At 46.4% G+C, this 50,654-nt stretch carries 39 protein-coding genes and 2 pseudogenes; 31 read left to right on the forward strand and 10 right to left on the reverse strand.

The window, feature by feature from the left end; translation table 11 throughout:
* The first annotated feature begins 533 nt into the window (after positions 1–533).
* Both leuS and QUB13_RS18775 read left to right on the forward strand, forming a co-directional pair.
* Complete coding sequence (leuS, locus tag QUB13_RS18770; protein ID WP_333383335.1) at positions 534–3,092, forward strand: leucine--tRNA ligase; 2,559 nt, start codon at positions 534–536, stop codon at positions 3,090–3,092.
* Positions 3,093–3,163: 71 nt separating this feature from the next.
* Positions 3,164–4,048 carry an alpha/beta hydrolase gene (locus QUB13_RS18775; protein ID WP_333383338.1) on the forward strand — a complete coding sequence of 295 codons (885 nt, stop codon included), beginning with the start codon at positions 3,164–3,166 and terminating at the stop codon, positions 4,046–4,048.
* 16 nt (positions 4,049–4,064) lie between these two features.
* Here QUB13_RS18775 and QUB13_RS18780 read toward each other — a convergent pair whose 3' ends face one another.
* Entirely contained in the window at positions 4,065–4,886 is an 822-nt protein-coding gene (locus QUB13_RS18780) for an SAM hydrolase/SAM-dependent halogenase family protein (protein ID WP_333383341.1), read from the reverse strand.
* A gap of 18 nt (positions 4,887–4,904) precedes the next feature.
* Here QUB13_RS18780 and QUB13_RS18785 point away from each other — a divergent pair, with 18 nt between their 5' ends.
* Positions 4,905–5,753 (forward strand): DUF3598 family protein, encoded by an 849-nt coding sequence (locus tag QUB13_RS18785; RefSeq protein ID WP_333383344.1) that lies wholly within the window; start codon positions 4,905–4,907, stop codon positions 5,751–5,753.
* A 125-nt stretch (positions 5,754–5,878) separates the two neighbouring features.
* Here QUB13_RS18785 and QUB13_RS18790 read toward each other — a convergent pair whose 3' ends face one another.
* The 3 genes from QUB13_RS18790 to QUB13_RS18800 form a co-directional block, all read right to left on the reverse strand.
* Positions 5,879–6,583 carry a GIY-YIG nuclease family protein gene (locus tag QUB13_RS18790; protein ID WP_333383347.1) on the reverse strand — a complete coding sequence of 235 codons (705 nt, stop codon included), beginning with the start codon at positions 6,581–6,583 and terminating at the stop codon, positions 5,879–5,881.
* Between the two features lie 135 nt (positions 6,584–6,718).
* Positions 6,719–7,582 (reverse strand): aldo/keto reductase, encoded by an 864-nt coding sequence (locus QUB13_RS18795; RefSeq protein WP_333383350.1) that lies wholly within the window; start codon positions 7,580–7,582, stop codon positions 6,719–6,721.
* A 246-nt stretch (positions 7,583–7,828) separates the two neighbouring features.
* A complete protein-coding gene (locus QUB13_RS18800; protein ID WP_442922181.1) occupies positions 7,829–8,623 on the reverse strand; it encodes an ABC transporter permease in 795 nt (264 codons plus the stop codon).
* A gap of 465 nt (positions 8,624–9,088) precedes the next feature.
* On the opposite strand from QUB13_RS18800, the gene QUB13_RS18805 reads away from it, so the two are divergent.
* The 5 genes from QUB13_RS18805 (at position 9,089) to QUB13_RS18825 (ending at position 18,480) form a co-directional block, all read left to right on the forward strand.
* A complete protein-coding gene (locus QUB13_RS18805) occupies positions 9,089–10,162 on the forward strand; it encodes a radical SAM protein (protein WP_333383352.1) in 1,074 nt (357 codons plus the stop codon).
* Between the two features lie 848 nt (positions 10,163–11,010).
* A complete protein-coding gene (locus QUB13_RS18810; RefSeq protein WP_333383355.1) occupies positions 11,011–11,622 on the forward strand; it encodes a PadR family transcriptional regulator in 612 nt (203 codons plus the stop codon).
* Positions 11,623–11,660: 38 nt separating this feature from the next.
* Entirely contained in the window at positions 11,661–13,463 is a 1,803-nt protein-coding gene (locus QUB13_RS18815; RefSeq protein ID WP_333383358.1) for an efflux RND transporter periplasmic adaptor subunit, read from the forward strand.
* A 412-nt stretch (positions 13,464–13,875) separates the two neighbouring features.
* Positions 13,876–17,079: an efflux RND transporter permease subunit gene (locus tag QUB13_RS18820; RefSeq protein ID WP_333383361.1), complete on the forward strand. Its 3,204-nt coding sequence runs from the start codon at positions 13,876–13,878 to the stop codon at positions 17,077–17,079.
* Between the two features lie 372 nt (positions 17,080–17,451).
* Entirely contained in the window at positions 17,452–18,480 is a 1,029-nt protein-coding gene (locus tag QUB13_RS18825; RefSeq protein WP_194008679.1) for a hypothetical protein, read from the forward strand.
* Between the two features lie 201 nt (positions 18,481–18,681).
* Here QUB13_RS18825 and QUB13_RS18830 read toward each other — a convergent pair whose 3' ends face one another.
* The gene (locus tag QUB13_RS18830) at positions 18,682–18,930 is read right to left on the reverse strand and encodes a transporter suffix domain-containing protein (RefSeq protein WP_194067302.1); all 249 of its coding nucleotides are present in this window, start codon (positions 18,928–18,930) and stop codon (positions 18,682–18,684) included.
* A 122-nt stretch (positions 18,931–19,052) separates the two neighbouring features.
* Positions 19,053–19,871 (reverse strand): carbohydrate ABC transporter permease, encoded by an 819-nt coding sequence (locus tag QUB13_RS18835; RefSeq protein ID WP_194008681.1) that lies wholly within the window; start codon positions 19,869–19,871, stop codon positions 19,053–19,055.
* 179 nt (positions 19,872–20,050) lie between these two features.
* Between QUB13_RS18835 and QUB13_RS18840 the strand changes: the two genes are divergently transcribed.
* From QUB13_RS18840 to rdgB, 8 genes are all read left to right on the forward strand, one after another.
* Positions 20,051–20,743, forward strand: coding sequence for an aldehyde oxygenase (deformylating) (locus tag QUB13_RS18840; RefSeq protein ID WP_194008682.1), 693 nt, complete (start codon positions 20,051–20,053; stop codon positions 20,741–20,743).
* A 248-nt stretch (positions 20,744–20,991) separates the two neighbouring features.
* A complete protein-coding gene (locus QUB13_RS18845; protein WP_194008684.1) occupies positions 20,992–22,014 on the forward strand; it encodes a long-chain acyl-[acyl-carrier-protein] reductase in 1,023 nt (340 codons plus the stop codon).
* Positions 22,015–22,423: 409 nt separating this feature from the next.
* Positions 22,424–23,749, forward strand: a complete 1,326-nt coding sequence (locus QUB13_RS18850) for an RNA-guided endonuclease InsQ/TnpB family protein (protein WP_333383365.1) — start codon at positions 22,424–22,426, stop codon at positions 23,747–23,749.
* A 257-nt stretch (positions 23,750–24,006) separates the two neighbouring features.
* Positions 24,007–24,987, forward strand: a complete 981-nt coding sequence (gene accA, locus QUB13_RS18855) for an acetyl-CoA carboxylase carboxyl transferase subunit alpha (RefSeq protein ID WP_333383368.1) — start codon at positions 24,007–24,009, stop codon at positions 24,985–24,987.
* A 395-nt stretch (positions 24,988–25,382) separates the two neighbouring features.
* Entirely contained in the window at positions 25,383–26,108 is a 726-nt protein-coding gene (locus QUB13_RS18860; RefSeq protein ID WP_333383371.1) for an SDR family oxidoreductase, read from the forward strand.
* Positions 26,109–26,314: 206 nt separating this feature from the next.
* Positions 26,315–27,049, forward strand: coding sequence for a GTP cyclohydrolase I FolE (folE, locus tag QUB13_RS18865; protein WP_333383375.1), 735 nt, complete (start codon positions 26,315–26,317; stop codon positions 27,047–27,049).
* Between the two features lie 277 nt (positions 27,050–27,326).
* Positions 27,327–28,751 (forward strand): phosphoglucomutase/phosphomannomutase family protein, encoded by a 1,425-nt coding sequence (locus QUB13_RS18870; protein ID WP_333383378.1) that lies wholly within the window; start codon positions 27,327–27,329, stop codon positions 28,749–28,751.
* Between the two features lie 168 nt (positions 28,752–28,919).
* Positions 28,920–29,510 (forward strand): RdgB/HAM1 family non-canonical purine NTP pyrophosphatase, encoded by a 591-nt coding sequence (gene rdgB, locus QUB13_RS18875; RefSeq protein WP_333383381.1) that lies wholly within the window; start codon positions 28,920–28,922, stop codon positions 29,508–29,510.
* Between the two features lie 104 nt (positions 29,511–29,614).
* On the opposite strand, the gene QUB13_RS18880 is transcribed toward rdgB, so the two are convergent.
* Positions 29,615–29,953 (reverse strand): P-II family nitrogen regulator, encoded by a 339-nt coding sequence (locus QUB13_RS18880; RefSeq protein WP_006633346.1) that lies wholly within the window; start codon positions 29,951–29,953, stop codon positions 29,615–29,617.
* Between the two features lie 348 nt (positions 29,954–30,301).
* On the opposite strand from QUB13_RS18880, the gene QUB13_RS18885 reads away from it, so the two are divergent.
* Positions 30,302–31,600 (forward strand): MFS transporter, encoded by a 1,299-nt coding sequence (locus QUB13_RS18885; protein ID WP_333383384.1) that lies wholly within the window; start codon positions 30,302–30,304, stop codon positions 31,598–31,600.
* Complete coding sequence (locus tag QUB13_RS18890) at positions 31,590–31,793, forward strand: hypothetical protein (RefSeq protein WP_333383387.1); 204 nt, start codon at positions 31,590–31,592, stop codon at positions 31,791–31,793. Before QUB13_RS18885 ends, QUB13_RS18890 begins: the two co-directional genes overlap by 11 nt.
* 13 nt (positions 31,794–31,806) lie before the next feature.
* Here QUB13_RS18890 and QUB13_RS18895 read toward each other — a convergent pair whose 3' ends face one another.
* A complete protein-coding gene (locus tag QUB13_RS18895) occupies positions 31,807–32,007 on the reverse strand; it encodes a hypothetical protein (RefSeq protein ID WP_333383390.1) in 201 nt (66 codons plus the stop codon).
* 122 nt (positions 32,008–32,129) lie between these two features.
* Between QUB13_RS18895 and ilvB the strand changes: the two genes are divergently transcribed.
* The 5 genes from ilvB to QUB13_RS18920 all read left to right on the forward strand — a co-directional run bounded on the left by ilvB (position 32,130) and on the right by QUB13_RS18920 (position 38,020).
* Complete coding sequence (gene ilvB, locus QUB13_RS18900; protein WP_333383393.1) at positions 32,130–33,965, forward strand: biosynthetic-type acetolactate synthase large subunit; 1,836 nt, start codon at positions 32,130–32,132, stop codon at positions 33,963–33,965.
* A gap of 326 nt (positions 33,966–34,291) precedes the next feature.
* Positions 34,292–35,686 (forward strand): serine/threonine-protein kinase, encoded by a 1,395-nt coding sequence (locus tag QUB13_RS18905; protein ID WP_333383395.1) that lies wholly within the window; start codon positions 34,292–34,294, stop codon positions 35,684–35,686.
* Positions 35,687–35,890: 204 nt separating this feature from the next.
* Positions 35,891–37,174 (forward strand): FGGY-family carbohydrate kinase, encoded by a 1,284-nt coding sequence (locus QUB13_RS18910; protein ID WP_333383396.1) that lies wholly within the window; start codon positions 35,891–35,893, stop codon positions 37,172–37,174.
* Between the two features lie 304 nt (positions 37,175–37,478).
* Positions 37,479–37,823: a hypothetical protein gene (locus tag QUB13_RS18915; protein ID WP_194008695.1), complete on the forward strand. Its 345-nt coding sequence runs from the start codon at positions 37,479–37,481 to the stop codon at positions 37,821–37,823.
* A complete protein-coding gene (locus QUB13_RS18920; RefSeq protein ID WP_194008696.1) occupies positions 37,820–38,020 on the forward strand; it encodes a hypothetical protein in 201 nt (66 codons plus the stop codon). Before QUB13_RS18915 ends, QUB13_RS18920 begins: the two co-directional genes overlap by 4 nt.
* A 180-nt stretch (positions 38,021–38,200) precedes the next feature.
* Here the strand turns inward: QUB13_RS18920 and pcrA are convergent, their stop codons facing one another.
* Both pcrA and QUB13_RS18930 read right to left on the reverse strand, forming a co-directional pair.
* Complete coding sequence (gene pcrA, locus QUB13_RS18925; RefSeq protein ID WP_333383401.1) at positions 38,201–40,549, reverse strand: DNA helicase PcrA; 2,349 nt, start codon at positions 40,547–40,549, stop codon at positions 38,201–38,203.
* Positions 40,550–40,848: 299 nt separating this feature from the next.
* Positions 40,849–40,941: pseudogene (locus QUB13_RS18930) on the reverse strand (DUF1232 domain-containing protein); the annotation flags it as partial.
* 261 nt (positions 40,942–41,202) lie between these two features.
* Between QUB13_RS18930 and QUB13_RS18935 the strand changes: the two are divergent.
* The 8 genes and pseudogenes from QUB13_RS18935 (at position 41,203) to QUB13_RS18975 (ending at position 50,134) form a co-directional block, all read left to right on the forward strand.
* Entirely contained in the window at positions 41,203–41,943 is a 741-nt protein-coding gene (locus QUB13_RS18935) for an SIMPL domain-containing protein (RefSeq protein ID WP_333383404.1), read from the forward strand.
* A 183-nt stretch (positions 41,944–42,126) separates the two neighbouring features.
* Positions 42,127–43,330, forward strand: a pseudogene (locus QUB13_RS18940) (flagellar assembly protein H).
* A 215-nt stretch (positions 43,331–43,545) separates the two neighbouring features.
* Complete coding sequence (locus QUB13_RS18950; RefSeq protein WP_333383413.1) at positions 43,546–44,727, forward strand: F420-0:Gamma-glutamyl ligase; 1,182 nt, start codon at positions 43,546–43,548, stop codon at positions 44,725–44,727.
* Between the two features lie 327 nt (positions 44,728–45,054).
* On the forward strand, positions 45,055–46,386 hold the full coding sequence (locus QUB13_RS18955) for a GNAT family N-acetyltransferase (protein ID WP_333087117.1): 1,332 nt from the start codon (positions 45,055–45,057) through the stop codon (positions 46,384–46,386).
* Between the two features lie 245 nt (positions 46,387–46,631).
* Positions 46,632–47,099 carry a Holliday junction resolvase RuvX gene (ruvX, locus tag QUB13_RS18960; RefSeq protein ID WP_333114336.1) on the forward strand — a complete coding sequence of 156 codons (468 nt, stop codon included), beginning with the start codon at positions 46,632–46,634 and terminating at the stop codon, positions 47,097–47,099.
* A gap of 301 nt (positions 47,100–47,400) precedes the next feature.
* On the forward strand, positions 47,401–47,976 hold the full coding sequence (locus QUB13_RS18965) for a DUF3727 domain-containing protein (protein ID WP_194008480.1): 576 nt from the start codon (positions 47,401–47,403) through the stop codon (positions 47,974–47,976).
* A gap of 370 nt (positions 47,977–48,346) precedes the next feature.
* The gene (gene mltG / locus QUB13_RS18970; protein WP_333383419.1) at positions 48,347–49,471 is read left to right on the forward strand and encodes an endolytic transglycosylase MltG; all 1,125 of its coding nucleotides are present in this window, start codon (positions 48,347–48,349) and stop codon (positions 49,469–49,471) included.
* 141 nt (positions 49,472–49,612) lie between these two features.
* Positions 49,613–50,134, forward strand: coding sequence for a YqeG family HAD IIIA-type phosphatase (locus QUB13_RS18975; protein WP_194008478.1), 522 nt, complete (start codon positions 49,613–49,615; stop codon positions 50,132–50,134).
* Positions 50,135–50,654: the final 520 nt, after the last annotated feature.

The following is a 50,654-nucleotide window of genomic DNA, read 5'->3' on the forward strand; positions in this document are numbered from 1 at the left end:
ATCTTTTTATTGTCACAATCAATGATTGCATATAATTATATCATAATAAGTGTAGATAATGATTTAGGATTGCTATACTAGAGCGAGAGCGTGCCGAAGAAGCCTCGCAGCGTGCCGAACGTTTAGCCACCAAACTGCGCGAATTGAACATCGACCCAGATAGCATCTAAGCCCAAACAACGAATAGAAACCCGGTTTTTCCAACAAATCGGGTTTCTGGGAATTGCAGTTATTTATTCTTTTAGGATTTACGCATCAAGACCAAAGAAACCGGGTTTTTTGCGGTTTTGCTGACTGTAACAAAGTATTATCGTAAAAACCCGGTTTCTGACCGCCCGTGCGTAAGTCTTATTCTTTTAACGGCGAATCGGAAATTTGGTCGATCGCCCCCAGCTCAAATTACATATACTACAATATATAATACAGAGATAGGAGCCAAAATGCTTGGAACTCAAAAAAATCCTAATCGCAGCCCCTTGAATGTGCCAAAATATTCAAGCAAACATTACTAAATCCTACAGGGAGAAATTGTTGTGGAGTCCAGATACAACCCCCAATCCATAGAAGAAAAATGGCAGCAGACATGGGCTGAGCAAAACTTAGACCAAATGCCAGAAGATACCGAAAAGCCTAAATTTTATGCCTTATCCATGTTCCCCTACCCGTCGGGAAACCTGCACATGGGCCACGTCCGCAACTACACAATCATCGATGTAATTGCCAGACTCAAGCGAATGCAAGGCTATCGCGTACTCAATCCGATGGGATGGGACGCTTTTGGTTTGCCGGCAGAAAATGCAGCCATTGAACGCGGAATTCCTCCCGCAAAATGGACTTATGAAAATATTGCCCAAATGAAAGGCTTATTTCAGCGGCTGGGCATTTCCTTTGATTGGACAAAAGAAGTTACAACCTGTTCTCCCGATTATTATCGGTGGACTCAGTGGCTGTTCTTACAATTTTTAGAAGCAGGATTAGCTTATCAAAAAGAAGCAGCAGTTAATTGGGATCCCATCGACCAAACAGTATTAGCCAACGAACAAGTAGACAACGAAGGTCGTTCTTGGCGTTCCGGCGCGAAAGTCGAGCGCAAATTATTGCGGCAGTGGTTCCTCAAAATTACCGATTACGCCGAACAGTTATTAAACGACTTAGACAAATTGCCAAATTGGCCCGAAAGAGTCAAATTAATGCAAGCCAATTGGATTGGCAAATCAGTCGGCGCTTACTTGGAATTTCCGATTGTGGGAATGGATGAAAAAATCGCCGTTTTCACCACTCGCCCCGATACAGTTTATGGCGTTAGTTACCTTGTTTTAGCGCCAGAACATCCGTTAACCGCGCGCGTGACCACCGAAGACCAAAAAGCTGCTGCAGACACCTTCATCAAAGAAGTTGCACTGCAAAGCGAGATCGATCGCACCGCCGAAGATAAACCAAAGCGCGGCATCCCCACAGGCGGCAAAGCAATCAACCCTTTCAGCGGCGAAGAAATCCCGATTTGGATTGCCGATTACGTGCTGTACGAATACGGCACCGGCGCAGTGATGGGAGTACCAGCCCACGACACGCGAGATTTCAAATTTGCCACTGAATATCAACTGCCAATTAAAGTAGTAATTGTGGATGATGATGAAACTCCGCTGACCGAAGCTTACACCGAACCAGGAATTATGATTAATTCCGAAAGCTTCAACGGCATGGATTCAATTAAAGGTAAATCCGCAATTATTGAAGCTGCCGAAAGTTCTGGTTGTGGCAAAGCGCGAGTGCAATATCGCTTGAGAGATTGGCTAATTTCTAGACAGCGTTATTGGGGTGCTCCGATTCCAGTAATTCACTGTCCCAACTGCGGAACAGTCCCCGTCCCGCAATCAGATTTACCCGTATTGTTGCCGGAAAATGTAGAATTTACTGGCAAAGGTTCGCCCTTGGCAAAAATGGCAGAATGGGTAAACGTTGCTTGTCCGAGTTGCGGCACTCCAGCGCACCGCGAAACAGATACGATGGATACTTTTATGGATTCATCGTGGTATTTCTTGCGCTATCCCGATGCTCAAAATCAGGAGCAAGTTTTCGATACGGCGAAGACGAATGATTGGATGCCGGTAGACCAATATGTCGGCGGTATCGAACACGCAATCCTGCATTTACTGTATTCGCGGTTCTTTACGAAGGTTTTGCGCGATCGGGGTTTGATCGACTGCGACGAACCATTTAAACGCCTGTTAACTCAAGGCATGGTGCAAGCAATGGCCTACAAAAATCCCGTTACTGGCAAATACGTTCCCCCAGCAGATGTAGACCCAACAAATCCCAAAGATCCGAAAACTGGCGAAGCTTTAGAAGTCTTCTACGAGAAGATGTCAAAATCAAAATACAACGGCGTTGACCCCTTGGAAGTTATGGGGAAATACGGGGTAGATACGGCGCGAATGTTTATTTTATTCAAAGCGCCGCCAGAGAAGGATTTGGAGTGGGACGACGCAGATGTGGAAGGGCAATTCCGCTTTTTAAATCGCGTTTGGCGCTTGGTGACAGAGTTTGCTTCACTGCCCCCAGCCCCCCCTGCTCAAGAGGGAGAAAAAGAGGTGTTGAGCAAAGCTGAGAAGGATTTGCGGCGGGCGATTCACACTGCAATTAAGGAAGTGCGAGAAGATTTGGAGGGCGATTATCAGTTCAATACTGCTGTTTCGGAAATGATGAAATTGAACAATGCGCTGGCTGATTCTAAATGTAAAGATTCGCCTGTTTATGCAGAGGGAATTAACACTTTAATTTTGCTATTAGCGCCTTTTTCACCACATATTGCTGAGGAATTGTGGCATTTAATTGGTAACAGCGAATCGGTGCATACGCAAACTTGGCCGACTGTCGATGTATCTGCATTAGTTACCGATGAAATTACGCTGGTAATTCAAGTTATGGGGAAAACTCGCGGCACTATTCAAGTGCCTTCTGGTGCTGATAAAGCTGCTTTAGAAAAGTTTGCTCGCGAGTCGGAATTGGCTAAGCGTCACCTGCAAGGTAAGGAGATTAAAAAGGTAATTGTGGTGCCTGGAAAGTTGGTAAATTTCGTGGTAGCTGGATAAAGATGAGAAACCCGGCTTATCCAAAAAACCGGGTTTCTGAGACTTGCAGTTCAGAAATAGCGAACAAAACAATGAGCCAGCTAAAAATTAGAAAACGGCGCTTTTTGAGATGGCTATTGTCTTTAGTAAAATTTTGGGTGATCGCCTACATAGCTTTCTGTATACTCTTGTTTATTCTGCAAACTCGTTTGATCTTTCGGCCAACACCTGAAATCGCCAAAAAACCGGATGCTTTTAACATCGCTTACCAAGAAGTTTGGTTGCCAGTTAAAGCTCGACCCAAAATTGAAAAACTTCACGGTTGGTGGCTGCCAGCCGCAAATCAACAATCATTAGGAACTTTATTGTACCTGCACGGCACGGGTTTTAACATCGGTGCGAATATCAATCAATCTTACCGCTTCCAAGAATTAGGTTTTTCCGTATTGCTAATAGATTACCGGGGTTACGGCCGCAGTCAAGGCAGTTTTCCCAGCGAAACTCGGATATACGAGGATGCCGAAACAGCTTATAATTATTTAGTAAAACAGCGGCAATTGTCGCCCAGCGAAATCTTTTTGTACGGCCATTCAATGGGAGGCGCTGTTGCTGTAGAATTAGCAGTCAGACATCCAGAAGCAGCGGGATTAATTGTTCAAAGTTCGTTCACTTCCATGCTGAATATGGTAGAACGCTACAGTATAATGCGACTATTTCCAACGAGGCTGCTGCTGACACAAAAATTTGATTCTTTGAACAAAGTTAAATTGCTGCAAATTCCGGTTTTGTTCGTACACGGAACCGCTGACCCTTTGATTCCCGCTGCAATGAGTAAAAAATTGTATGCTGGTTCTCCTGAACCCAAGCAAATTTTGCTGGTTCCTAATGCTAAGCACAATAATGGAGATGCTTTTTTCAACAGCAGCGAATACCGCCAAACAGTTGTGAATTTTGCAGATAAATCTAGAATGAGATGAATCCAGGTTGCGCTACCTATCTGTAAATTACTTCTACCATATCTCCAAATTGTAGCTGCAAAACGGATTGAGCGCTGCCGCCGTAAACGGCAATTTCTAGCCAACCGTCAGAACCAGTTATGGCAATTAAATCCCCTGGCTTGCTGTCGCTGTAAGTTTTACCGCTGGGGATGCGAATTGGATCGCAACTATTGCTAATTATCACTGACCAATTGTTACATACAATGCAATTATTGGGGATATTAGTAATTAAATTGCCGAAGCGATCGACATATTGAACGCAACCTACCGCACCTGTGGCTGTAACGGCACAATTTGGTATCTGTAGCTGTACTAAACTCGCAGGGTCGATCGCATCCCCCAACTCTTCCAGCGGCACCCCGTTCGCCAAATGAGCCCCCGCTGCTGCGAAAATATCGCGACCGTGAAACGTGCTGCTGGCGAAGGGCGATCGCCAGTATTGCGAATTCGTCAACTCCACAGCGGCGATCCTCTTCGAGGGCTTCGCTAACGCGCTTTCCCGACTCAACACCCCGCTAAACAACCCGTTATCGGGCCCGACAAGCCAGCAATTAGCACATTTAATCGCAATCCCGCGTCTCTTGCTTCCCACACCCGGATCGACTACAGCAATATGTACGGTTTCCGCTGGAAAATAAGCAAAAGCAGTCATCAAACAAAACCTCCCCGCTGCAATATTTTGAGAGGGTATTTGGTGTGTAATATCAATAACTTTTAACTGCGAGTTAATTTGGGCGATCGTACCTTTCATCACTCCCACATAAACATCGCTCAATCCAAAATCAGTCAGTAGAGTTATAATTCTATTTTTAGACATATATCCAAAGGTAAGAATATGGTAGCGCAGTGGGAAAACTTTCTGCAAAACTTAGGAGAATGGCACGGTTCCTTCACCCAGCTATCAACGCGAGGAGAGGTACTTCAAGATACTCCCAGCATTATTTCTCTCGAAGGACTCAACGACAACAAAACAGTGCGGTTAAAACTGCGCCGCTTCTCGCCAAATCCTAGCGGTGCCGGCGAACCGGAAGTCAGCGAACTTGTTCGAGAATATCAGAGTTTGGGGCGAGATATCCTGTTTTTTGAGAATGGAAATTTTTGTCAGGGTACTATTCAATTAGCGCCTTATTCTGAGTCTGGTGCCGAGTTTGGTTTTATCTACAACTATCGCAGGTTGCGCTTCGTTCAACTCTACAATATTGACGGCAATTTATCCAAACTTACCTTAATTCGCGAAAAGCAGCTTGATAAAAATATCCCCGAACGTCCGCCTTTAACTGTTGATGCTTTGCTGGGAGAATGGCAGGGCGAGGCCGTGACAATGTATCCAGATTATCGTCATCCTGATTCCTATTCTACCAATTTACAATTGCATTTGCAAAATGGCGATCGGCTAGTACAGAAAATCACTTTTGGCAATAATGCTAATGTTATCAGTTCTAGCGGCAGCATTGACGGTTCTGCGATTAATTTTAACGAAGGTGCAACGCCCATGCAAGTTTTGCTGCTTCCCGATGGCGGTTCTTGCACTTGTCCGGTGAAAGTTGAATTCAGAAAACCTATATTTTTTGAGGCCGGTTGGTTGGTAGAACCTGACTTGCGATTTCGGATGATTCGCAGTTACAATGACAAAGGTGAATGGGTCAGTTTGACTTTAGTTACTGAACGCAAAGTTAGTCAGTAGTCAGTAGTCATTAGTCAGTAGTTAGTAGGGGCGGGTTGATCGCGTAATCCTCGCATCCGGCACGCAATCTCCGAACAAAACCCGCCCCGCTTTACGACAAACAAAAGTTGATATAGCAGCGAATGTTATTCGCCGGACTTTGTTTCCTGGGTTTGCGATTGAATCACCGCACTCCAATCATCATTGTTAACTGCAGCTTCCAAATGTTCGTGTCGTTCGCCGTCAATCTTGGCTGCTGTTTCTAACTCTTTGGTAAGAGTAGAATCTGCCATTGCTTTGCGTAATTTTAGCTTCTTTTCCTCATAAGCTTGTTGCTCGTCAGCAGACATTGCAGCGCGGGCTGCTTGACCTACCGTAGCCGCCCACATTTCGCTGTCAGCACCGTTTCCAGGCGGAATAGTGCCTAGTTCTGCGATCCAAGCATCCCGCAAACTTTCCATTTCTTCCCGCTTGGGGAATTTGAAAGTTTGGACGCGCACAAAAGCACAATTTTCTGCGCCGTTTTGCGCGATGTGACCGTTGATTGAAAGCAGGATGTTTCGCGAATAACCGATATACTGAGTGTTGCGGGCACTGTCCGTGACAGCGTAAACTCCAGCGACTTTTGCGTTAGTTGCTAGACTTCGCCAGGTATCGATCGACATTACTTGCGTGCCGTCATTTTCTACTTCAGAAACAGCGGCCGCTGCGCTGTGTTCTGAGTCGGAACTGTATAAAAAGTTGTGCAGTCCTTCATGGGCGACAGGTACGTTTTGATGTTCAATTGCTAGGTCTTGACCTGCATTCACTCGATCGGCTTCCATAAAACCCAATTCCTCAAAATGTGGCAATTTTACTAATTAAATCTCTGGCTTTATAAGCTGTTGCGGCATTTAAAGATAATTAAAAAAAATTAACAAATATTCTGGGGTGGGCTTTGAGCAGCGCCCCGAATATGCAATTTAAATGCCCAACAGCTTACTTATTTAACTTGCTGCAATTTTTTGCAATTCTTCATCAGTCAATTTAACTTCGATCGCCTTTACGGAGTCCTCAATGCTCGATAATTTTGTCGCTGCGGGAATCGGAACGACGCAGGGCGATTTTGCCATCAACCAAGCTAATACTATACAGTACACTGAAACGTTTTTTTCTGCAGCTAAGGAGGCGATCGCGGGCATATCTTGCAAGCTGGTGACGCGGCGGCTTCCCCCCAAAGGACTCCAGGGGAAAAAGGTCAGGTTTTCGGCTTCGCAATATTCCAGTACGCCGTCCGATTCCGGCTGTCTGTGCCACGGATTGTACTGATTCTGCACCGAGACAATTTCTACTACATCCCGGGCGCGTTTAATCTGCTCTACAGAAAAATTGGAAACTCCAACAAATCGAATTATTCCTGCTTCTACTGCTTCCTTTGCCGGTGCTAGGGCTGCTTCGATTGTATAGGCTGGATCTGGCGAGTGATACTGCCAAAGGTCGATCGGCTGATTGCCGCCCAAAGCTTCAAAACTTTCGCGAATTGTCTTACGTAAATGGTGGGGATTCCCGTTGCGCGTCCAGGCACCTTGAGGCCTCATCAAGCCGCCTTTCGTGGCGACAGTAACCGCCCGAATATCTCCGGTGTACTCTTGCAAAGCTTTGGCAATCAGGTGCTCGTTGTGGTGTTTGTCGGATTGATCTTCGCAATAGGAATCAGCAGTGTCAATCAGGGTGATACCCAAATCGAGGGCGCGGTGAATTACCGCAATTGCTTGCGATTCTGGCGGCCTGCCGCTTAACGACAACGGCATACCTCCCAGACCGATCGCGCTGATGTTAAAATTACTGTTGCCCAGTTTTTTTCTTTTCATTCGTTTGCCCTCGTTTGCGTGGTTGATTCAGAGTTGAACTTTCAAGGATATTTTGAAATTTTACTGTTTTTTTTAGAATATAAGTAGATAGGGCAAAAATATTTTCTCCGTCGGCTGTACTGTATTTAAACTGTATATGTTCGCTGTATATTTTAATTGGCTCTTTTCCCAGGTCAAATTTTCTTTCCCTCTACCCCTCAAACATAACAGACAATCTCTGGCCGCGCTGCAGCAAGCCCTACTTACCTAACTCGAAGCGCTGGTGTAAAAGCGGAGTGCAAATTGCCAGAAGTAGCGCGAAAACAACAACAGCCCGATCGCCAAAATTCCCGCCCCTGCGATCCAAACAATTTCACCTCTGCCCAGCATGGTTTCTGCCGGCACAGTTGTCAAGAAAGCAACCGGAACTATAAAAGTGAAGAAAAATCGATAAGCTGCGGGATAAGCTGCCATTGGAAATCTACCCGCTTCTAACAATCCTCTGAGCACTTCGGTAACGTTGTAAATCTTGACAAACCAAATGCTAGTTGCACCTAACATAAACCAGATACTGTAAAGAGTAATAGCTCCGAATAACAGCGGTATTGCTGTTAAAAAATAGTTGCCGATTGCTACTCCCAATTTGTTGGCAGCATACAGCAACAATAGCGCGCCGAAGATTAAATCTGGGACTCCCCAAGGGGAAATTGTGTTGGCAGACAGCCAAAATTGCGAACTGATAGGTTTAAGGAGTACGAAATCGAGAGTACCTTGCTGCACTCGATCGACAATACGGCTGAGGTTAGGCGCGAGAAAGGTTGACGAAAACCCCTGCAAAACCGTAAAAATCCCCAGTACAACCAAAGCTTCTTCCCATGAATAGCCCGAAAACCTGTAGCCGGTACGGTAGAACAAAAACAGTCCGAACCAACTGCCAGCAAGGTTTCCGAGGCTGCTAAGGGCTGCCAGGACAAAGTTGATCCGGTATTCGAGCTCCGCTGCGATCGCCGCAGCCCAGAACAATTTCAGTACCTGCAAATATCGTCCCATGTTTGTCGCCATTTTTTGTCCTTCAAATACTTAAATTCTCTCCTATTGTAAAGCTGGTGTGAAGCCAACTTTTGCACGAGCTGCTTATTTGACGATAACTTTAAGTTATTAATACAGCATACTTAAGTATTTTTACGTAGGAGAATGTTAAGTTAATTTACCAAAATTAAACTAAAATTACATCTTTTGGGCTGAACTCAGCTTTAAGCGTATATGATGCTTTGCCAAAAACTAAGTAAACTTCATCTTTTAACACTAAATATCGCTTTTACATTAGTAATATTAATATGTTACAATCATTAACATTATAAATCTTTGAAAAACATCTAGCCATACCCAAAACCAACACTTAGGATGGTGCTTACGTACTCGCAAGGAATACGTAACGAGCAATACGTACTAATACGTACAAAATTCTAGATACAAAAATCGGTTCGATAAATCAACTTAAGTAACAACACATAAGGAAAACAAGACATGGATGCTTTAACATTATCCAGACTGGGCGTAAAACACACCCAGAGTGCAGTAGCCGAATCGCTCAGGATTAATACAGGATTCGACGTGACAAGCCCCGTCACTTTTTACGGCATTGTGAACGAACGCTGCAACGTTAAATGCCGCCAGTGCGAGTATTGGCGGCTCAAAGAATATAAAGACGAAATGACGATCGAAGATTGGCAAAAGGCCTTGTTGAGCGTCAAAGAATTTGTCGGCGAATTTTCCATCAACTTTAGCGGCGGCGAACCTTATATTAAAAAAGGTTTTCTAGACTTGCTAGCTTTTGCAAACAAAAACGGCATTCACGCCGGCGTAACCACCAACGGTTATTGCATGACTAAGGAAAATGCTGCTAAAACTGTGGCAGCGCGTCCTTTTAACGTGAATATGTCCGTTGACGGGCCGAATGCAGAATTGCACGATTATTTGCGCGGTCAACCCGGATTGTTCGATAGACTATCCAAAGGAATCGGTTATTTGCGCGCCGAACAAGAAAAGCAAAACGTCCTGTTTCCGATCAACGTCAAACCGACGATCAACCGCCTCAACTTCCGCCACCTAGAGGAAATTGTCACCTGGGCGCAAGGAATTGGAGCCACAACGGTGAACTTCCAACCAGTCAACCGCTGGACACCAGAAACCTATTCGGAATTGTGGATTGAAGAAGCAGACAGGGAAGAATTTTCACAGGTAATTGAGCGCTTAATTGAGATGAAGAAAAACGGCGCACCAATTATGAACAGCGATGAAGTGTTGCGTTTGATGGTTCCTCACTTCCAAGAAGAAAAAGCTCCCGATTCAACTCGCCCTTGTCGCGTTGGACTACGCAATTACTGGATTGATACGCGCGGCGACGTGAAATTGTGCGACGAGTTTCCGGTGATTGGGAATGTGAAAGAGCAAAGCGCCCGCGCAATTTGGTACGGCGAAAAAGCCCAGGAAGTCCGCCGGGATACTTTGAATTGTGGCAAGCTGTGTCTGATTACTTGCGTCTCGCAAAAGACGATTTTGGACAAGGTAAAAATGGGGATGAAGTTATTGAAGAATTAATATTTCAACAGTTTTTATATTCCTCGTGTTCGTGGTAGCCGGGTTTTCGTAAGAAACCCGGTTTTTTGTTTTAAGAATTGTATTTAGGTTCGTAGTGAGGACTTTAGTCCTCAGTTTTTGAAGAGTTTTATAGAACCAAGTCGATTTTAGATTTTAGATTTTAGATTTTAGATTGAGGGAGCGATACCTCAATCTTTGTGAGAATTGCTATATATCTAATCCCGCATCAAAACATTCAAAACAAGATGGAGGCTCTGCCTCCGGATCTGCGTTACTTTCGCAGAGCCTGGTAACGAGTAAAACGAACGACTAAAACGAGTAAATGGAGGCTCTTCTTCGCCTATCTGCATTACTTTCGCAGAATTGCGGGGCGGCTGGATTTTTGGGTTTTCCAAAAAAGCCCAAAGTCACGAGTTAATAACACTCTCGTACAGCGCGGCAAATCGGCAGCAGGTGATGAGCGTGCCGATTCGTCGGAAAGTGCGACTTATGGTAAGTAATTGGACAGAATTAATTACACACTAATTTTTTGCTGATTCTTTACTAGATAAGGCTTGTAGCCCAGAATTTTGTGTAATTAATTGTGTCTTACTACTTACAAAGAGTCGATCGCGACGTTCAGCTTGTTATTTTGATATATTTAGACATCTCCCCTCGCTTTGCAACAGGCTTTTCCAGCTTGTTCTTCCGTTTCTTTGTTTAGTCTGTCTAATCTGTCTTTAGAGTGTTGACAAATTTTATAAAATGTGTATTGCAGATTAAAATTTCTATCAAACTAACTATTTACCCGATCGCGCTTGAGTCAGCTATAGTTGTATAATCCAAAATATAATATCAACTTGATATAAATGCTTGAATTATCAGCCCTTGGTCTGCTACAGCGGGAACCCTTGCACGGCTATCGGCTAAAGCAAAAACTAGAGCTGTTCATGAGCAGTTGCATCAGCGTTAACTACGGAGCGATTTACCCGCTGCTCAAGCGTTTGGAACAGCGAGGCCAGATTGCGACAATTGCCGAAGAAGCCGGAGATGCGGGCTGTCCGCGCAAAATTTACGCCATTACAGACAAAGGGCGCGAACTCTGGCGAAAAAAAATGGTCGATCACCCTCAAGAAAGTTGGGTAAACAGTGGTTCCCGTTTCCAAATCAAATTTTTCTTTTTTGGCGACTTAGAACCTGCAGAACGCCTGAAATTGTTGGAACACCGCTTGCGAGTCTGTTACATCCGACAAGACTACATCGAAAGTCTCAAAAGCGAATATCCACTCACCGACGAGTATCAACTCGCCTCTGGCGATCGCTGCAACTCAGTGCTGTCCTTAGAAATACAGTGGTTAACCGAGCAACTAGCTAAGGAGAAAAGCGATCGCGCGATTCTCCAACCCCATCAACAAAACACTTGGGAGATTCCATCTCGCTTGAGAGGGACGCTAGGGAGCAAAGATTCCGCCAAAGTCTAAGTAAGTCAAATGTTAAAAAAAAATCTAAGTGGTGCTCCATGAGTTATTCTAAATCCCCAGAATCCGTCGTTGAATCTAAATCTCTAGAATCCGCCGTTGAAGTTGAAAACCCAAAAACTGGTACACCAGAACTTCATCTAACCGATGCAGACCACTATCAACCCGAAGATTTTCCCGCCGTTGCCGATCGCCCGCGCCCAGCCAAACCGCGCTCGCGCTGGCTGCTAATTGCCGCCATCGCGATCGTCACAGGCGGAGGTTTCGGCTGGTACCTGTGGCAATCGAGTCACAATCGCCCGCCGCAACAAGCAGCAGCAGGTCAATCCCAAGGCATACCAGTCAAAATTGCAGCCCTTGAAACCAGCTCAATCCAAGATACCTCCGAATTTGTCAGCAGCCTAGAGGCAAAACGCTCAGTACAAATCAAACCCCAAACCGAAGGGCTAGTCACGGAGATTTTTGTCAAATCTGGAGACTCGATCGAAAAAGGACAAGCCATCGCCCGGATCAAAAGCGACAGCGCCCAAGCTCAGTTAAGACAATCCCAAGCCAATCTCAGCGCCGCCGAATCGAATTTAGCCGAACTCCAAGCAGGTGCCAGGCCAGAAGAAATCGCCCAAGCCCAAGCCCAAGTCGCCCAAGCTCAAGCCAACCTAGCCCAACTGCGATCGGGCAGTCGGCCCGAAGAAATTGGTCAAGCCCAAGCCCTCGTCTCCCAAGCCGAAGCCAACCTAGCCGATGCCCAAACAGGTAGCCTCCTAGAAGACATCGCCCAAGCAAAAGCCCAAGTAGAAGCAAGCACAGCCGAAACTAAGCTGGCGGTCCAGCAACTTGTCAGGTATCAAGCATTAGCCAAAGAAGGAGCAACATCCGCCAACACCCTCCAGGAATACATTCAAAAAGAAAGCACCGCCAAAGCCAATCTCCGAGAAGCTCAAAGGCGGTTGCAGCAGCGACAAAAAAACCGAGAAGCCGAAATCGATCGGCGCACAGCAGCCTTGCAACAGCAGCGGGAAGCTTTGCGGCAATCGCAAAACGGTGCGCGCCCGCAAGAAATAACCAAAGCCGAAGCAGAAGTTGCCCAAGCCAAAGCCAGATTAGCCGAGTTAGCCAACGGCACCCGCCAAGAGCAGATCGATCGAGCCGAAGCGCAAGTGGCCCAAGCAGCCGCTCAAGTGCGCGGTTTTGAAGTACAACTCCAAGAAACTGCTGTCATCGCGCCCTTCGCCGGAGTCATCGGCGACATACCAGTCAAAGTCGGCGACTACTTAAAAACAGGTGATGCGATCGCCATCTTAACAGAGAACCAACTGCTAGACTTGCGGTTATCAATTCCTTTAGAACGGATGCCCCAATTACGCCTCGGGTTGCCAGTAGAAATGCTCGACACTCAAGGAAAGGCGATCGCCAAAGGTCAAATCAGTTTTATCTCCCCCAACGTCAGCGCCAACTCCCAAACAATCTTAGCTAAAGCCACCTTTCCCAACCCCACTGGCGAACTACTAAACCTCCAATTTGTCAAAGCCAGAGTCATCTGGGATCAGAAGCCAGGAATTTTAGTTCCAGTCACAGCAGTCACTCGCTTGGGCGGGGAAACTTTTGTCTTCACAGCTCAAAAGCCAGAACAGTCAAAACCTGGAATGCCACCTTTAGTAGCGCGACAAAAACCCGTGAAACTGGGAACCATCGAAGGCAATAATTATCAAGTTATCGAAGGCTTGCAAGCCGGAGAAAAAGTTATTGTCGCAGGCATTCTCAACTTGACAGACGGCGCTCCGATCGTCATTCAAGAACCAGCAGAAGCGGAAGGAAAAAAACCACCAGTAGGAGGAAAAAATTAATCGCGGTTCGTAGTGCAGGCGCTGACTGACGCAACATCTAATCAGACTTACAGCAGATTCCAGGTAAGTGAGTTACAAAAAAATTGTTATCTGTAGGGGCGATGCCCCCGTGCTCGCCCTCCCGCTCCTAGCCCTCCGGCTTTTTTGTACTTCATAAACCTGAAATCTGCTGTAAATCCGCACTACCAACTAATTAAATATATTCGCAGCTTATACAAAAATTCAGGAAATAAACCCAACTTTTTTGGGAGAGCAATAATTTTGATAAATAGTATCAAATCTGAATCAAGATTTAGAGTATTTTCCCAATTAACAGGATTGAATAGAGGATGAATAAAATTAATCACCTTCATCCTTAAATATCTAAATCCCAATTGCAATTACCAATTACCGATTACCCATTACAAAAATAATGTTTGCAGATTTCTTTATTAAACGACCCGTCTTTGCCAGTGTCTGCGCCTTAGTGATCGTTCTAGTAGGCGCAATTAGCATTCCCACGCTGCCGATCGAACGCTTCCCCGACATCAGCCCCACCCAAATCACCGTCACAGCCAACTATAGCGGGGCTAGTGCCGAAATTGTCGAAAATGCAGTTACAAACATCCTAGAGAGGCAGATAAACGGCGTTGAAGGACTAAAATATCTAACTTCTAGCAGCAGTAACGACGGCACCAGTAGCATCACAGCCACCTTTGACGCCTCGCGCAACAAAGATATTGCCGCAGTCGATGTTCAAAATCGAGTTGCTGTCGCCCAACCGCAACTACCAGATGTCGTACAGCGCACGGGAGTGAGAGTTACAAAACAATCTAGCAGTCTCTTGCTGGCGATCGGCTTATTTACAGAAGATAAAGAATACGACACCATATTTTTAAGCAATTACGCCGACTTGTATTTAGCAGACGCGCTAAAGCGAGTAAAAGGCGTTGGCGACGTGCGAATTTTTGGAGAACGCCGCTATGCAATGCGCCTGTGGATAGACCCCAATAGATTAGCCGCCCGCAGTTTGACAATGCAAGATGTCACCAGGGCACTTAACGAACAAAACATACAAGTTGGCGCCGGGAGAGTTGGCCAAGAACCAGCTCCAGAGGGGCAAATGTATCAAATTGATTTACGGGCAAAAAGCCGCCTCCAAGAACCCGCAGAATTTGAAAACATTGTCTTAAAAACAGAGGCCAATGGCACGGTTGTTAAATTAAAAGACGTTGGTAGAGCCGAATTAGGAGCCGAAAATTACAACTCTTTTCTGAGATTTAGAGGCAATGATGCCGTAGGTTTAGGGATTTACCAACTGCCGGGAAGTAATGCTTTGAATGTTGCCAATGCAGTCAAAGCAGAAATGGAAAGACTAGCTGTTGGTTTCCCTCCCGGCTTGATACATAGAGTAGCGCTGGACACGACTTTATTTGTCCAAGAGTCGATGGCAGAAGTCATAAAAACGCTATTTGAAGCAATTCTGCTAGTGGTGATAGTAATTTTTGTTTTCTTGCAAGACTGGCGGACTACTATTATTCCCACGATCACAATTCCAATTTCTTTGATTGGAACTTTTGCTTTTATCAAAATTTTTGGATTTACGATTAACAGCTTATCTCTGTTTGGTCTAACACTAGCGACGGGGTTGGTGGTTGACGACGCTATTATTGTAGTAGAAAATATCGACCGTTTGATTCGCCAAGGTATGAGTGCCCGCCAAGCAGCTTTCGAGTCAATGCGGGAGCTTTTTAGCGCTGTGATTGCGACTTCCTTAGTGTTGATGGCAGTGTTTATACCAGTGGCATTTTTCCCCGGAACTACCGGAGCACTTTACAAACAATTTGCGCTGACAATTGCTTTTTCTGTACTGCTTTCTACCTTTATGGCTATTACCCTCACGCCCTCGCTGGCAGCTATATTGCTGCGGCGGGGGCAGAAGTATGGTGGGCCGCTGGGTTGGGTGTTCGAGCGTTTTAATAGAATGCTCGATTGGATGCAGCGGCAATATCGGGAATCCTTAATATTTCTCACAAGATTTAAAACTGCTGTCACCCTCGTATTCATCGCTTCTCTGGGATTAACCGCTTGGCTTTATCTATCAGTACCGACAGCATTTATTCCAGAGGAAGACCAGGGATATTTTCTGACAATTATTCAAGGGCCACAAGGTGTTTCGCTGCAATATACTCGGCAAGTGATGGATAAAGTTGAGCAAGAAATTCTTAAACTTCCTGAAGTTGTCGGGACTTTTTCCGTGGGCGGCTTCGGTTTTAGCGGTAGCACATCTAACCAAGGTATTATTTTTACTACGCTTAAACCCTGGAGCGAACGTCACGGAGAAAGTCAAACTGTACAAGCAATTATTGGCAGCTTGCAGGGTAAGCTTATGGCGATTCCCGAAGCTAGAATTTTCCCGGTGAATCCGCCGGCAATTCAAGGTTTAGGTCAATTTGGAGGCTTCCAATTTCAATTGCAAGACCGCAAAGGTAACAGCGGTTTAGATGCGATGGTTCAGACGATGGGTGGAATTTTGAAGCAGGCAAATCAGACACCGGGATTGCAGGCGGTATTTAGTACGTTTGCTGCGAATACGCCTCAGTTAATTGTGGAGGTTGACCGCAATCGAGCTAAGGCTTTGGATATTTCTCTCAATGATATTTTCAGTACGCTACAAACGGCTCTGGGTTCGCAGTACGTGAACGATTTCAATCTGGAGCAGCGCAATTATCGGGTGTACGTTCAGGCGGATAAACAGTTTCGCAGTAACCCTGAAGATATCGGTAAATTGTACGTCCGCTCTGGAAAGAATGAAATGATTTCTTTGAGCAATTTGGTGAAGCTAACTCCGGTGGTGGGAGCACAAACTGTTAATCACTACAATTTATATAGGTCAATTGAAATTACGGGTTCTCCGGCTCCGGGAGCGAGTTCGGGACAGGCGATTAAATCGATGGAAAAGGTCGCGGCTCAAGTTTTACCAGCAGGTTTTGCCTACGAATGGTCTGGCACTTCTTTAGAAGAAATTGAGTCGGGGGGTCAAGCTCCAATTATTTTTGGTTTGGGGCTGATTTTTGTGTTCTTGGTTTTGGCGGCTCAGTATGAGAATTATGTCGATCCTTTCATTATTTTGCTGTCGGTGCCTCTGGCGATTTTAGGTGCGCTTTTGGCTCAGTCGTTGCGGGGTTTGGCGAATGATGTTTATTGCCAGATTGGTTTGGTGATGTTGATTGGATTGGCCAGTAAAAATGCGATTTTAATCGTGGAGTTTGCTAATCAGTTGCGGGAGCGGGGGTATTCAGTTACTAAGGCAGCGGTTGAAGCGGCTCAAGAGCGTTTGCGACCGATTTTGATGACTTCTCTGTCTTTTATCTTGGGTATTGCTCCTCTGATCAACCCAGAGGGTGCGGGGGCTGCTAGCCGCCGATCGCTAGGGAATGCGATCGCGGGGGGGATGGTTGTTTCTACTTTCTTGAGTTTGTTTATAGTGCCGGTTCTGTATGTGGTGGTTGTCTCGGCTCGCGATCGCTTTAGGAAGCCCTCTCGCCCGGAAAATCCCCCCGACGATGACATAAATGTGGATGGAAAAACGACTGTCCACGATGAGGTGGAACGCGATCGGGTATCGCCATTGTAGTTTTAGAGGGATGGGTTTTTACTCATCCTGATTCTGAAAGTGAGTAATTCCTTGGTCGATAAAACCCTGGGTTACTCTTATCTTTTGGGAGATTTCAGAGTTTTTCAGCAAGCCCTAATTATAGAATGTCATCGCGAGCGTAACGGATTGAGATTGGTTCGCGCGGACGATCGCAATGACAGTTAGGTAATTAGTCATTGCAGGTATCTTTTCGCCGATCGCCCTCCACCGTGCAATAATAAAATGACTTGCACCCAAACTCTATCACAAGGGTAAACACTGACAAATTTACCGCTACATATAGCGTCTCAACTGTCAAGCTATGCAAGTTGCAAAATCAAACCGGCTGTTGCACTACACAAATTTTTCCTAATGGCTGAAGTCCCCCAAACACCCTCAGAACTTGCCGAAGCCCTCAACGGCTTTACCGATATCAACTTTCAATTGCCAGATCCCGAAGACGAACAAATACCCGACTTCGACTTTGAGAATCAGGTTGACACAGCATGGAAAGTGTGCGATCGCTTCGACTTGCAAACCGACATCTGGCGCGGACAAATTCTCCGAACAGTTAGAGACAGAGAAAAAAAAGGCGGCGAAGGACGTGGCACTGGCTTTTTGAACTGGCTCAAAGAACGAGAAATTGGCAAAAGTCAAGCCTATTCTTTGATAGAATTAGCTAATAGCGCCGATACTCTAATCCAGCAAGGAGATTTAGACCCAAATTCGATTAGAAACTTTAGCAAAAGAGCCTTTATAGAAACCGCCAAAGCATCTCCCGAAGTGCAGCAAATGGTAACAGATGCAGCCGCAAGCGGCGATCGCATTACCCGTCGCGAAGTCAAACAACTGTCCGACGAATGGATGGCCATGAACTCAGAATTATTGCCAGAAGAAGTCAAAGAAAAAGCATCTAGCGGTTCCCTTCCTTCCCGCTATCTCGCACCCTTAGTCAAAGAAATGGAGAAACTATCTCCATCTCACCAAAGCGAAATTCAAAAAGAAATAACAGAAAATCCCGACGTAGATACAGTAAAACAGCTAACTTCCGATGCCAAGAATTTATCAAAATATCTCGACGCAGCCGCCCAAGTACAAGCTCTCAACCAGTCTCATTTAGACATGGAAATGGCTTTAGAAGAATCTTTGCGAGTTGGATGTTTGGGAACCACCGCCGACGTAGTAAAACAAGCAGCACAGCTAGAACAAACAGTAGTCAAACTCTATACAATTTGGAAGCGTTTAGGGAGTTTAGCAGATAGATTGTATGTAGACACAGGAGCAAGCACACCCAATTTACGCTTACTGTTGGGATGCTTGGACAGTCTTTCGGGAGAAAAGATTGAGGTGGATTTCGGAGACGGAGAACGCTCTATTCGCTTACAAATTTTCAGCGAATAGCTAAACGTTGAAATAGGTTTGTAGTCAGGAATTTAGTTTTTCCTTATTGATGCGGAATAAAGTCCTGACTGCGAACCAAATCGGGAGCATCTCAGTTTTGCAAAAAGCAGTTTTTTTATTGTAGTACCACTCGCGAGCGGGGATGCTCGCACTATCAATGAAAAACTGAGATACTCCCACCAAATCTGCGTTAATTCATGCTTATTTCCGCTTGAAATTTCTGATTTTTTTCCAAAGATAGCGCGGACTCAAATAACGCCGATATTTAGTAACTACTTCTTTCCCCAAAATTACCACGCTCAGCCAAAAGCAAACTTCTGCCCCAACAGCTAGAATGATATTAATTGTAGTTTTTTCGGCGAGGCTCAGTGGCATAAACGGCACAATAAACAAGATTGCCACCCAGGGAACGAAAGATGCAATAAATAAAAACCAGCCCAGCTTTTGCATAGATTCACTTTGTCCGCAATGACATATTTTTTGGTAGCAAGCACTTCAATCATTGTTGAGTTTGAATCCCAACAGAGGACTTATGTTCTCACTACTAACTTAATTTTGCTCCAAACCCAAAATCAATTCTTAATTCCCGTCGCCGCAATCCCGCGAATAAACTGCCGCTGACCGGTCAAAAATAGCAACACCACCGGCACAGTCCCAATTACTACCGCCGCCATCAACAACTGCCAACTGCTAGTAAACTGTTCCTGAAACTCCGCCAAAACCAACTGCACAGTCCGCAATTCCGGCCGCGTCGTAAACACCAACGGCTTAAACAAATCGTTCCACTCCCCGATAAACGTAAACAAAAACAGCGTCACCAAAGCAGGGCGGGCCAAAGGTAACATCACCCGCCACAACACCTGCCAGCGGTTAGCCCCATCCAGCATTGCCGCTTCTTCCAATTCCACCGGAATTGTCATAAAATACTGGCGCAGCAGAAAAATCCCGAAACCGTTAGCCGCCGTCGGCAAAATCAGCGCCCCGTAAGTATTCAGCAGGTGGCCCCACTTCAAAACCATGAAAATGGGAATTACCAAAAGCTGAAACGGAATCACCAGTGTTGCCAAAACCACCAAAACTAGAGCCTGCCGCCCCCGAAACTTCAACCTGGCCAAAGCATAACCGGCCAAAGCAGAAGTCACTACCTGAAAAGCGGTAACTGCGATCGCCACTAGAGTAGAATTAACAAATGCCAACAAAAAATTCCCCCTGCGCCAAGCCTCCTGATAGTTCGCCAAAGTCAAGCCTGTGGCCTTGACACCGACACCAGATGGTGACAGCGAAACCAAAAAAACAGCAGCCAGCGGCAGCAGCACCAGCGCAGCCCCCGCCAACAAAAAAATAAAGCTCAGCACTTTCAGCGCTTGAGACCAGCCCAACGATTTACCCATAAACTTGTGAATTAACCTAAAATAATAAGCTTGTGAGGCTCTCAAACCAGATCGCCTCCCAGATTCCCACACAATCGTAAATTTTTAGTCGAAAATAGGTAAAGTGTAGTGCACGCGACCCCAAAATTTTAAGGGGTTTCCAAACATCCTACAAGGTTATATAAGGAGAAAACGTATCCATGCCACAGCTTGAGGCCAGCCCAACAATAGACTTTCAAACCGAAACTTACAAAGACGCTTACAGCCGTATCAACGCCATTGTGATTGAAGGCGAACAAGAAGCTCACGACAATTACCTGACACTGGCCGAACTGTTGGCTGACAAAAAAAGCGAATTAATTGGCTTGTCCAAGATGGAAAACCGCCACATGAAAGGCTTCCAAGCTTGCGGTCGCAATCTCAAGGTCACGCCCGATATGGCATTTGCCAAGCAATTCTTTTCTGATTTGCACAGAAATTTCCAAACAGCCGCGGCTGAGGGTCAGATTGTAACTTGCTTGCTAATTCAATCCCTAATTATCGAGTGTTTTGCGATCGCAGCCTACAACATCTACATCCCCGTCGCCGATGACTTTGCACGCAAAATCACCGAAGGCGTCGTCAAAGAAGAATACAGCCACCTCAACTTTGGGGAAGTCTGGCTGCAAGCTCACTTCGAGGAATCCAAAGCCGAACTCGAAGCCGCCAACCGTCAAAACCTGCCCATCATCTGGAAGCTGCTAAACGCTGTCGCAGACGATGCCCGCGTCTTGGGAATGGAAAAAGACGCTTTAATCGAAGACTTTATGATTGCCTACGGCGAAGCCCTAGGCAACATTGGTTTTAACAACCGCGACATCATGCGGATGTCAGCACAAGGCCTCGCAGCCTAATTAATTGGGAAATAAGGAATGGGAAAAAATTAAAACTTAAAAATGATATCCCTCATTTTTAAGGGAAAAATTGATATTTTTCTTCTTTCTTCTTCCTTCTTCCTTCTTCCTAATGACGGCAGAACTGATGGGTAATCGGTAATCAATGATGGGTGATCGGGAATTCTATCCGTTACATCCGTTAAATCCGCTACACAATCGGCTGCCGAACTTCCTTCTTCTTCAATCTTCCTTCATTTGACAACTTAATGTTTGGTCTAATCGGTCACTTAACCAGCTTAGAACACGCCCAATCAGTAGCTAACGAGCTGGGCTATCCAGAATATGCCGATCAAGGTCTCGATTTTTGGTGCAGCGCACCGCCCCAAATAGTTGACAATATCACTGTCACTAGCATTACCGGGCAAAAAATAGAAGGCCGCTATGTGGAGTCCTGTTTTCTGCCGGAAATGCTAGCCACGCGCCGGATTAAAGCAGCCACTCGCAAAATTCTTAATGCGATGGCACACGCTCAAAAAAATGGGATTAATATCACTGCATTAGGCGGATTTTCTTCGATAATTTTTGAGACTTTCAACTTGCAGCAAATTAAGCAAATTCGCAATCTCAAGTTGGAATTCGAGCGCTTCACCACTGGTAACACCCACACGGCTTACATCCTGTGCCGGCAAGTAGAACAAGCTGCCCCAAAATTGGGGATTGAACTTTCAAAAGCTACTGTAGCGGTTTGTGGGGCTACAGGTGATATTGGCAGTGCTGTCTGTCGCTGGCTCAATGTTAAAACAAATGTAGCAGAATTGTTGCTAATTGCCCGCGACAAAGAACGCTTGCAAGATTTGCAATCGGAATTGGGGCGAGGCAAAATCATGAAGTTGGAAGAAGCCCTGCCACAAGCGGATATTGTAGTGTGGGTCGCCAGTATGCCAAAGGGAGTAGAAATTGACCCGACAACTTTGAAGCAACCCTGTTTGTTGATTGACGGTGGCTATCCGAAAAATTTGGCAACTCAGGTTCAGCATCCCGAAGTTTTTGTGCTCAATGGCGGGATTGTGGAGCATTCCCTCGATATTGAGTGGAAAATCATGAAGATTGTCAATATGGATGTGCCGGGCCGACAGTTGTTTGCCTGTTTTGCCGAATCCATGCTGCTGGAATTTGAAAAATTGTATACCAATTTTTCTTGGGGACGGAATCAAATTACAGTGGAAAAGATGGAGCAAATTGGCGAGATGTCCGTTAAACACGGTTTCCGACCTTTGATGTCATTCTGATGTGATTTGTTGCGGTTATTGGTTATTGAGGAAAGTTTTTCTGAGAATAAGCAGTAACTTTTTTTGATACAGCTAACAGTTCATTAACAACGGATATATAGCAGTTAGAGCGAAAGATGAGGTGTTGACCGATCGATCTCTCATCGAGAGTCAGAACTGCTATATGTCACCTCGGAAGTTCTCCCCGCAGTTTTTGAGAGTCATGACTGCGATCATGTTTTTGCTAAGTTCATCAGGAATGTCCAAAGCTTCGGACAGTTCAACTAGACAGCAGGAGTCGGGCCCTCTAACTGTACTCCGTTGAGTGCCGGGAGGAATGCGCGTGAGGCCTGACTGCCGAACAAATCTTTGATTCCTCTTGCAATATTAGTTTTCACGAGATACGATAACACCAGAGTTTGTGAATGTAATGTCCCAAGTAATCACCGCCAAGCTAAAACTAAACCTGACTGCCGAGCAAAAAGCTTTAGTATCTCAGACTACTTTAGCCTACCGAGATGCCTTGAATTACACTTCACAAGTTGCTTTTGACGCAGGCAAAACCAGCAATGGTGCTAAGCTACAAAAAGCCGTCTACAACGAATTGCGGGTGAGATTTGGACTTGGAGCCCAAATGGCTTGCAACGTACCCAGACAAGTTTCTGGAACTTACAAAACCCTGTGGACTAAGGTAAAACAATCTAACGATGCTATCGCTTCATGCTACACCAAGAGACGATATAAAGGGTTAGACAAAGCCCCTAAATACATCTCTCGAACTTGCACCCTAAATTATCAGCGCGACTACTCTTTTAAAACCGAAAGGCGAGTAAGTATCATCACTCTCCAAGGTCGAATAGTAGTTTTGTATGATGGCTACAACAAGCATTTAGACTTAATTGCCAATGGCGCAAGGATTGGAGCAGCTAAAATTGTCTATCAGCGTTCCTCCAAAATATATTACCTGATGGTAAGTATTGAAGTAGAAACACCTGAAATTAACCCACTGAAAATAACTAGAATTTCTGGTGTTGACGTGGGTATGCGCTACTTAGCGGTAGAAACAGACTTACAAAATAAGTCTAAATTCTACTCAGGGAAGAATGCTAGACATCAAGCTAACCGCTACCATAAAGCACGGATGACTTTTCAGCGTAAAGGCACTCGTTCAGCGAAGCGAAGATTAATCGCTTTGTCTGGGAGAGAGAGACGGTTTATCGCTGATGTAAACCACCAAGTAAGCAAGGATATTGCAACACCTAACACCCTGATTGGACTAGAAAACCTCACCGGAATCCGGGACAGGACTAAAACTAGATCTGGCAACAAGGCAAGCAAGAAGAGACGTAAAGCTAATCGAAACAAAGCTAAATGGTCTTATGCCGAATTGCACGGGTATATCGACTACAAAGCCGATCTAAATGGTTCGTTAGCAACGAAAGTTCCGGCTCATTACACGTCGAAAAGTTGTCCTAAATGCGGGCACACTTCGGATGCTAATAGACCAAACAAAGGACTATTGTTTCGATGCGAATGTTGTAGTCATGAGCTTCATGCTGATTTGATTGGTGCGCGAAATATTGCAATGAGAGCGTTGCTTGTCCGGCAAGACTGGATGAGTACGGGGAGTTTGTCAGCATCCCCTGATGTGTCGGGCCGTGAAACTAAAGCTGAGATTCTTTCTAGATTCTCGGAATTGCGGTGGAGTCCAGATACAAGCCCACACCATAGAGGTACTCCGCTTGGTGATGGGTAGTTGACCATAATTTAGTTTTTTGTTGCTGTGGCGGGCATAGGGGCGTGGGTAGTGGCGCCGGTAAACTCAGGGATCTAACAAAAACAGTGTAGCAAAAAACGAGGCTGGAGCCTCTGGCTTTTAACTCTTGTCAACGAGCCAAGCATAATTAAAAATTCAAAACTTCCCAAGAACACTCTTTTTCAGCAACGCCTGACAGGGTAGGATCGGGAAACAGTCGATCAACTAAACCTTAAAACCCTATAAAAATTATCAGCGTGCCAAACCCAGACCGCAAACCACTACTCCTAGATTTTGAAAAGCCGCTGGCCGAACTCGAAGCCCGAATTCACCAGATTCGGCAACTCGCCGAAGAAAACAGTGTCGATGTCACCGACGAAATTCGCAAACTCGAAGCTCGTTCCACCCAACTGCGGCAAGAAATTTTCAGCAGCTTGTCCCCCATGCAGCGGCTACAACTGGCCCGTCACCCCCGCCGCCCCAGTACCCTCGATTACATTCAGGCAATTAGCGACGAGTGGATCGAGCTGCACGGCGATCGACGCGGCGGAGACGACCCGGCCCTAGTCGGCGGAATTGCCCGCATAGACGGGTGTCCTACAGTCATCATCGGCCATCAAAAAGGGCGCGACACCAAGGACAATATCGCCCGCAACTTCGGGATGGCAGCGCCGGGGGGCTACCGCAAAGCCTTGCGGTTGATGGAACACGCCGATCGCTTCTCCATGCCAATTTTCACCTTTATCGACACTCCCGGAGCTTGGGCGGGCTTAGAAGCTGAACAGCTAGGACAGGGAGAGGCGATCGCCTGCAACCTCCGAGAAATGTTTCGCCTCGACGTTCCGATTATATGTACCGTCATCGGCGAAGGAGGTTCCGGCGGTGCATTAGGTATCGGTGTTGGCGAGCGGCTGTTGATGATGGAACATTCTGTTTATACCGTCGCCACCCCGGAAGCTTGCGCCGCCATCCTCTGGAAAGACTCTGGCAAAGCCAACTTAGCAGCAGAAGCCCTAAAAATCACTTCCTGGGACTTAAAAAACCTCGGCGTTCTCGATCAGATAGTACCCGAACCGATTGGTGGCGCTCACTCGAATCCCCTAAAAGCTGCGTCGGCGCTCAAACAAGCTTTGTTGGAAAACTTAGCAGAACTGGCACAGCTTACTGGCAAGCAGCGGCGGGATCTCAGGTATCAAAAGTTTCGTGATATCGGTGTATTCAATGAAATTGCTGCTTGAGCCGATCGATTCAGATTTATAAGACACAAACAATAATTCTTGTGGAGCAGGATCTTTGAGCCTGCTCTTTACAGGCTTTGAGAAGATTCGTTTATTAGTCACGAGTTTAAAATTTCTTAACTTCCAGTGAGTAATATCATCTCCGGTCGATTATCACCATAACACAAATGGATCGCGCGTGCTCTGAGTCAATCCACCGGACACGACATCAAAACTCACTACGATCTGCAAATCAGTCAGCAGTGTTATAATTTCTCAGGTGACACCGGCTTAACAGTTCTTAATGTCGATCTCATAATTAACTGTTATCACCCGCAGCCGACATTTGTCTGATTTGCCAAAGAAGGCTGTAACCCTCGAAAGAGAGTTGCCGAGGGAAAGTATCAGGAAATTTAATGAACGATCGAACAACAAAGCAGGCTCTGATTACCGGAGCCAGCAGCGGTATTGGCAAAGCGACGGCCCTGGCGTTCGCCGCCGAGGGCATCAATCTGGCCTTAGTTAGCCGAGAGTCAGAAAAATTAGAAGCCGTTGCCGCAGCGGCCAGAGAAGTCGGAGTGAAAGCAGAAGCTTATCCCTTAGACTTGGCAAAAATTGAACAAGTGCAAAGCGGCATCAGCGCGATCGCATCTCAATTCGGGCCCGTAGATATCCTGGTCAACAGCGCTGGCATGGGCTACACCGGCTCCTTGACGGAAACCTCCCTAGCCGACTGGCAGAGCGTTCTCGACCTCAATCTGACTAGCGTTTGGCAGTGCATTCTCGGAGTTGTGCCGTCCATGCGCGATCGCGGATCGGGAATCATCATCAACGTTTCCTCGATCGCCGGCAGCCAAACTTTCCCCAACTGGGGGCCCTACTCCGTCAGCAAATTCGGTCTCATGGCTTTGTCCAAGACTTTAGCCGCCGAAGAACGGGATCGGGGAATTCGCGTCACAGTCGTATGTCCCGGTTCTGTCAACACTCCCATGTGGGACACAAACACCGTGCAAGCGGACTTCGATCGCACTGCCATGCTAACCCCTGAAATCGTCGCGCAATCAATTCTGCACGCAGTTCAGTTGCCGGCAAGTGCAGTAATTGAAGAAATCACGATCATGTCCAACGCAGGAGTTTTGTGAACTTGAGATTTTAGACTGCTGAATTGCGATCGAATTCAACAATCTTTAAATCGATAGCTCTATCCCCCAATCGAAAATCGATAGCTCGATCGCAATCGAAAATCAAAAATCGAAAATCGATAGCTTTATCACAATTGAAAATCGATAGCTCGATCGCAATCGACAATCGAAAATCAAAAATAGCTCGTTCCTCACACGAAATTATTATGACAATTGCATCGAACAACGGTTCAAATACCTCGAACTCAATCTCGACAGACAGCATGAAACCTTCAGAAACCACAGACTACAAGACCCCGCGCATCACCACTAGACCCGATCGCAATTCTTCCAACGGTCAAGAGTCTAACGTACCCGTACCTTCAGAAGTAGGTATGGATGAAATGATGGAAGCCGTTCGGACGATGCTGCTGGGAATAGGAGAAGACCCCGAACGGGAAGGATTGCTCAAAACCCCGAAGCGGGTAGCAGAAGCAATGCAGTTTCTCACCAGCGGTTACAGCCAATCCCTCGAAGAACTTCTCAACGGCGCTATCTTTGACGAAGGTCATAACGAAATGGTACTGGTGCGAGACATCAGCGCCTTTAGTATGTGCGAACACCATATGCTGCCATTTATGGGTCGAGTTCACGTCGCTTACATTCCCAATCAAAAAGTAGTGGGACTGAGCAAATTAGCCAGAATTGTCGAGATGTACAGCCGTCGGTTGCAGGTGCAAGAACGTTTGACGCGCCAAATTGCCGAAGCAGTTCAGACAATATTGGAACCGAGGGGAGTCGCCGTAGTTATGGAAGCCAGCCATATGTGCATGACAATGCGGGGCGTACAAAAACCCGGTGCTTGGACGGTTACGAGTGCCATGTTGGGCGTGTTTCAAGATGAACAAAAAACTCGCGAAGAATTCTTGAATTTAATCCGCCACCAACCGGCATTCTTTTAGTCATCAGTCATTAGTCTGTGGGCTTTGGGTGCTTGACTGTTGACTGTTTTGGGATAGTTGGCAGGCCAATTCTAGTTACCCAGCCCAAAAATAGGTATAAGCCCCCAATACGAGCGTCAGGGTCGATTCCCAACTTTTAGACCAAAGTGCAAGCTCCCAGATTCACGGCGCTGCAAGTAAATCTAAAATCTAAAATCTAAAATCTAAAATCTAAAATCGACTGACGATCGCCCGTTCTGCCCATAAAATAGACGAGTGACCTATGGCTTTTGACTAAATGAATCCTATTAAATTCGGAACCGATGGCTGGCGCGGCATTATAGCCGACGATTTTACCTTCGATCGCGTAGCATTAGTAGCTCCCCTAGCAGCACAAGTTCTCGCACAAACCAGTGGCAATCATGCCAGCAGCGGTACCGTAATTGTCGGTTACGACCGCCGTTTTTTGGCGGAAGATTTTGCCCAAAACGCGGCTGAGGCAGTCCAAAACGCCGGATTTGACGTGCTGCTGAGCGAATCCTACGCTCCCACTCCGGCTTTCAGTTTAGCAGCCAAACAATTAAATGCTTTAGGTGCGATCGTCCTGACAGCCAGCCACAATCCCGGCACATATTTAGGGTTAAAAGTCAAGGGCGGATTTGGAGGTTCAGTTTCGCCCGAAGTGACGCAACAGATAGAAGCAAAACTCGAAACTCCGGCCGCACTTTCAGCAACTCCCGGAAAATTGGAGAATTTCAATCCTTGGCCGGCTTACTGCAAAACCTTGCGGGAAATGGTGGATATTGAGGCGATTAAAGATGCGATCGCATCCGGGAAAATTACAGTATTTGTAGATGTAATGCACGGCGCTGCTGCAGGAGGATTATCTCAAATATTAGAAGAAACAGTGCAAGAAATCAACAGCGATCGCGATCCGCTGTTTGGCGGCGGCGCACCAGAACCATTACCGCGCTACCTGTCGAAATTGTTCCGCGTGATGCGTACCCATCAGCGCCAAAATTCCGGTTTGTCGGTTGGATTTGTATTTGATGGAGATAGCGATCGAATTGCAGCCGTTGACTCTAGCGGCAACTTTCTCAGTTCGCAAATCCTAGTTCCCATATTAATCGAACACCTAGCTTCACGGCGCGGGTTAACCGGAGAAGTCATCAAAACCGTCAGCGGTTCCGACATCATTCCCAAAATTGCCGAACTTTACGGCTTACCATTATTTGAAACGCCGATCGGTTACAAGTATATAGCCGATCGAATGTTAACCACCAAAGTCCTAGTAGGTGGCGAAGAATCAGGAGGAATCGGCTACGGAACCCACATACCCGAAAGAGACGCTTTGCTGTCAGCCCTGTACTTATTAGAAGCAGTCGTCAAATCCGGGGAAGACTTAAGCGAAATTTATAGCCGACTGCAAACAGAAACAGAGTTTACCTCAGCCTACGACAGAATTGACCTGCACCTAGCAAACATGGAAGAAAGAGCGCGCTTGCTGGATTTGCTGCAAAACCAACCATTAACAGAAATCGCCGGCAAAACAGTAGTAGAATGCAACAAAGTAGACGGATACAAATTCCGCTTAGCTGACGGAAGCTGGCTGTTAATTCGGTTTAGCGGCACAGAACCAGTATTGCGGTTGTATTCAGAAGCAGCCACATTGAAAGAAGTGATGCAAAACTTAAATTGGGCGAAAGCTTGGGCGCAGAATTAATCGGATGAAAACAACCGCAGATGAACGCAAATGGATTGATATTAAACCTCTCCTTCTCTGCGTTCTCTGCGGCCTCTGCGGTAAAAAAATCCACAAAATTGGGAAATCTCTCTTCCTTCGCATCTTCGCGGTTCGTAAAAAATCCATCCGTAAATTTTAACAGAAATAATGACTAATAATAAATTGCTAGTTGTAGCTACGGGCAATCCGGGTAAACTCAAAGAAATGCAGCTTTATCTTCAGGATTTGGGGTGGGAATTGCGCCTAAAACCGGAAGAATTGGAAATTGAGGAAACTGGGGAAACATTTATTGCTAATGCTTGTTTAAAAGCTTCTGAAATAGCCAAAGCTACAGGCGAATGGTCGATCGCCGATGATTCTGGTTTAATGGTAGATGCACTCGACGGTAAACCTGGGATTTATTCCGCGCGCTACGGTTCAAGCGATGCTGACAGAATATCTCGGCTGCTGAAAGAATTGGGAAACGAAGCAAACCGGGAAGCACAATTTGTTTGCGCGATCGCGATCGCCCGTCCCGACGGTACAATTGCCCTGCAAGTAGAAGGAATTTGCCCAGGTGAAATCCTGCACAGTCCTCGCGGTACCGGAGGTTTCGGATATGACCCGATTTTCTACGTGCGGGCACAGCAGCAGACTTTTGCAGAAATGACAACGGATATCAAGCGATCGCACTCTCACCGCGGCAAAGCATTCGAGGCCCTAATACCACAAATGGAGTCATTAGTCATTAGTCATTAGTTATTAGTCATTAGTTATTGGTTATTTGTGATTAGTACCAATTATCCAATGCCCAATGCTATAATGCCCAATGCCCAATGCCCAATGCCCCATTCCCCAGTATCCTAGATTGCCTCCAGGTTCTTTTCTCCAGTCCGAATTCGGATAATTTGTTCTACCGGAGAGATGAAAATCTTGCCGTCGCCAATCTCGCCGGTGCGGGAAGCAGCGATAATTTTATCAACCACCATATCAACCTGATCGTTTTCCACAACAATCTCGACCTTGAGCTTTTGCAAGAACTCAACGGTGTACTCAGAACCGCGATAGCGTTCAGTCATGCCCTTTTGACGGCCAAAACCTCTAACTTCAGAAACAGTCATCCCCACAATGCCGGCATTGACGAGTGCGATTTTCACTTCGTCTAGTTTAAAAGGGCGAATAATAGCTTCAACTTTTTTCAATTTTTTCACTCCTAACACTTAGTACCTTCGTTATATTACTTAACTGGCGTGACATCTTTTAATATCACTGATAAGATTAAGTATTTTGTAAAATATACTACCGTATGTTGTACTCGCGATGAAATGCAGGCCAATATTTAATCACATTGTCTGAATTTTCCGGCGCGGGTAATGGCTGTGGTCGATCGCGCTAGAGAAAAAAAGAACGCAGCCTTCCCCCGCCGATCTGCTAAAACAGAAAAAGAACGCAGGAGACAGGAGTTTTCATCCGTTTCGAGTTTGTTGTGTCAGGTTTGCAGGTATTGCTGAAAATTATCATTGCTACAAGCGGTCAGTTAAACTATTCCTATGCACCCAGCCAGCCCTCCCCCTGACCGCAGCGGGCTTGATGCCCTACTGAGAAATCGCCCCTTCCTCGCCTTGTGGACGGGCCAGTTGTTGGCCCAAGTGGCGGATAAAATCTTTTACGTATTGCTGATTATTCTGCTGAAAACCGGCGATTACCGACCCTGGCCTGTTTCTTGGCAGTATTCGGAAAATTCAATGCTGTCAGCGGTGATGATCGCCTACACGCTGCCGGCGATCTTCTTTGGTTCCGCGGCCGGTATTGTGGTAGACCGCTTTTCCAAAAAGCAAATGCTGATAGGCTGTAACGCGATCCGAGCCGTGTTGATTGTAGCTTTGCCGTTTTTGCCCAAAACTTTTGTCGTGTTGTTGGCGATTACGTTTTTGGTCTCTACTGTAACGCAATTTTTTGCTCCAGCAGAGGCCGCGGCAATCCCCCTGGCCGTCGGGCGAGAGGGACTGATGTCGGCAAATGCTCTGTTCGCCTCGTCCACAATGGGCGGAATTATTGTCGGGATGACGATCGGCGAACCGCTGTTTAGTTGGGTCAAACACAGCTTCGGGCCAGCTTATCAAGAGTTTTTGTTGGGTGGGTTGTACCTGATATCCGCAGGTTTGATCTATGCCATGCACATCAAAGAAAATCATGGCGGTAGCGGTGCCAAAAATGTCCATCCTTGGCAAGACCTTAAGGAAGGTTTGCGCTATTTGAAGCACAACCACCTGGTTAGCAACGCGATGGTGCAGTTGACGATTTTGTATTCGGTGTTTGCGGCGCTGCAAGTTCTGGCGATCGCACTTTCGGGCAAAATTGGTCTTAAAGAAACTCAATTCGGCTTTTTGCTGGCGGCGGCTGGTGTCGGAATGGTCTTCGGCGCGGCTTTTTTGGGTCACTGGGGCGATCGAATGCAGCAAAAACCTTTGCCGTTACTTGGTTTCTTGATGATGGGTTTTGTGTTGGCAATGTTTGCCTTTACCAGACAGTTGTGGCTGGGATTTAGTTTGAGTGCTCTGTTCGGTTTTGGCGCTTCTTTAATTAACGGCCCGATGCAAGCTTTGATTCAAGAGAAAACTCCAGAATCTATGCGGGGAAAAGTCTTTGGCTTGGAGAACAATGCGATTAACATTGCCCTCAGCTTGCCTTTAGCAGTGACCGGCCCGCTGACGGATGCTGTGAGCAAAGTAGTGGGATCGGATGACTTGGGTTTGCGGATCGTGCTGCTGAGTTTGGGCTTTTTGGTCTCGGTGATGGGCATGGCAGCTTGGCACCACACTCGCAAAGTCTTAAAGGATGCTCTGTGAACTTTGGCAAGAAGAAGGAAGATGGAAGATGGAAGAAGGAAGAAGGAAGAAGGAAGAGGGAAGTTCGGCAACGAGCAATGTACGGGATGTAACGGATGTAACGGATGTAAGTCCGTCGGAAGAGGGAAGAGGGAAGAAGGAAGAGGGGAGAAGGAAGAAGGAAGATGGCTTTCTTTTCGCGATCGATCTCTAACATATAGCGGTTATCAAGCGTGGTGAGGTATGCCCAATGCCCAATGCCCTGTTTGGCCAATGCCCAATGCCCAATGCCCAATGCCCAATGCCCAATGCCCAATGCCCAATGCCCAATGCCCTATAGCGTCATATCGCGGTAAACCGGCATAGAAACGGCGATTTCTTCTATTTCTTTTCTTCCTCTGCTGTTCCACAATGTCTCGATCGCACACCGCCCCAGCGCGAAACTTTTTGTAAAATATCCGCCGGTGAACTACCAGAGTTCGATCGTAGAGATTAAAGTAGTATCAAAGCTTTCATTAAAATTCATAATTAGTTGGAGGTAAAAAAATCAGTGCAATTAAAAACTAAAGTAGCCGTCAGGCGTGCAACGGGTGGATTTGCTTTAATCGATAGCTTGATCCGCCACGGTGTCAAGCATATTTTCGGTTATCCCGGCGGTGCAATTTTGCCGCTTTACGACGAACTATACCGGGCTGAAGAAACAGGCGCGATCAAACACATTCTAGTGCGGCACGAACAAGGTGCTGCCCACGCCGCCGACGGTTACGCCCGCGCTACCGGACAAGTTGGGGTTTGTTTCGCGACTTCCGGGCCAGGCGCAACTAACTTGGTGACGGGGATTGCGACGGCCCACATGGATTCTATCCCGATGGTAATTGTGACGGGTCAAGTTCCCCGTCCGGCGATCGGCACTGATGCGTTTCAGGAAACTGATATTTACGGCATTACTCTGCCCATTGTCAAGCATTCCTATGTAGTGCGCGACCCGAGAGACATGGCCCGAATTGTGGCTGAAGCTTTCCACATCGCGAGTACCGGGCGGCCGGGGCCGGTGTTGATTGATGTGCCCAAGGATGTCGGTTTAGAAGAGTTTGAGTATCTGCCGGTGGAACCCGGATCTGTGAGAATTCCTGGCTATCGTCCGACAGTCAAGGGAAATCCCCGGCAAATTAATCAAGCAATCCATTTGCTGAAGGAAGCGAAGCGTCCTTTGCTTTATGTGGGCGGCGGGGCGATCGCAGCCGGGGCCCACGAAGAAATTAAGGAACTCGCCGAGATGTTCCAATTACCTGTCACGACAACGCTGATGGGCAAAGGCGCTTTTGACGAAAAACATCCTTTGTCGGTGAAAATGCTGGGGATGCACGGCACTGCTTACGCTAATTTTGCCGTTACCGAGTGCGATTTGCTGATTGCTGTCGGAGCTCGGTTTGACGATCGGGTGACGGGCAAATTAGACGAGTTTGCCGCCAGGGCGAAGGTGATCCACATCGATATCGATCCGGCGGAAGTAGGTAAAAATCGCGGCCCCGAGGTGCCGATTGTCGGAGATGTCCGGCAAGTTTTGATGGATTTGCTGCGCCGCTGTCGGGAAACTGGTGTTTCGGGAACTGCCGGAAAAACTGCGGAATGGCTGCACAGGATCGATCGCTGGAAACAGGACTATCCGTTAGTTGTGCCTCACTACCCCGACATTTTGTCTCCGCAAGAGGTGATTTGGGAATTGGCTACTCAAGCGCCGGATGCTTACTACACGACGGATGTCGGTCAACATCAAATGTGGTCGGCTCAATTCTTAAACAACGGGCCGCGTCGCTGGATTTCCAGCGCTGGTTTGGGAACGATGGGTTTTGGGCTGCCGGCGGCGATGGGCGCGAAAATGGCGCTACCCAACGAGCAAGTCATTTGTATTGCTGGCGACGCTAGCATACAAATGAATATTCAAGAGTTGGGAACCTTAGCACAATACGGCATTAATGTCAAGATTGTGATTGTAAATAACGGCTGGCAGGGCATGGTGCGGCAGTGGCAGCAGGCTTTCTACGGCGAGCGTTATTCGTCGTCGAACATGACTGTGGGGATGCCGGATTTTGCGATGCTGGCTGAGGCTTACGGCGTGAAGGGGATGCAGGTTTCGCGGCCGGATGAGTTGGAGGGTGCGATCGCCCAAATGCTCGCTCACGACGGCCCTGTGCTGATGAACGTCAAGGTGACGCGGGACGAAAACTGCTATCCGATGGTTGTTCCGGGCAAAAGTAACGCTCAAATGGTTGGTTTGCCGGAACGCAGCACGTTGCCATCTGCAGAGTTGATTTATTGTCCGAGTTGCGGCGCGAAGAATGTTTCGAGCAATAAATTTTGTCCTGAGTGCGGGACAAAAGTTTAAGTAGTTTTGAGTGGGGACTTAGGCATTGCTTATTAGTCTCAACTTAAGGTCAAACGTACTCACAGACTGCTGTTTATTGCTAAGGCCAGATCCCCCCTAACCCCCCTTAATAAGGGGGGGACAAGATTACGATAGAAGTCCCCCTTTTTAAGGGGGATTTAGGGGGATCTGGCCTCGGATAAAAGCGAGAGATACAAAGGTTTTGGGGTTAAGTTGACACATATCGGCAATGCCGTGTCCTTACCGGGATCTGCTGTTTCACATTTAAAACCATCTGGGCTGGCATCCCATCGAAAGCTTTAATCTATAATGTATAAGCATATTTTATGAGCCAGTGTCTAAACCCTGATTGCCTATTGCAAAACCCGTCTGGCTCTACAAACTTCTGTCACGAATGTGGGAATAAACTGCTATTGGGCGATCGCTACCGATCGCAAAAAATCATTGGACAAGGAGGCTTTGGGCGCACTTTTCTAGCTGTTGATGAGTATAAACCATCAAAACCTCCCTGTGTTATTAAACAATTCTACCCCCAAGTTCAAGGCACTTCTAGTATCCAGAAAGCTGCTGAGTTATTTGAGCTTGAAGCAGTCCGCCTTGAACAGTTGGGCAAACACTCTCAAATTCCCGAATTATTAGCATATTTTAGTCAAGATGAACGGCAGTATTTAGTCCAAGAATTCATCGACGGTGAAAATTTAGCCCAAACACTAAAATCTCAGGGATATTTTAGCGAAACGCAAATTCGCAATTTGCTTAATAATTTACTGCCAGTATTCGAGTTCATTCACTCTCGCCAAGTTATTCACCGAGATATCAAGCCCGAAAATATTATTCTGATGTCAAATGGGCAACTGGTTATCGTTGACTTTGGAGCGGCGAAATATGCGACACAAACGGCTCTAGCGGTAACGGGAACGAGGATCGGGACGGCTGGATATACGGCACCAGAACAAGCCAACGGTAAACCGATTCATGCGAGTGATATTTATAGTCTGGGTGTGACTTGTCTGTGTCTGTTAACTCAGGTTGAACCGATTGATTTATTCGATGATAGCGAGTTTGATTGGGTGTGGCGAGAACACTTAAAAACATCTGTCAGCTCGGAACTGGGTCAGATTTTAGATAAAATGATCCAACCTGCTATTAAAAAACGTTATCAATCTGCTACTGAAATTTTGCAGGCTCTTGGTACTCAATCACCTCAATTATCAGCTCAAACACCTCCTCCGCCACCAGACTCGCTGAAATCAGCGCAGGGTGTTGACTATACTCGTCTGCGGGATTTATTAGCAGCAGGGAAGTGGAAAGAGGCGGATCAGGAAACACTCAACGTGATGTTGAAAGCTGCTAGACGGGAGAAGGAAGGTTATTTTAATAAGGAATCAATTGATAATTTTCCTTGCGATGATTTACGGACGATCGACAAATTGTGGGTAAAATACAGTCAGGGTCGTTTTGGCTTTAGCATCCAGAAAAAAATCTGGTTGGAAGTTGGTGGTAAAGTTGATTGGGAGACTGAATGCAAGCTAGGCGATCGTGTCGGTTGGCGAAAAGGAGGCAGTTGGTTGGACACAAAGAACCTAACCTATAATAAACAAGCACCTGTGGGCCACCTCCCTAGGGAACTGTGTGGGTGGTGGGGTGGGTTCCGGGGTTTAGGTGTGAAGTGGCGTTATGGTTCTTCTCTCGCATCGAGAACTGTAAGCTGTAAGCTGTAATCTATAGCGATTTCAGCCCTTTGTTAAGTCTTTTTTTGAGAACCTTTTTCTACCAAGTTATCTGCTTTTCGTCATTGCATTACCTGTTACTTACATTAATAATAACTGCCAATAAAAGTCAGAGATATCATTAAACAACTAGAGGCAGGATGCAAATAAACTTTGTGGTTTCGTCAAATATAGGAAAATTCGCTGGAGTGGCAAATGAATCTTTATTTGGGAATAGATTTAGGCACCACGGGCGCGCGATCGACAATCATTGACTCCCAGGGTACAATCCATTGTGAGACTGAATATACTTTTGCTAACGATCGACAGTCGGAATTACCCTCGGTGTGGCAAAATGCACTCTCGGCTGTAATTGAGCAAATTCCCGCAACAATCCGCAATCGGGTAAGGGCGATCGCCCTTGACGGCACATCCTCTACAGTCATGCTGTGCGATACTGACGGTATACCCGTATGCGAACCTATTTTATACAACGATGCGCGCGGTGCAGCCGTTACAGAGACGTTGCGGGCGATCGCCCCGGATAACCACACAGTATTAAGCGCTACATCCAGTCTGGCAAAACTCCTCTGGTGGCAAGAGGGCGGGCACGGGGGCACCGCCCCTACAGTTTTCCTGCATCAAGCTGATTGGCTGGCATTTTTGCTGCACGGAAAATTAGGAATTAGCGACTATCACAATGCTTTAAAACTCGGTTTCGATGTTGATACTTTGTGCTATCCCGATTGGCTGATAGAGGGAATTGCCGGCGCTACAACGCCTAAATTGCCGCAGGTTGTCGCACCGGGCACGCCTGTGGGGGAAGTGAGAGATGAAGTGAGGAGTCGCTTCGGATTTCCCCGCGATTGTACAGTTTGTGCCGGTACAACCGATAGCATTGCAGCATTTTTAGCAAGCGGTGTCAATTCACCGGGGGAAGCAGTAACTTCTCTCGGTTCTACTTTAGCCGTCAAACTGTTAAGTCATACCCGCGTCGATGATTCGAGATACGGGATTTACAGTCACAAATTAGGCGATTTGTGGTTAGTTGGAGGTGCTTCTAATACCGGAGGTGCGGTGCTGCGACACTTTTTTACTGATGCTGAGTTAGCTACTTATAGCACAAAAATTAATCCTGAACAAGAGAGTTTGCTGGATTATTACCCATTGTTGAAAAAGGGCGATCGCTTTCCAATTAATGACCCGAATTTAGCGCCCAGACTCGAACCGCGTCCCGCTGATTCTGTGGAATTTCTGCACGGTTTGCTAGAAAGTATCGCGCGGATTGAAGCGCGGGGATATCAATTATTGCAAGAATTGGGTGCAACTCCTTTGACAAAAGTTTATACTGCTGGCGGCGGGGCAAAAAATTCGGTTTGGAGTGCGATTAGACAGCGTTATTTGAAAGTGGCTGTTGAAACGCCGGTTCAGACTGCGGCTGCTTATGGAACGGCGTTATTGGCGATGCGAAGTGCGATGGATTTGAGATTGGAGGATTGAAGAAAGCGACCTCACGGATCGATATGGATGCTGGGAATTTGGATGCTTTTAGTTAGGCTTAAATGTGGTAATTGGGATTGCGATCGTTCTTGATTCAAACTCAAATGGGAAGAAGAAAATATTCGCTATATTGTGTTAAGAATCTAAAACTTAATAACTTAAACACCTCCTACAGTCCTCTCTTCTGTAAGTTACTAGATAAAAGGAGGCAGAGCCTCCCGATCTGCATTACCAGGCAGAGCCTGGTAACGATCAAACATTCTGATATATTGTGTTAAGTTGTTATCCCTAAAAATCAAGGACAATGGCAAAGCTACCTGATGACATCCTGAACACAATTTTCACATTGCAGCGGCGGCTAGTGGAAATCCTCAACGAAACAACCGCCACAGAATATATTTTAATGCAGCAGTTTGGCGAGACAGAAGCGACACTCCCCGAACTAGAATCCCTAGATAATGTTAAGGAAAGGTTGAGAAACCCTTACAATCGTTTGTACAGGCTTTTGCAGCAGGTAGCAGAATCTCAACCCGCTGCGACTGCGGATACGTTAAACTTTCTGTATAGAACGATAGAACAAACAGAGGCGGCTGTCGATGCCTCAGAAGCAACTATCCGAGAAATCAAAATAGATTGGAATTTGCCATGAATCAACAACCTAGAATCCCCGACGCTGAAACCAGAAAGCGACACGTTGAAAAGATGCGTGAAGTCTGCCAACAGTTGGACGCTTTGACTCTAAACCTGGATGAATTAATCGCTATATTTGAAGCTGACAACCGCCGCCAGCGTCGAGAACGTTTGGCGGGTAAATACAGGCGTGTGGAATCTCAGGTAATCGAATAATAGAAGAAAATCCGGCGGTTGAAACCGCCAGAAAGTCAAACGATGTCCGCCTCTGCGGACTGAAGAAAACAATGTAATTTTTACCGCCATTTTTACCGCCTATTCTTCAACCCCTCTCAGCCCGGGTTTTGCCTGTACAGACGCGGTTTCAACCGCCTGGTATGCTTGGAGTTTTTTCTATTACACTCGCTGCAACTTAGCCGTTCTCGGATCGATGATTTTGCGGCCCAAACCTTTAAACTTAATTGCCAGATTAGTTTTATCGCCCACCCCCAAAACGTGGGTAATTTCTCCAACTCCAAAAGCATGATGAAAAACTCGTTCGCCCGTTTTCCATTCTGATGGAGAACTCCCAGAATTGGCTGCTGAATTATTCGTTTTTCCCTGGGATGCAGCAGTTTTGCCTGTCTTAGTTTTCTTCGCACTTCCAGCTAGCAAATGTGTCGGTAGTTCGCCCAAGAATAGCGAAGGGGTGCAGTGTTCGCGGTATCCTCCCCAGAGGCGGCGTTCGCGAGTGTGGGTGAGAAATAGCAATTCCTGGGCGCGAGTGATGCCGACATAGCACAAACGGCGTTCTTCTTCAACTGCTTTCGGGTCATCTAAACTGCGGAAATTGGGAAATAAACCCTGTTCCATTCCGACTAAAAATACTACGGGAAATTCTAACCCTTTGGCTGAGTGCAGCGTCATCAGCGACACGCGCGAATCGTCTTCTTTCAAATCATCTAAATCGGATGCTAAAGATGCTTTTGCTAAAAATGATGTTAGCGTCGGTTCTTCGTTTTGTTCTTCAAATTGCAGCACTGCGTTGTACAATTCTCTGACGTTTTCGATGCGATTTTCGGCTTCTTCGGTTCCTTGGTTTTTCAAATCGTCAATGTAACCAGAATCTTCGATAATTCCTTGGACAATTTGCGACGCGGGCGTAGTTTCAAGTTTTTGTTGCCAATTACCAATCATGGCGGCAAATTTAATTATAGCTTTTGCCGATCGCCCTGCGAGAGTATTTACAGAAGATTCGTCGCTGAGAATTTCCCACAGCGGAATACCTAATTGAGTTGCAGCATCTTCGATTTTACCAAATGTCGTGTCGCCAATGCCGCGGCGGGGAGTGTTGATGATGCGTTTGAGGCTGACGCTATCGTCGGGATTGGCGATCGTCCGCAGGTATGCTAGGATATCTTTGATTTCTTTGCGATCGTAAAACTTCAGGCCGCCGACAATATTATAGGGAATATCCAAGTACATTAACGCTTCTTCAAAGGAGCGAGATTGAGCGTTGGTGCGGTAGAGAATCGCAAAGTTACTCCCGTGTTCGTATTCTGAATTTTGGCGCTTCAGGGACTGAATTTGACCAGCTACAAATTGCGCTTCTTCTAACTCATTGTCGGCGCGCCATACCACAATCGGAGCTCCGGGTTCGCGAGTCGGGCGCAGAACTTTATCGATGCGTTCGGTATTGTGTTCGATCAAGTGGTTGGCGGCTTGCAGGATGTTTTCGCGCGATCGATAATTCTCCTCTAATTTTACCATCGTCTGAGTTTTTTCGTCCGACAAACCATCGCCGAAATCCTCTTGAAATTCCAGCAAGATGGTATAATCCGCCATCCGAAAACTGTAAATAGATTGATCCACATCGCCCACCACAAAAATCGAGCGATTTTGCCACTTATCAAACTCTTTCGGATCGCTGTTATTTGTCACCAACATCCGAATCAAATCGTATTGAGTGCGGTTGGTATCCTGATATTCGTCAACTAAAATATGTCGAAATTTGTGATGCCAATAACTTAAAACTTGCTCGTTTTGGCGTAAAAGTTTAACCGGAACTAGAATTAAATCGTCAAAATCTAAGCCGTTGTTGGCGGCTAAAGCATCTTGGTAGCGGCTGTAAACATCCGCAATTACCCGCCCTCGGTAATCCGGTTCTGCTGCGAGGAATTCTTGAGGCGACCAACCTTGATTTTTAGCGTTGCTGATGGCATAGCGGACTTTGCGCGGGTCAAATTTCTTATCGTCTAAATTGAGGACTTTGGTAACAATTTGTTTGACGAGACTTTGAGCATCTGACTCATCAAAAATCGAAAAATTCTTCTTCCATTGGCGGCCTTTTTCGTCTTGATATTTCTCAATATCGTAGCGGAGAATCCGGCCGCACAGAGAGTGAAAAGTTCCCATCCAAATCTGTTTGGTAATTCTATGGTAAATTTGCGATCGCAATCTGGTTTGCACATCCGGCGCTAAATCTGCCAAAGGTTTCCCATATTCCGCTTCAGCTTGCTGAGTAGCCAGCAATTTTTCAATTCTTTCTTTCATCTCTCTAGCGGCTTTATTCGTAAATGTCACCGCCAGAATATTTTCGGGATCAACTCGATGGGTGCGAACTAAGTTAGCTACGCGGTAAGTTAGAGCTCTGGTTTTCCCCGAACCAGCCCCCGCTACTACTAACAGCGGCCCGTTGTAATGGACGACTGCTTGGCGCTGGGATGGGTTGAGATGGCTGAGGTGATCGGTAGTAGTTTGAGTCATCGTTGGATGGTTAGTTGTTGGATTTTTTTAAGGGATAAATAATACTTGGTATGTGATGCCGCGAGTTTTTTTAAGGTTAAGTGCGATCGCCCTACAATATAATATCATGAATATCAGACGGCGGTTGAAACCGCGTCTACACAAACGATGTCCGCCTCCGCGGACGAAGAGAGAATAAGGTAAAACATAATTTTCACCGCCTATTATTCAACCCGCGCACCATCCGGGTTTTGTCTGTATAGCCGCGGTTTCAACCGCCGGGTATTCTAATATTCCAAATCCAATCCAAATGGCAGTAATTACAGCAGCCAAATTCCCAAAGGTACAATTATCAAATTGTCCAAGTAGCCGAGAATCGGTATGAAATCAGGAATTAAGTCGATCGCGCTAAAAGCGTAGGCAACCTTAAGGCCTGCTCAAATTCTGGCGTACTGAGGTAATCTGGGATTTGTACTGGCTAAATAAACAGCGTAAGTCTCTTTTTTGAGTCGGCGAGCCACTTGTTTTAAGGATTGCATATAATAATGACTAATAACTAATGACTAATGACTAATGTTTTTTTTAGTTGCCAAAAATGTAACAGGCTGGATCTTTAGTAATTCCCGTGCGAAGGTAAAGTATAGCATCAGTTGTACGTGAGGAGAATCGAGTTCATGAATTCAAATTTGCGGCGCGGTACTAGAAATAATTTCCGCAGTCTGTTAACAGCGTTGTGTTTAACGTTAACTTTCGTGAGTTTTGTGAGGTTAGATCCGGCGGTTGCTCAAGAACAGCGGCTCAGAACGTTGACTGTTACCGGGCGGGGTGTGGAAGCGATTCCTACAACTAAAACCCAAGTGCGGCTGGGTGTTGAGGTGCAGGGGAAAACGGCGACTGCGGTGCAGCAGGAAGCGGCCAGGCGATCGTCCGCTGTGGTAGAGTTGCTGCGATCGCGCCAAGTCGAAAAACTCGAAACTGCCGGCATCACCCTCAATCCCATTTACAGCTACGAAAACAACCAGCAGCGCTTGACGGGCTATACGGCGACGAATACCGTCAGTTTTCGGATTAATACTGCATCTGCCGGCACTTTGCTCGACGATGCGGTGAATGCCGGAGCCACACGCATCGACGGCGTGAGTTTTGCCGCCGCCGAAAGTGCGATCGAACAAGCTCGAAAACAAGCACTCCGCAAAGCAACTCAAGATGCTCAAGCGCAAGCGGATGCAGTCTTGAGCGCCCTCAACCTCAAACGGGGAGACATTCTGGGCATTCAAGTCAACGGTGCGATCGCGCCGCCTCCTATGTACCGGCAATTGGCTAATGCTCGCGCTGCTGCTGCTGACGCTACAACGCCTGTGGTGGGAGGGGAACAGCAGATTGAAGCTTCTGTGACTTTGCAAATTGGATATTGATTGCAGCTTGCATTCTAAATGAACGTAAAATGCGATATCTGTTAGATACCCGACTGCTTAAAGAAGTCGGGTATCTGGGTGTTTTAGTTTTTTATGTTTGTCTACTTATTGTCAGAAAAAACATCTTAAATATCCGACGATAATCTGATAAAATTAAATCACAAAATATCAAAATCCTTTTTTATGACGCGATTTATTCACGATCGCTTTGCCAAAGACTTGTTGACAGAACTGCTGTCTCCCATCGGAACGGTGAATATCGGGCATGATGTTACTGCCGAAGTCCGAGAAATCGATGTTTATTTCATTCCCAGCACTGTAATTCCCGAATACTCAGCAACTTTAGGATTGTTGGGAAAAATGGCTGATACGGCGGCAATTTTTGAACCGTTTCGCAATCCAGTAACTGTCGGCGAAGTCATTAGCTGTATGAGCAAGTTATGGGATTTGCGGGGTGAATTGGAGCGGCAAGCCAGAAGAGAAAATACTCGCTACGACGATGCTAAGCTGCCCTTATTGTGGATTTTGACACCTACAGCGTCGAAAGCACTGCTGGAGGGTTTTGGTGCGGTACCCAAGCCGGAGGATTGGCTCGATGGCATTTATTTTTTGCCGAGGCATTTGAAATCGGCAATGGTGGTGATTCACCAATTGCCCGAAACTCCCGAAACGTTGTGGCTGAGGATTTTAGGCAAAGGAAAAGTGCAGCAAAGGGCGATCGCCCAATTGAGTTCTTTAAGTACCTACACAAAATTAATTACACATCCGACTTTGTTACTCTTTAGACGTATCAAGGGTTTCAAGTCAACTCAGTCGGCAATTAATTTTGTTTACCTACTTAGCAACCGACGATCCGTTACGGATTATCGCGCTAGAATTGCTGTATCAGTTACAGTCAAACTTAGTAACCGATACCGAACAAGAGTTACAGCCAGAAGAGCGGGAGTTAATTATGGCGATCCCATCACTTTTTAGAGAACAGTTAGAAGCCGCACAACAACAAGGAATTGAACAAGGATTAGAACAAGGATTAGAACAAGGCAGACAAGCACAACAGCGCTTAATTTTAGAGAATTTCCTGCAAGTGCGATTTGGAGAAGTCAACTCGAAAATGACAGCTTTTTTATCTCCAATATCAAAGTTACCGGCTGCGGAATTTACAGTGCTGTTGCTGGCAATATCCATGCTAACAGTGGATGAAGCCGGAAGAAAACAAGCGGTTAAATTATTGGCAGAAAATGTTTTGAGAATGCGCCAAAATGAATTGGAGGATATTCTGCAGGCTGCCCTTACCAACTTATTAGCAATGCCTGTCGATGAATTGACGTTGTTTGTCGAACAATTGCCTGAGTTGTCTGCTGATGAAGTGAGAGCAAGGTTGGAATAAAAACCGCGATAAGATTTGTTCGGGCAGTCATAAAGTCTACCCGAATTTCCCGCCATCCCGTGCAAGTCATCCGAAAAATCTATTTCGATCGCGCCCATCCCACTCTCCAACCCCGCCCCCAACAACCCCCACAACTTCCAATTACTGCCGGATCGGATCTCGAAGTACCCGATATCGACTACAGTAAACACAAAATATTATTGGCGGTGATTTGAGTGATTGAGAGTTTAGCAACAGGAATCGCAGCAGCAGGTTCGCTGCTAGCATTGGGCGCATTGGGCCTAGAGTTGAACTATCGCCGGACTGGGAGTGCAAATAAACTAGAACTTACAGCCGGAGAATGGCACTTAGCCATAAACGAACCCAATCGCTATCTTTTAGTCGGGGAAATGGAATTCCGCAACCTGACACAGCGGTTCGAGGTGATGTTGCCGGAAGTGCGCGCACAGGTGAAACTGCTGTCAGACGCAAGTTTGGATGGCGTGACTTTCCAGACAAAAGTGATTCCTTGTCACAAAGACGCAAAAGCCCGATCGGACGATTACTGGTTCGGCTATATTGTTAAAGCCCAACAAAACACCAAAATCAAAGTTTCTGTAGACATTCAAGGGCAAGATTTAACCAAATTGCAGTCAGCTTGGGTGCAAATACATTTCGTCACCTACGGCCCAGGCGGGCGCATCCCCAAAATCCGCAACGTAGTAGTCCCGCTGCAATTTCCCAACTCGGACACCGTACCCGTCGCCCGCAATGTCGGAGTTGCCGAAGTTTTGCCGATTCGCACCCACATACTGGCGGAATTAGACGATCCCGTCGAAATTGTCAAGCGCTACGTGCTGCCGCGCGCCCAGAAAGGCGATATTGTCGCCCTTGCAGAAACTCCACTAGCTTTGATGCAGGGACGCTACCACCACCCCAGCGAAGTTAAACCCGGATGGGTAGCCAAGCGAGTTTGTTTGTTTTTCTTGCCGATGTCGAGTTTGGCCACGGCTTGCGGAATGCAAACTTTGGTGGATGTAGTTGGGCCTTGGCGCGTAGTCGCAGCATTTGCGATCGGCTCTGTAGCTAAAATATTGGGTAAACCGGGAGTCTTTTACCAGTTAGCAGGGGAACAAGCAAGGCTAATCGACGACGTTACCGGGACTTTGCCTCCCTTCGACCAATTTATTGTGCTTGGCCCGGACAATCCGCAGCAAGTTGTAGAACAAATTCAGCGAGAAACTGGACTTGCGGCGGCGATCGTAGACGCTAATGACTTGAAAGCAGTTAAGATATTAGCAGCGACCTCCGATTTATCGGTAACATTTTTAGAGCAAGCCTTGCGAAGCAACCCCGCCGGGAATGCTGACGAGCGAACACCGGTCGTATTGATTCGACCTCTGCCACAGAAATCTTGATTTTAAAACTGAAAATTAAAAATTCAAATTAAAAATTAAAAAAAGATGATTTGAAATTTTTAATTTTCGCTCGATCGAGAAAGGGAGAAGCATCAAAAGTTTTTAGTTCGCGGACGCACGGGCTGCCAGAAACCTGGTTCTTAAAAGCGTTTCCTTCGCAGTAACCCACAGAAAGAGTAAAAAACCCGGTTTCTTTGTAGGCGATGGCGTCCCCGAACAGGTTCTAAGTTTTGAACGCAAAATTAACGCATTCAAAACTCAAAACTTCCCTAACTTTTCCCCTTTCTGAAATTTTATTTAAAAACTTCCATTCCCCACTTTCGTGCTATGACTTCATTTACCTCTCAAAACCAAAACCAGGTTGTGATTCGCCCGTTTCAGTACCGCGACATCGAGGCGATGGAACAACTGTGCGCGGAAACAGCCGAACAACCAGAAAAACGCAAGGGTGCAAGCTGCGACTTGGTACTAGGTAAAAAGTTGCAGCAGATTCGTCGCTGGTACGGACTGCTAAAGCTGTTTAGCTTGTTTCCCAACCCTTGTCAGTCTTTGTTTCGGGCCCACGTTGCTGAAGAACAGGGGAAAGTTAAGGGCATCATTCAGATTTCTCCTTTCAACCGCACCCGCAGCACTTGGCGGATCGATCGCATCGGAGTAGACCCAGAAGCCCGCAGCAAAGGCATTGGTTCCATGCTGCTGCGGTACTGCTTTGAGGCAGTCTGGGAGGCGCGGACGTGGCTGCTGGAGGTGAATGTCGGCGACACAACTTCCCTGGCTTTGTACCGGCAGAACGGGTTTCAGCCGTTGGCCCAGATGACTTACTGGACGATCGCCCCAGAACGCCTGCAAGAAATGGCAAACTCAACGCCAGATTTGCCCAACCTGCTGCCGGTCAGCAACGCGGACGCTCAATTGCTATATCAACTCGATACCGCATCGATGCCGCCCTTGGTGCGCCAAGTATTCGATCGGCACATTCAAGACTTCAAAACCAGTTTTTTCGGCGCTTTAGTCGAAGGTGCCAGACAGTGGCTGGCGAAAACAGAAGTAGTCAGCGGTTACGTGTTTGAACCGCAGCGGAAAGCCGCGATCGGCTATTTTCAGGTGCAGCTATCCCGCAACGGCGAAGCGCCACACGTCGCCCAGTTGACCGTACACCCGGCCTACACTTGGCTGTACCCGGAACTGCTATCCCAGATGGCGCGACTCGTTCAAGACTTCCCCGTTCAAAGCCTGCAACTAGCTTCCGCCGACTATCAACCGGAACGCGAAGCTTATTTAGAGCAATTTGGAGCCGTGCGCGTGGAACACAGCTTGCTGATGTCTCGATCGGTATGGCACAAACTGCGCGAATCAAAGTTAGTCTCCCTCGAAGGACTCCAACTATCAGAAATGTTGCAGAGCTTCCAACCAACTCGCAAACCAGTACCGGGTCGGATGTCCTGGCTAGGCCCGATGGCTGGGGAAGCCGCAGCAGGGCCAGCGTCCTCAGAGATTAAACCGTTTTTGTCGGACTCAGGAAACGGTCAAGCCGATCGAATTAACCCCTCGAACAGCCAAAATTCCGAATCAGCAGCAACAGATGCCAACAGCATTTTGCCTCTGAATTTGCCGGAATTGCCTCCAGACGGCGGCTCGCTAGGAGAACTCAATTCTTAACAATTGAAAGCAGAAGGTAGCAGGTAGAAAGCAGAAAAGAATAGAATTAATCATTCAACAAATTACTTTTTTTCTGTCATATTTACAGGAATTTCCTTTTGCTTTTGATTGATGCCAACTTAATATTGCCTATTATCTTCTTGCTTTCTTCTGTTATTCCTTCGCGTTCTTTGCGTCTTCGCGGTTCGTTAAATAAAATTGTATCCGCCCAAAAACAGTAAATCTAAAATCTAAAATCGATAATAATGTCCAACGAAAAATTATGGATTTCAGCCCTCGGATTAGATATCGGCAGCAAACGAGTCGGCATCGCCGGATGTGACGGCACAGGTTTAATCGCTACGGGGATTACTACTCTGGTGCGATCGTCCTTCGATCGCGATGTAGCTTGTCTGCGAGAACTCGTCCGATCGCGCGGAGTAAAAATTTTGGTTGCAGGCTTGCCCTACTCCATGAACGGAGAATTGGGCAATCAAGCGCGACAAGTGCAGAAATATGCTGGCCGCATCGCCGAGGCCTTAGAACTCCCCCTAGAATACGCAGATGAGCGCCTGACTTCGGTTGAGGCAGAGGAATTGATTCAAGCACAAGGAATTTCGCCTTCGCAAAATAAGGGTTCGATCGATCGCAAAGCAGCAGCCCTGATTTTGCAGCGGTGGTTGGATATGAGAAGACAAAATATCGCCCCTGTTCCCAATCGTGATAGCTTTTAACAAAGCCGTGATATCCTAGTTGTGCAAGTTTGCTAGGCACACCTGTAACCGTTGACATACTTGAGAAAATTTCGCTGTACCCTTCGGTACTGAAGCAGCACAAAATTGTGATTTGTCCTCAGTGTCGCTCTGGACTAGACAGAAATTTAAACGCTGCACTCTCCGCGTGGAAAATGCCGCGAGTCTCGCAGTTTAAACTTGTGGGCTGGCGATCGCCCGCGCCGCCAGAATATCGCCACGAAAACTCCCCATTGTCAAGCACAAATTACTGAATAATTGACGGAAAATTAAGATACACGCGATGTCCTCATCCCCAAACCGCAAAGAGAATGGCAGTTCCAACGAAGAGTCCGTCACCCTGACGGATGAATTCGGGCGCTCGCTGACTTGCAACATAGAGCATTCGATGAACCTAGAAGGTCAAGAATATGCTTTGCTGATTCCGATCGACTCTCCAGTAGAAATTTTTACTTGGCACGGAGACGAAAGCGACGAAGCAGCAATTCCTGTAGAAGACGAGACCGAAATTGACAAAATTTTTGATATTGCTCAAGTTGTGCTGCAAGAGCAGAACTTGACACTCCGGCGCACGGCGGTGACGCTGACTGTAGTTGGCGAATTGCCAGAATTTCCCGACGAGGAGATGGCACCGGATACCGATCCCGATGAAGAGTCGGATTTCGAGGAACTTATGTGGCTGACAAGCTTCTATCACGAAGAACAGGAATATGCCATTTATACTCCTCTCGATCCGTTCTTTATCTTGGCTCGCATCAATGATGACGGCGAGCCAGAATTGCTCTCGGAAGAAGAGTTCCAAAGGCTCGAACCGATGTTGCCGATGCTAGAAGACCAGTTTTTTGACGAGCTTGATTAGATATTGATTGCAGGCAGAAGACCTGACGGCAAAAAGCAGAATTTTTGATTATCTTATGGTTAGAAGTTAACTGCTTGCCCGATCGAACTTTTTCGAGATTGTGCCTTCTGCCCTGTCCGCTCAGGGTGTTGAATTGAGACGTGAATATGGTTGCGGAGCGTCGATTTTAGATTTTAGATTTACTTGCAGCTAGGTGAATCTGGGATGTTGAACTCTTGTCTAAAATTTCAGTCTCTCCACGACTGAACTCGGGGGCTTATATCAGTTTTTGGGTGGATCGAACAGGCTGCATCCCTGACTTTCGGTCAACAATCGCAGAGAGTTAGTCATTAGTCGTTAATTAATTGGCGCTTATCGAGGACAACGCACTATGAGCAAAGAACAACTGACAAAAAGCAGCGAGTCTGAGAGCCGAAAAGCTGCTCCGCAACTTTCAAAATGGTTGTTTTATCTGGTGTTGCTGCCGGCTATTTGGGGTGTTTGCGCTTGGCAGGGCTGGGCTTGGTGGAGCTGGGCTTCGGCCGCTCCTAAAATCGCTGAAACCTCAACTTCTTCGGGAGATGGTGCTGCTGTTTCCATCCAAATTCCCCCCGGTACTTCCAGTCAACAAATCGGGCAGGATTTGGAAGCCGCGGGCTTAATTCGATCGGCAGGAGCATGGGATATGTGGGCCCGCTGGCTGACAATGCAAAACCGCGACGGAGGTTTTAAAGCCGGAACTTACCAACTGTCGGCGACTCAGCCTCTGAGTGCGGTTGCTGAGAAAATTTGGAATGGCGAAGTCGCACAGCAGAGTTTCACGATTCCCGAAGGGTGGTCGATGCAACAAATGAGTGCTTATTTTGAAGCCCAAGGTTTTTTCCCGGCTAAGGATTTTATGGCGGCAGCGAGTCAAGTTCCCTACGCTCAGTACCCTTGGCTACCCAGCGGCTTGCCTCATTTGGAAGGGTTTTTGTACCCGGATACTTATCAGCTAGACGGCGATGCAATTAGCCCGGAAGCTGTCATTAAGCAAATGCTCGATCGTTTTGAGCGGTTAGCTTTGCCGGTCTATCAAAAAAATCAGAACAATACTAAGTTTTCTTTGAAAGAGTGGGTGACGCTGGCGAGTATTGTGGAAAAAGAAGCTGTGGTGGCGAGCGAGCGCAATCGCATTTCAGGCGTGTTCAATAACCGTCTGAAAAAAAATATGCCCTTGGGTTCCGATCCTACAGTTGAATATGCCCTCGGCATCAGGCAAACTAAGGAGAAGCCTTTGACTTTTAAGCAGGTGGAAACGCCTTCTCCTTACAATACTTATATCAATGTAGGGCTGCCGCCAACTCCGATCGCATCTCCGGGAATTGCCAGTTTGGAAGCTACTCTGGCTCCTGAAAATACGGAATATCTGTATTTTATGGCTCGGTACGACGGCACTCACATTTTCAGCCGCACCCTGGCCGAACACAATGCTGCTGTGGCTCAAGTTGACCAAAAAGTGCGATCGGGTCAATAGATTGGCAAAAACTAATACAAAAGTAAAAAGTAACAAAGCAAAAGCAATAACGCTTGCTGGAGATTTTTTACTTTTTTAATCCTTAACTTCCAATTTCTTATTTCTGAATCTAAAATCTAAAATCTCAACTCTAAAATCATTATGACTTGGGGTAAACTATTACAGCCTGACTTAGTTTTAGGCAATTCGATCGTAAATTTAACTGCAGATATTCTTCAGGAATATCAGATTAAAGGATTAGTTTTGGATGTGGACGACACTCTCGTTCCCATGACAGCAATGAATGCTTCTCCCGAACTCAGCGTGTGGGTGGAAGAAATTAAACCGATAGTATCGCTGTGGTTGGCGAGCAATAATTTAAGTCAGACTCGGATCGGTCGAATTGCTGAGTCGTTGAATCTACCTTATATTACTGGTGCTGCTAAACCGTCGCGCCGCAAGTTGCGAAAAGCTGTGACGGCGATGAATTTGCCGGTGGAACAGGTGGCGATGGTGGGCGATCGACTTTTTACGGATGTTTTGGCCGGCAATCGTTTGGGTATGTTTACTATTTTAGTCGAGCCAATGATTGATGCTGGCTACGCGCTTCGCAAGTATCCGGTGCGCTCTTTTGAAGTGTGGGTTTCTCAAGCTTTGGGGGCAACTCTGAAAATTAAAGATTAGTCAGTAGTCAGTTGTCAGTAGTTAGTTGTCAGTTGTCAGTAGTTAGTTGTCAGTTGTCAGTAGTTAGTTGTCATTAGTCATTGGTAATTGGTTAGTAGTTAGCAGTCATACCAAATTCGGGTTTTGGATACCCTTTATGAACCAGTCGGCGCAGGCCGACATCGTTTGTGTAGACGCGGTTTCAACCGCCGAATCATATATTACCCGGATTTGGTATCATCAGTGATTAGACATATCATAAAAAGCCTGTTTGGAACAGGCATCCTGCCTGTTCCACAATAGTTATTGGAGAGGTATATTAGTAATTAATCTGAAATATTGTTTATGAATAAGCCGTTTGGAACTCGATCGCAATTAAATAAAAAAGCTCTGATTGTCATAACAAACAACAAATAACAAATAACAAACAACAAATAACAAACAACAAACAACAAATAACAAACAACAAACAACAAATAACAAACAACAAACAACAAATAACAAACAACAAACAACAAATAACAAACAACAAACAACAAAT

It is taken from the genome of Microcoleus sp. B4-D4 (genome assembly GCF_036705185.1).
In the GTDB taxonomy this organism is placed as follows: domain Bacteria; phylum Cyanobacteriota; class Cyanobacteriia; order Cyanobacteriales; family Microcoleaceae; genus Microcoleus.

What these genes read in the sequence shown, in the direction of transcription:
- QUB13_RS18835 (WP_194008681.1), bottom strand. Translation starts at nt 19,871, where the DNA reads ATGGGTAAATCGTTGGGCTGGTCTCAAGCGCTGAAAGTGCTGAGCTTT.
- QUB13_RS18780 (WP_333383341.1), bottom strand. Translation starts at nt 4,886, where the DNA reads ATGTCTAAAAATAGAATTATAACTCTACTGACTGATTTTGGATTGAGC.
- QUB13_RS18805 (WP_333383352.1), top strand. Translation starts at nt 9,089, where the DNA reads ATGGATGCTTTAACATTATCCAGACTGGGCGTAAAACACACCCAGAGT.
- mltG (WP_333383419.1), top strand. Translation starts at nt 48,347, where the DNA reads ATGAGCAAAGAACAACTGACAAAAAGCAGCGAGTCTGAGAGCCGAAAA.
- QUB13_RS18785 (WP_333383344.1), top strand. Translation starts at nt 4,905, where the DNA reads ATGGTAGCGCAGTGGGAAAACTTTCTGCAAAACTTAGGAGAATGGCAC.
- ruvX (WP_333114336.1), top strand. Translation starts at nt 46,632, where the DNA reads ATGTCCAACGAAAAATTATGGATTTCAGCCCTCGGATTAGATATCGGC.
- folE (WP_333383375.1), top strand. Translation starts at nt 26,315, where the DNA reads ATGACAATTGCATCGAACAACGGTTCAAATACCTCGAACTCAATCTCG.
- QUB13_RS18840 (WP_194008682.1), top strand. Translation starts at nt 20,051, where the DNA reads ATGCCACAGCTTGAGGCCAGCCCAACAATAGACTTTCAAACCGAAACT.
- QUB13_RS18795 (WP_333383350.1), bottom strand. Translation starts at nt 7,582, where the DNA reads ATGAAAAGAAAAAAACTGGGCAACAGTAATTTTAACATCAGCGCGATC.
- QUB13_RS18890 (WP_333383387.1), top strand. Translation starts at nt 31,590, where the DNA reads ATGCTCTGTGAACTTTGGCAAGAAGAAGGAAGATGGAAGATGGAAGAA.
- QUB13_RS18800 (WP_442922181.1), bottom strand. Translation starts at nt 8,623, where the DNA reads ATGGCGACAAACATGGGACGATATTTGCAGGTACTGAAATTGTTCTGG.
- QUB13_RS18850 (WP_333383365.1), top strand. Translation starts at nt 22,424, where the DNA reads ATGTCCCAAGTAATCACCGCCAAGCTAAAACTAAACCTGACTGCCGAG.
- QUB13_RS18885 (WP_333383384.1), top strand. Translation starts at nt 30,302, where the DNA reads ATGCACCCAGCCAGCCCTCCCCCTGACCGCAGCGGGCTTGATGCCCTA.
- QUB13_RS18935 (WP_333383404.1), top strand. Translation starts at nt 41,203, where the DNA reads ATGAATTCAAATTTGCGGCGCGGTACTAGAAATAATTTCCGCAGTCTG.
- QUB13_RS18860 (WP_333383371.1), top strand. Translation starts at nt 25,383, where the DNA reads ATGAACGATCGAACAACAAAGCAGGCTCTGATTACCGGAGCCAGCAGC.
- QUB13_RS18845 (WP_194008684.1), top strand. Translation starts at nt 20,992, where the DNA reads ATGTTTGGTCTAATCGGTCACTTAACCAGCTTAGAACACGCCCAATCA.
- QUB13_RS18955 (WP_333087117.1), top strand. Translation starts at nt 45,055, where the DNA reads ATGACTTCATTTACCTCTCAAAACCAAAACCAGGTTGTGATTCGCCCG.
- rdgB (WP_333383381.1), top strand. Translation starts at nt 28,920, where the DNA reads ATGACTAATAATAAATTGCTAGTTGTAGCTACGGGCAATCCGGGTAAA.
- QUB13_RS18975 (WP_194008478.1), top strand. Translation starts at nt 49,613, where the DNA reads ATGACTTGGGGTAAACTATTACAGCCTGACTTAGTTTTAGGCAATTCG.
- QUB13_RS18870 (WP_333383378.1), top strand. Translation starts at nt 27,327, where the DNA reads ATGAATCCTATTAAATTCGGAACCGATGGCTGGCGCGGCATTATAGCC.
- QUB13_RS18815 (WP_333383358.1), top strand. Translation starts at nt 11,661, where the DNA reads ATGAGTTATTCTAAATCCCCAGAATCCGTCGTTGAATCTAAATCTCTA.
- QUB13_RS18905 (WP_333383395.1), top strand. Translation starts at nt 34,292, where the DNA reads ATGAGCCAGTGTCTAAACCCTGATTGCCTATTGCAAAACCCGTCTGGC.
- pcrA (WP_333383401.1), bottom strand. Translation starts at nt 40,549, where the DNA reads ATGACTCAAACTACTACCGATCACCTCAGCCATCTCAACCCATCCCAG.
- QUB13_RS18915 (WP_194008695.1), top strand. Translation starts at nt 37,479, where the DNA reads ATGGCAAAGCTACCTGATGACATCCTGAACACAATTTTCACATTGCAG.
- QUB13_RS18810 (WP_333383355.1), top strand. Translation starts at nt 11,011, where the DNA reads ATGCTTGAATTATCAGCCCTTGGTCTGCTACAGCGGGAACCCTTGCAC.
- QUB13_RS18965 (WP_194008480.1), top strand. Translation starts at nt 47,401, where the DNA reads ATGTCCTCATCCCCAAACCGCAAAGAGAATGGCAGTTCCAACGAAGAG.
- QUB13_RS18825 (WP_194008679.1), top strand. Translation starts at nt 17,452, where the DNA reads ATGGCTGAAGTCCCCCAAACACCCTCAGAACTTGCCGAAGCCCTCAAC.
- QUB13_RS18910 (WP_333383396.1), top strand. Translation starts at nt 35,891, where the DNA reads ATGAATCTTTATTTGGGAATAGATTTAGGCACCACGGGCGCGCGATCG.
- QUB13_RS18820 (WP_333383361.1), top strand. Translation starts at nt 13,876, where the DNA reads ATGTTTGCAGATTTCTTTATTAAACGACCCGTCTTTGCCAGTGTCTGC.
- QUB13_RS18920 (WP_194008696.1), top strand. Translation starts at nt 37,820, where the DNA reads ATGAATCAACAACCTAGAATCCCCGACGCTGAAACCAGAAAGCGACAC.
- QUB13_RS18830 (WP_194067302.1), bottom strand. Translation starts at nt 18,930, where the DNA reads ATGCAAAAGCTGGGCTGGTTTTTATTTATTGCATCTTTCGTTCCCTGG.
- QUB13_RS18775 (WP_333383338.1), top strand. Translation starts at nt 3,164, where the DNA reads ATGAGCCAGCTAAAAATTAGAAAACGGCGCTTTTTGAGATGGCTATTG.